54 protein-coding genes (1 of these 54 running past the window's edge) are annotated in these 57,671 nt (G+C 62.2%); 24 read left to right on the top strand and 30 right to left on the bottom strand.

Annotated features, from left to right (window positions below):
- Nucleotides 1-666 precede the first annotated feature (666 nt).
- The 4 genes from ACBR42_RS08535 to spt all read left to right on the top strand — a co-directional run bounded on the left by ACBR42_RS08535 (nt 667) and on the right by spt (nt 5,246).
- The gene (locus tag ACBR42_RS08535) at nt 667-1,800 is read left to right on the top strand and encodes a sensor domain-containing protein (RefSeq protein ID WP_371207736.1); all 1,134 of its coding nucleotides are present in this window, start codon (nt 667-669) and stop codon (nt 1,798-1,800) included.
- Nucleotides 1,801-1,853: 53 nt separating this feature from the next.
- Nucleotides 1,854-3,593 carry a fatty acyl-AMP ligase gene (locus ACBR42_RS08540; protein WP_174234062.1) on the top strand — a complete coding sequence of 580 codons (1,740 nt, stop codon included), beginning with the start codon at nt 1,854-1,856 and terminating at the stop codon, nt 3,591-3,593.
- A gap of 192 nt (nt 3,594-3,785) precedes the next feature.
- The gene (locus ACBR42_RS08545) at nt 3,786-4,037 is read left to right on the top strand and encodes an acyl carrier protein (RefSeq protein ID WP_025812499.1); all 252 of its coding nucleotides are present in this window, start codon (nt 3,786-3,788) and stop codon (nt 4,035-4,037) included.
- A 6-nt stretch (nt 4,038-4,043) separates the two neighbouring features.
- A complete protein-coding gene (gene spt, locus ACBR42_RS08550) occupies nt 4,044-5,246 on the top strand; it encodes a serine palmitoyltransferase (protein WP_110547252.1) in 1,203 nt (400 codons plus the stop codon).
- Here the strand turns inward: spt and ACBR42_RS08555 are convergent.
- Together ACBR42_RS08555 and ACBR42_RS08560 are read right to left on the bottom strand one after the other, a co-directional pair.
- Complete coding sequence (locus ACBR42_RS08555) at nt 5,230-6,198, bottom strand: hypothetical protein (RefSeq protein WP_371207737.1); 969 nt, start codon at nt 6,196-6,198, stop codon at nt 5,230-5,232. The two genes, spt and ACBR42_RS08555, sit on opposite strands and share 17 nt — an antisense overlap.
- 12 nt (nt 6,199-6,210) lie before the next feature.
- On the bottom strand, nt 6,211-7,191 hold the full coding sequence (locus ACBR42_RS08560; protein ID WP_110547250.1) for a diacylglycerol kinase family protein: 981 nt from the start codon (nt 7,189-7,191) through the stop codon (nt 6,211-6,213).
- Between the two features lie 158 nt (nt 7,192-7,349).
- Here ACBR42_RS08560 and ACBR42_RS08565 point away from each other — a divergent pair, with 158 nt between their 5' ends.
- The 8 genes from ACBR42_RS08565 to ACBR42_RS08600 all read left to right on the top strand — a co-directional run bounded on the left by ACBR42_RS08565 (nt 7,350) and on the right by ACBR42_RS08600 (nt 14,443).
- A complete protein-coding gene (locus ACBR42_RS08565; RefSeq protein WP_371207738.1) occupies nt 7,350-8,264 on the top strand; it encodes a metallophosphoesterase in 915 nt (304 codons plus the stop codon).
- Nucleotides 8,265-8,317: 53 nt separating this feature from the next.
- Nucleotides 8,318-9,496, top strand: a complete 1,179-nt coding sequence (locus ACBR42_RS08570) for an LptF/LptG family permease (protein WP_102324296.1) — start codon at nt 8,318-8,320, stop codon at nt 9,494-9,496.
- Complete coding sequence (locus tag ACBR42_RS08575) at nt 9,493-10,602, top strand: LptF/LptG family permease (RefSeq protein WP_102324297.1); 1,110 nt, start codon at nt 9,493-9,495, stop codon at nt 10,600-10,602. The genes ACBR42_RS08570 and ACBR42_RS08575 overlap by 4 nt, the downstream gene beginning before the upstream one ends.
- On the top strand, nt 10,599-11,381 hold the full coding sequence (locus ACBR42_RS08580; RefSeq protein ID WP_102324298.1) for a sterol desaturase family protein: 783 nt from the start codon (nt 10,599-10,601) through the stop codon (nt 11,379-11,381). The genes ACBR42_RS08575 and ACBR42_RS08580 overlap by 4 nt, the downstream gene beginning before the upstream one ends.
- A gap of 8 nt (nt 11,382-11,389) precedes the next feature.
- Entirely contained in the window at nt 11,390-12,157 is a 768-nt protein-coding gene (locus ACBR42_RS08585; RefSeq protein ID WP_102324787.1) for a nucleotidyltransferase family protein, read from the top strand.
- A gap of 18 nt (nt 12,158-12,175) precedes the next feature.
- Nucleotides 12,176-12,676, top strand: a complete 501-nt coding sequence (locus ACBR42_RS08590) for an MmcB family DNA repair protein (RefSeq protein ID WP_371207739.1) — start codon at nt 12,176-12,178, stop codon at nt 12,674-12,676.
- Between the two features lie 25 nt (nt 12,677-12,701).
- Nucleotides 12,702-13,487, top strand: a complete 786-nt coding sequence (locus tag ACBR42_RS08595; RefSeq protein ID WP_102324300.1) for an inositol monophosphatase family protein — start codon at nt 12,702-12,704, stop codon at nt 13,485-13,487.
- Nucleotides 13,488-13,663: 176 nt separating this feature from the next.
- Nucleotides 13,664-14,443 (top strand): lipid-binding SYLF domain-containing protein, encoded by a 780-nt coding sequence (locus ACBR42_RS08600; protein ID WP_371207809.1) that lies wholly within the window; start codon nt 13,664-13,666, stop codon nt 14,441-14,443.
- Between the two features lie 38 nt (nt 14,444-14,481).
- Here ACBR42_RS08600 and mltG read toward each other — a convergent pair whose 3' ends face one another.
- The 10 genes from mltG to ACBR42_RS08650 form a co-directional block, all read right to left on the bottom strand.
- Nucleotides 14,482-15,486 carry an endolytic transglycosylase MltG gene (gene mltG / locus ACBR42_RS08605; protein WP_102324302.1) on the bottom strand — a complete coding sequence of 335 codons (1,005 nt, stop codon included), beginning with the start codon at nt 15,484-15,486 and terminating at the stop codon, nt 14,482-14,484.
- A 49-nt stretch (nt 15,487-15,535) separates the two neighbouring features.
- On the bottom strand, nt 15,536-16,819 hold the full coding sequence (gene fabF, locus ACBR42_RS08610) for a beta-ketoacyl-ACP synthase II (RefSeq protein WP_102324303.1): 1,284 nt from the start codon (nt 16,817-16,819) through the stop codon (nt 15,536-15,538).
- Nucleotides 16,820-16,894: 75 nt separating this feature from the next.
- Nucleotides 16,895-17,134 (bottom strand): acyl carrier protein, encoded by a 240-nt coding sequence (locus ACBR42_RS08615; protein WP_003618476.1) that lies wholly within the window; start codon nt 17,132-17,134, stop codon nt 16,895-16,897.
- A gap of 256 nt (nt 17,135-17,390) precedes the next feature.
- Nucleotides 17,391-18,146: a 3-oxoacyl-[acyl-carrier-protein] reductase gene (gene fabG, locus ACBR42_RS08620; RefSeq protein WP_102324304.1), complete on the bottom strand. Its 756-nt coding sequence runs from the start codon at nt 18,144-18,146 to the stop codon at nt 17,391-17,393.
- A 66-nt stretch (nt 18,147-18,212) separates the two neighbouring features.
- A complete protein-coding gene (gene fabD, locus ACBR42_RS08625; protein ID WP_371207740.1) occupies nt 18,213-19,184 on the bottom strand; it encodes an ACP S-malonyltransferase in 972 nt (323 codons plus the stop codon).
- 75 nt (nt 19,185-19,259) lie between these two features.
- Nucleotides 19,260-19,784 (bottom strand): YdcF family protein, encoded by a 525-nt coding sequence (locus tag ACBR42_RS08630; protein ID WP_371207741.1) that lies wholly within the window; start codon nt 19,782-19,784, stop codon nt 19,260-19,262.
- A 5-nt stretch (nt 19,785-19,789) separates the two neighbouring features.
- Nucleotides 19,790-21,067: a class I SAM-dependent methyltransferase gene (locus tag ACBR42_RS08635; protein ID WP_371207742.1), complete on the bottom strand. Its 1,278-nt coding sequence runs from the start codon at nt 21,065-21,067 to the stop codon at nt 19,790-19,792.
- 11 nt (nt 21,068-21,078) lie between these two features.
- Nucleotides 21,079-21,837: a glycine betaine ABC transporter substrate-binding protein gene (locus ACBR42_RS08640; protein ID WP_110547243.1), complete on the bottom strand. Its 759-nt coding sequence runs from the start codon at nt 21,835-21,837 to the stop codon at nt 21,079-21,081.
- 35 nt (nt 21,838-21,872) lie between these two features.
- Nucleotides 21,873-22,511 carry a Dabb family protein gene (locus ACBR42_RS08645; protein WP_371207743.1) on the bottom strand — a complete coding sequence of 213 codons (639 nt, stop codon included), beginning with the start codon at nt 22,509-22,511 and terminating at the stop codon, nt 21,873-21,875.
- 37 nt (nt 22,512-22,548) lie between these two features.
- Nucleotides 22,549-23,373, bottom strand: coding sequence for an acyl-ACP desaturase (locus tag ACBR42_RS08650; protein ID WP_110547241.1), 825 nt, complete (start codon nt 23,371-23,373; stop codon nt 22,549-22,551).
- A 179-nt stretch (nt 23,374-23,552) separates the two neighbouring features.
- Between ACBR42_RS08650 and sucC the strand changes: the two genes are divergently transcribed.
- The 7 genes from sucC to ACBR42_RS08685 all read left to right on the top strand — a co-directional run bounded on the left by sucC (nt 23,553) and on the right by ACBR42_RS08685 (nt 30,239).
- Entirely contained in the window at nt 23,553-24,752 is a 1,200-nt protein-coding gene (sucC, locus tag ACBR42_RS08655) for an ADP-forming succinate--CoA ligase subunit beta (RefSeq protein ID WP_102324311.1), read from the top strand.
- A 4-nt stretch (nt 24,753-24,756) separates the two neighbouring features.
- A complete protein-coding gene (gene sucD / locus ACBR42_RS08660) occupies nt 24,757-25,629 on the top strand; it encodes a succinate--CoA ligase subunit alpha (RefSeq protein ID WP_132303449.1) in 873 nt (290 codons plus the stop codon).
- A 111-nt stretch (nt 25,630-25,740) separates the two neighbouring features.
- Complete coding sequence (gene bioB, locus ACBR42_RS08665) at nt 25,741-26,760, top strand: biotin synthase BioB (protein ID WP_371207745.1); 1,020 nt, start codon at nt 25,741-25,743, stop codon at nt 26,758-26,760.
- A gap of 83 nt (nt 26,761-26,843) precedes the next feature.
- A complete protein-coding gene (gene queE / locus ACBR42_RS08670; RefSeq protein ID WP_132303445.1) occupies nt 26,844-27,479 on the top strand; it encodes a 7-carboxy-7-deazaguanine synthase in 636 nt (211 codons plus the stop codon).
- A gap of 2 nt (nt 27,480-27,481) precedes the next feature.
- Nucleotides 27,482-28,219, top strand: coding sequence for a 7-cyano-7-deazaguanine synthase QueC (gene queC / locus ACBR42_RS08675; protein WP_102324315.1), 738 nt, complete (start codon nt 27,482-27,484; stop codon nt 28,217-28,219).
- Nucleotides 28,212-28,739, top strand: coding sequence for a 6-pyruvoyl tetrahydropterin synthase family protein (locus tag ACBR42_RS08680; protein ID WP_371207746.1), 528 nt, complete (start codon nt 28,212-28,214; stop codon nt 28,737-28,739). The genes queC and ACBR42_RS08680 overlap by 8 nt, the downstream gene beginning before the upstream one ends.
- A gap of 30 nt (nt 28,740-28,769) precedes the next feature.
- Nucleotides 28,770-30,239: a SulP family inorganic anion transporter gene (locus ACBR42_RS08685; protein ID WP_371207747.1), complete on the top strand. Its 1,470-nt coding sequence runs from the start codon at nt 28,770-28,772 to the stop codon at nt 30,237-30,239.
- A 151-nt stretch (nt 30,240-30,390) separates the two neighbouring features.
- On the opposite strand, the gene ACBR42_RS08690 is transcribed toward ACBR42_RS08685, so the two are convergent.
- From ACBR42_RS08690 to ACBR42_RS08730, 9 genes are all read right to left on the bottom strand, one after another.
- Nucleotides 30,391-31,269, bottom strand: coding sequence for a hypothetical protein (locus tag ACBR42_RS08690; protein ID WP_371207748.1), 879 nt, complete (start codon nt 31,267-31,269; stop codon nt 30,391-30,393).
- Between the two features lie 2 nt (nt 31,270-31,271).
- The gene (locus tag ACBR42_RS08695) at nt 31,272-32,222 is read right to left on the bottom strand and encodes an MlaD family protein (protein ID WP_110547234.1); all 951 of its coding nucleotides are present in this window, start codon (nt 32,220-32,222) and stop codon (nt 31,272-31,274) included.
- Nucleotides 32,222-32,917, bottom strand: coding sequence for an ABC transporter ATP-binding protein (locus tag ACBR42_RS08700; RefSeq protein ID WP_371207749.1), 696 nt, complete (start codon nt 32,915-32,917; stop codon nt 32,222-32,224). Before ACBR42_RS08700 ends, ACBR42_RS08695 begins: the two co-directional genes overlap by 1 nt.
- A 2-nt stretch (nt 32,918-32,919) precedes the next feature.
- Nucleotides 32,920-33,816 (bottom strand): ABC transporter permease, encoded by an 897-nt coding sequence (locus ACBR42_RS08705; RefSeq protein WP_371207750.1) that lies wholly within the window; start codon nt 33,814-33,816, stop codon nt 32,920-32,922.
- Nucleotides 33,813-36,155 carry an adenylate/guanylate cyclase domain-containing protein gene (locus ACBR42_RS08710; protein WP_282757615.1) on the bottom strand — a complete coding sequence of 781 codons (2,343 nt, stop codon included), beginning with the start codon at nt 36,153-36,155 and terminating at the stop codon, nt 33,813-33,815. Before ACBR42_RS08710 ends, ACBR42_RS08705 begins: the two co-directional genes overlap by 4 nt.
- 94 nt (nt 36,156-36,249) lie before the next feature.
- Nucleotides 36,250-36,930: a DNA polymerase III subunit epsilon gene (gene dnaQ, locus ACBR42_RS08715; RefSeq protein WP_110547232.1), complete on the bottom strand. Its 681-nt coding sequence runs from the start codon at nt 36,928-36,930 to the stop codon at nt 36,250-36,252.
- Nucleotides 36,927-37,556, bottom strand: a complete 630-nt coding sequence (gene coaE / locus ACBR42_RS08720; protein WP_371207751.1) for a dephospho-CoA kinase — start codon at nt 37,554-37,556, stop codon at nt 36,927-36,929. The genes dnaQ and coaE overlap by 4 nt, the downstream gene beginning before the upstream one ends.
- Nucleotides 37,557-37,567: 11 nt before the next feature.
- Nucleotides 37,568-38,434, bottom strand: coding sequence for a shikimate dehydrogenase (locus tag ACBR42_RS08725; protein ID WP_371207752.1), 867 nt, complete (start codon nt 38,432-38,434; stop codon nt 37,568-37,570).
- An 11-nt stretch (nt 38,435-38,445) separates the two neighbouring features.
- Complete coding sequence (locus tag ACBR42_RS08730; protein WP_102324324.1) at nt 38,446-39,294, bottom strand: N-formylglutamate amidohydrolase; 849 nt, start codon at nt 39,292-39,294, stop codon at nt 38,446-38,448.
- A gap of 231 nt (nt 39,295-39,525) precedes the next feature.
- Here ACBR42_RS08730 and argH point away from each other — a divergent pair, with 231 nt between their 5' ends.
- Both argH and ACBR42_RS08740 read left to right on the top strand, forming a co-directional pair.
- Entirely contained in the window at nt 39,526-40,953 is a 1,428-nt protein-coding gene (gene argH, locus ACBR42_RS08735; protein WP_102324325.1) for an argininosuccinate lyase, read from the top strand.
- On the top strand, nt 40,950-41,120 hold the full coding sequence (locus tag ACBR42_RS08740; RefSeq protein ID WP_165927249.1) for a hypothetical protein: 171 nt from the start codon (nt 40,950-40,952) through the stop codon (nt 41,118-41,120). Before argH ends, ACBR42_RS08740 begins: the two co-directional genes overlap by 4 nt.
- A 10-nt stretch (nt 41,121-41,130) precedes the next feature.
- Here ACBR42_RS08740 and ACBR42_RS08745 read toward each other — a convergent pair whose 3' ends face one another.
- Nucleotides 41,131-41,529, bottom strand: coding sequence for a cytidine deaminase (locus ACBR42_RS08745; RefSeq protein ID WP_282757627.1), 399 nt, complete (start codon nt 41,527-41,529; stop codon nt 41,131-41,133).
- A gap of 79 nt (nt 41,530-41,608) precedes the next feature.
- Here ACBR42_RS08745 and lysA point away from each other — a divergent pair, with 79 nt between their 5' ends.
- Both lysA and ACBR42_RS08755 read left to right on the top strand, forming a co-directional pair.
- Entirely contained in the window at nt 41,609-42,979 is a 1,371-nt protein-coding gene (gene lysA, locus ACBR42_RS08750) for a diaminopimelate decarboxylase (RefSeq protein WP_371207753.1), read from the top strand.
- The gene (locus ACBR42_RS08755; protein ID WP_371207754.1) at nt 42,976-45,723 is read left to right on the top strand and encodes a DUF4175 domain-containing protein; all 2,748 of its coding nucleotides are present in this window, start codon (nt 42,976-42,978) and stop codon (nt 45,721-45,723) included. Before lysA ends, ACBR42_RS08755 begins: the two co-directional genes overlap by 4 nt.
- Nucleotides 45,724-46,036: 313 nt before the next feature.
- On the opposite strand, the gene ACBR42_RS08760 is transcribed toward ACBR42_RS08755, so the two are convergent.
- From ACBR42_RS08760 to glmU, 7 genes are all read right to left on the bottom strand, one after another.
- Entirely contained in the window at nt 46,037-48,661 is a 2,625-nt protein-coding gene (locus tag ACBR42_RS08760) for a cation:proton antiporter (RefSeq protein WP_110547227.1), read from the bottom strand.
- Between the two features lie 222 nt (nt 48,662-48,883).
- Nucleotides 48,884-49,504, bottom strand: a complete 621-nt coding sequence (locus tag ACBR42_RS08765) for a thiamine phosphate synthase (protein ID WP_371207755.1) — start codon at nt 49,502-49,504, stop codon at nt 48,884-48,886.
- The gene (locus ACBR42_RS08770) at nt 49,501-50,271 is read right to left on the bottom strand and encodes a thiazole synthase (RefSeq protein WP_110547225.1); all 771 of its coding nucleotides are present in this window, start codon (nt 50,269-50,271) and stop codon (nt 49,501-49,503) included. The genes ACBR42_RS08765 and ACBR42_RS08770 overlap by 4 nt, the downstream gene beginning before the upstream one ends.
- Nucleotides 50,272-50,276: 5 nt before the next feature.
- Complete coding sequence (gene thiS / locus ACBR42_RS08775) at nt 50,277-50,477, bottom strand: sulfur carrier protein ThiS (RefSeq protein WP_102324791.1); 201 nt, start codon at nt 50,475-50,477, stop codon at nt 50,277-50,279.
- Between the two features lie 23 nt (nt 50,478-50,500).
- Entirely contained in the window at nt 50,501-51,496 is a 996-nt protein-coding gene (gene thiO / locus ACBR42_RS08780) for a glycine oxidase ThiO (RefSeq protein WP_371207756.1), read from the bottom strand.
- 65 nt (nt 51,497-51,561) lie between these two features.
- Nucleotides 51,562-53,385, bottom strand: coding sequence for a glutamine--fructose-6-phosphate transaminase (isomerizing) (gene glmS, locus ACBR42_RS08785; protein ID WP_110547223.1), 1,824 nt, complete (start codon nt 53,383-53,385; stop codon nt 51,562-51,564).
- The gene (glmU, locus tag ACBR42_RS08790) at nt 53,385-54,752 is read right to left on the bottom strand and encodes a bifunctional UDP-N-acetylglucosamine diphosphorylase/glucosamine-1-phosphate N-acetyltransferase GlmU (protein WP_371207758.1); all 1,368 of its coding nucleotides are present in this window, start codon (nt 54,750-54,752) and stop codon (nt 53,385-53,387) included. The genes glmS and glmU overlap by 1 nt, the downstream gene beginning before the upstream one ends.
- Before the next feature lie 117 nt (nt 54,753-54,869).
- Here glmU and ACBR42_RS08795 point away from each other — a divergent pair, with 117 nt between their 5' ends.
- Nucleotides 54,870-55,547, top strand: a complete 678-nt coding sequence (locus tag ACBR42_RS08795; protein ID WP_207918708.1) for an HAD hydrolase-like protein — start codon at nt 54,870-54,872, stop codon at nt 55,545-55,547.
- A gap of 4 nt (nt 55,548-55,551) precedes the next feature.
- Here ACBR42_RS08795 and gyrB read toward each other — a convergent pair whose 3' ends face one another.
- On the bottom strand, nt 55,552-57,671 hold the 3' portion of the coding sequence (gyrB, locus tag ACBR42_RS08800; RefSeq protein ID WP_102324334.1) for a DNA topoisomerase (ATP-hydrolyzing) subunit B. 427 nt of this gene lie beyond the right edge of the window; the window shows 2,120 of its 2,547 coding nt (coding positions 428-2,547); its start codon lies beyond the right edge, outside the window; the stop codon is at nt 55,552-55,554.

Here is a 57,671-nt window from a genome sequence, read left to right on the forward strand (position 1 = left end):
CATATCCCTTCCAGATACTCTCATATTCTCTTGTCAAAGACCCGCCGGAGCAGCATCGCCGTCCGGTGAAGGGGCTTTTACGGATATAAGCCCCCCCTGTCAACGCTCCACTAAAAACGCCAAAAAGGCAGGGAATTCAGCCATAAAACAGAAGTTCCGTTCCCTATCCGAACCAAAAAACCGGAAGAAAAATGAAAAATAAATGAAAAAAGGAGGGGCAAGCCCCTCCTTTCCTCAGATATCGAAAAACAGGACATGTTAGATGCCCCCCTCTCCCGACCGGCGGATCGAGAAGGCCGCCATGAAACGATCTGATGCCCACACCTATCTATATGGATCAGCGCCGCACGCAGTCCGATGCCCCTTCCATGATGGACCTGAAGCCAAAGGATATTCTGCCTACGCCATGCGAAAAGTATTCCCCGTAGCGGGCATCGTCCTTATGCCACCTTCTGCCACGCTGCCTGCCGCTCACTCATGCGCGTAAGCTGAAATGCCAGGGACCGCAAAAGACCAAACGACACCAGCGACCTGGATCACGTTAAAAATCGGCGCCGGGCGCGATAACATATGTTACCTTAAAGCGTGTTTCGTGCCTGCCATAACAAGGATAAAATTCATCTTAAGATTGTACCCCAAGCCCAGATGAACAGGCTCTTTAATTAAGTGTCCCATATTCTGTTTCCATACATCGCCCAGCCCCATCAGGAATTCCACTCGCTCCCGATCGCGCTGGAGATGAGCCGCCTTTACCCAAAAATTCAGGTTCATATTGCCAGCCTGACGCCCGAGCGGGATGGACGGATACGCATCCTTTCCCAACTCTATCCAAAATCATCGGTCACTTTTGACATTCTCGAAATGCCAGACTGGGCTCGTCGCCACATTGCACGCCATGGCCCCACCCCTCTGACCAAGATAATGGTCCTTTTTTTGAACAGAAATTATTTCCGCAGGTTTCAGGCGATCGTCGTTCCCGAACGGACATCACTCTATTTACGCAAGATGGGTGTGCACGAACCCCGCCTGATCTGGACCCGTCATGGCGCGGGAGACCGTGCCATCGGCTTCGCCAGCGACGTGCGTAAATTCGACTACATGCTGATGGCAGGCCGCAAAATAGAAGAACGCATGCAACAGGCCGGTGTCCTGCGGAAAGGACACTATACCACTGGCGTATATGCGAAATTTGACCTGGTCCGTCGCCTGCATGCCGGGCACGAGGCGTTATTTCCTAATGAACGGCCCACGGTCGTGTATAATCCGCATTTCAGTCACAGCCTGTCTTCGTGGCCACGTTTCGGCATGAAAGTTCTTGAATATTTTGCCCGGCAGACAAAATACAACCTGATTTTCGCCCCCCATTATCGCCTGTTCGATACCAACCGCCAGAAAAGCATGGAACGGCTCGCCCCGTTTACCGGTCTGCCGCATATGATTATTGATCCGGGCAGTGATAAAAGCGTAGATATGACCTACACCATGGCGGCTGACCTGTACATGGGTGATGTCAGCAGTCAGGTTGGCGAATTCCTGATAAAACCACGCCCCTGCCTGTTTCTGGATGCCCACGGAACCCAATGGCAGGGCAACCCCAATTACGAAAGCTGGACGCTGGGACCGGTTGTGGACAATCTGGATACTCTGGGAACCACGCTGGACAATGCTTTTCTGTCACATGCAAATTTCCTTGATCGGCAAAAAGAGTATATAGGCGATACATTCGGCTTTGCAGAACCAACCGAGACGGCAGCCAAAGGCGCGAAATCGATTATTGACTTTTTGAAGCCAATTGGTTGAAGACCGCCCATTCGCCGTTCCAAGCTACGTCAATGGAAGTCACGTTACCGGAAATGATAAGCCTACCGACCCCCTCCGATTCTGGTCTGCCCCGTCGTTACGGCGATTTTCCGACGTTCCCGGCGGCGCTGGATTATGCCGCCCAGGGCGAAAGCGGCTTCAATATCTATTCCGGCAAAGGTGTCCTGCTCGAAGCGCTGCCTTACAGGGTGCTGCGTGAACAGGCGATCGAAACCGGCAAGCGCCTTCTGTCCCTTGGCCTGAAACCGGGCGACCGGGTCGCCATCGTGGCGGAAAGTGATGGCGATTTCGCCCGTATTTTCTTTGGCTGCCAGTATGCGGGGCTGGTATCTGCCCCGCTGCCGCTGCCCGTCGCCTTTGGCGGACGTGAAGGCTATGTCGGCACCCTGCGCGGCATGATTGAAGGGGCGGCGGCCTCCGCCGTGGTCATAGCCTCGATCATTTCGTCATGGACGGATGAAATCACGGCAGGTCTGGACCTGAAATTTGCTGGAACACCGGCAGAACTTCTGGAAACACCGATCACGGTGGACACCCTGCCCGCCATCAATGCCGAAGATCTGTCCTATCTTCAGTTTTCATCCGGCAGTACCCGTTTTCCCATGGGGATTGCGGTAACGCAGCGTTCCGGTCTGGCCAATGCCCATGCCATTGCCCTTAACGGGCTGAAGGTACGTGAAACGGGCGATCGCTGCGTGTCGTGGCTGCCGCTCTATCATGACATGGGGCTGGTGGGCTTCTTCCTGACGCCCATGACGTGCCAGCTTAGCGTCGATATGCTGCCGACGCGGGAGTTTGCCCGACGCCCCCATGTATGGCTGGATCTGATCAGCCGGAACCGGGGCACGATTTCCTACAGCCCGTCCTTTGGTTACGAATTATGTGCCCGGCGCGCCACGTCGATCGAGCTTGACCTCTCGTCATGGCGGGTTGCGGGGATTGGTGGCGATATGATCCGCTATCATATCCTTGAGGATTTTGCCCAGCGCTTCGCATCCTCCGGGTTTGACGCGGGTGCGTTTACCGCCAGCTACGGTATGGCTGAAGCAACGCTTGCCATCAGTTTTGCGCCGCTTGGATCGGGTATCCGCACGGATACGATCGACCTGCGTGCGCTGGAGACACGTGGCGAAGCTATCCCTTCCAACGATCCCGCGCGCGCGCTGCGCACCTTTGTGCTGTGCGGTGAAGTGCTGCCCCAGCATGAACTCGAAGTCCGCAATGCGCAGGGGCAGGTCCTGAAGGACCGCGAGATCGGCACCATTTTCGTGCGCGGTCCCAGCCTGATGCAGGGATATTTCCGCAGGCCGCAGGAAACCGCGCGCGTGCTGGATTCCGCAGGCTGGCTGAATACTGGTGATCTGGGCTACATGCTGGATGGCCAGGTGGTCGTAACCGGTCGCGCCAAGGATCTCATCATCATCAATGGCCGCAATATCTGGCCGCAGGACCTTGAATGGTCGGCTGAAACCGAAATCAGCGCCCTGCGCAGTCGGGACGTTGCCGTATTTTCGGTTGATGAGGATGAGGGCGAAAAGATCGTGGCCCTCGTTCAGTGTCGTGCCTCCTCCCCCGAGGCACGCGAGACGCTTAAAACCGAAGCCGCCAACCTGTTCCGTCGGCAGCACGGCGTGGATGTCTCCATCATTCTGGTCCCGCCCCACACCCTGCCGCAGACATCTTCGGGCAAGCTGACGCGGGCGCGGGCAAAGGCGATGCTGCTGTCCGGCGCGTTCCAGCCGCTGGAAACAACGTCTGTTTCGGTTGGCTGAGGGGGTACCCGCTGACCCTTCCCCCTTTGGGCAGGGCTGAAACGCGGGACTGGTCAAAAACCTGTTTTTCGATCATAAGACTTCCGGTTAAGAACAGATTACAATCCCAACCCGCGGTCCCGGATCGCGGGCAGGCCATTCATGCTGATCCCCTGCCCCACGGCAGGCCGGACGTGCGATAAGGATGTAGGAATGACTGAAACGGTAGCGAGCGTCTCCGCGCTGATCGTGAAGACGCTGCTGGCGAACCCCAAGGTTCCCCGTGATATCAATGGCAGCAGCAAGATCGTTGAGGATCTGGCCTTTGATTCACTGGCCGTCATGAACTTTGTCATGGAAATCGAGGATACCCTTGATGTTTCCGTGCCGCTGGACCGGCTGGCCGATATCCGTACCATCGATGATCTGGCTGCCTGCATCGTATCTCTCAAGCAGGCATCCTGACGCATCATGTCCATTTTCTCAAAATACGAGGGACTGGCGACAGCACTGTCGGCAGTGACCGCCGGTGGTGGCCGCAACCCGTTTGATGTGGTTATCGAAAAGCCCATTTCTTCTACTGTCGGGCTGATCGAAGGGCGGGAAACGCTCCTGTTCGGTACCAATAACTATCTTGGCCTCAGCCAGTCTCCCGCCGCCATTGAAGCTGCGGTCGAGGCTGCGCGGGCCTATGGTGTGGGCACAACCGGATCGCGTATCGCCAACGGAACCCAAGGCCTGCACCGCCAGTTGGAAGACCGTCTGGCAGCGTTCTTCCGCCGTCGGCACTGCATGGTATTCTCCACTGGCTATCAGGCCAATCTGGGCACGATTTCCGCACTGGCCGGCAAGGATGATTACCTGCTGCTTGACGCGGACAGTCATGCCAGCATCTATGACGGCAGCCGCCTGGGCCATGCACAGGTCATCCGTTTCCGCCATAACGATGCTGATGACCTGCACAAGCGCCTGCGTCGCCTTGAAGGTACGCCGGGATCGAAGCTGGTGGTTGTGGAAGGCATCTATTCCATGATGGGCGATGTCGTGCCCATGGCGGAATTCGCAGCGGTCAAGCGGGAAACCGGCGCATGGCTTCTGGCTGATGAAGCCCATTCCGTTGGCGTGATGGGCCAGCATGGCCGCGGCGTGGCGGAAGCCGATGGCGTGGAAGATGATGTGGACTTTGTTGTCGGCACTTTTTCCAAAAGCCTTGGCACGGTTGGCGGCTATTGCGTATCCAACCATGCGGGCTTGGACCTGATCCGGCTCTGTTCGCGTCCCTATATGTTTACCGCGTCCCTTCCGCCGGAAGTCATCGCCGCAACCATGGCGGCACTGGATGAACTGGAAAACCGCCCGGAACTGCGCGTGCGCCTGATGGACAACGCCCGCCGGCTGCATGCCGGACTTCAGGCTACCGGCCTGCGTACCGGTCCGCAGGCCAGCCCGGTGGTATCCGTCGTTCTGGACGAAGTCGAAACGGCGGTAGCGTTCTGGAACCGGCTGCTGGACCTCGGGGTTTATGTAAATCTCAGCCTGCCGCCCGCGACACCTGACCAGCATCCGCTGCTGCGTACCTCCGTCATGGCGACACATACGCCCGAACAGATCGATCGGGCGGTTGAGATATTCGCTGCTGTCGCAGGGGAAATGGGGATCAACCCCGCCGCCTGAAGAATCCTGCCTGCCGTAGCGACCATAACAGATACGGCAGGCAGATCAGCGGATGCCGCTCCGAAAACGGACCCAGCGGCAGTTCAATGCCTGAATGGCGTCGGATTTTCCACGCGATGTAGCGTGCACCACCTTCAAACGTGAACGCCCCCTTGAACAGGCGAGCGACATTCAGGACCGTACCCAGCCGGTCACGTAACCACCATCCTTCCCGCATGGCGCGACGCTGTTCCGCAGTCAGCCGGGGGTGCAGGACCGCGCCATCGCGCGTAAAAGCCACGCCATCGGCCAGCCAGATATCGGGTAACAGCGCATTATAGCGCTGTTCATGCCCCTGTAGCAGGGTCCGGGGCCTGCGTCCGTTTTCGACCCGCAATTCGGCCCCATAGGTATGGGCAAAAAGCGCCAGCCAGAATTCGGCGGCCGTGCCCTGTTCCGGCCCCAGCGCTGCGGCCCAGCGCCCGGCCTGCCCTACCGCGCGGATAATACAGCCCAGAATGGCATCCGCCGCTTCTGGTCCCCTGACCCATACCAGCCTTACGGGCTGGCAGAAACGCGCCCATACGGTGGTATCGAGTGTTGCGCGTCCCGTCATGCGGCGGAACTGAGTAATGGACAGAATGGCCACCTTGGCGCGGATGATACGGCCTTCCACAGGAATCTCGTGATATTCCACATTGGGCGGCAGGAGTTGATTGGCCTTGCGCGCCAGATAGCCTGACTTCCAGTCCGTCAGATCTTCCACCACCACATAGAAATCCAGAATACCGTCCGGATCTGGCTGGCGCAGGGCTGACCCGTAAAAGATCACGCCCATGGGGCGGGCCGCACCAATCAGTCGTGTCACGAACTGGGTGACAAACGGCGCAACGGGCTGGACCAGATCATCTGCCAGCGCATGGGCGATGCGACCGGCGGCGGCGGCACGGCTGGACGGGATGGGCTGGGACATGCTCGTCATTCCTCAGGCGTGGATAAAATCAATGGGAGCGGTGGAGGACAGGATGATCCGGCGTGCAGGACCGGGGGAAAAAACTTCCCCGTCCAGCACGAAGTCGGAGTCCAGCGCCATTTCGATACGCTGCTCGCACCCGCTGCAGTAATCGGGATTGTCCCGCAGCCACGCGGGATGCCGCCCCCGGAGCAGCGCCCATGACGCCGCCACCAGACGGGAGGGCTGGCCTGCGACATGAAGGTAATTGATGGCGTCGTCACGCGCACCGTCCGCCGTCCAGAATGGCCATATGCCATGGGGCAGGAACTGCAGTGTGGTGGACAGGAACAAGAAGCAGTTCCCCTGCCGCCGCACGCGCTCCCCCGCCTGTATCGTGATCGGGTCCCCACGCATCCATTGCTGGCGGGAACGGCGTTTGAGCAGATGGGCGACCGAGGACAGGAAGGAGACCACAACGGCCATTTCATGCGCATAATTGTTCAGGATCGCCGGCTGGTGGGCCAGTTCGATCCCGCGCGTGAACGCCGCCGCCCCGTGGAACATGCCGACAACCGGTTCGCGCGCATCGCTTTCGGGCCATTCCACAACCAGTCCGCAGCGCCTGCGCACATTGCGCCGCAAGGTGTCGGACGCAGCCAGATGCTGGAGACGTTCGAGTGCTTCAAGCCCGCGCATGCCGAAGCCCACATCCCCCGCGATCAGGTTAGTATTGCCTGAAGGCAGGACCGCAAGGGCGGGAAGGCGGTCGGGGGCATAATGGCGGCGGACTGCCGTCAGTACGTCGCTTACGGTGCCATCGCCCCCGTCTATGACGATACAGTCCATGTCGCTCGCTGCCAGTTCGGCAATATGGGCATCCAGACGGATGCGGTCGGCAGGATCGATGAAATTCTCTCCCAGCAGGTTACGGGCTGTCTGGGCATATAAGCTGCCATCGCTCATATTCCGCCGGCTGCGCGGGTTGTAAACAAGCGCAAAACGTCCGGTCACTGATTATCCCATCCCTGTCTGAAATTTGACGTACAGGCCATAAGCAACCATCTGCCTTCTATTGCAAGGCAGGAAAAGACGGAGCGCCCCCACGCGCGGGCAGGCATAACATGCGCCCGCGCCACGATGGCCGCCAGAAGGCGGGGAAAGAGGTCAGCTTGAGCACGATCACAATAGCCCATATTTCGGACCCGCACCTTCCGAGCGAAATGGCGCCGCCACGGCTGACCGAACGGCTCAACAAGCGCATGTTCAGCTATCTTTCATGGACAAGGCGCCGCCGTTTCATACACCGGCCGGAAGTTCTGGCGCGCGTGATGGGGGATATCGCCACCAGTCAGGTAGATATGATCGCCCTGACGGGTGACCTGACCAATATGGGCCTGCCGGGGGAATGCCGGCAGGCGCGACGCTGGCTGGAACAGATGCCTGCCCCGTGTACAGTCATACCGGGGAATCATGACACCCTTGTGCATGACGACTGGCAGGCGACCATTGGACTATGGCAGCCGTGGATGGGGCCGCTGCCTTTTCCCTTCGTGCGCCGGATCGGCAATGTGGCACTGATCGGTGTCAGTACGGCAGTGCCGACACCATGGTTCCGGGCGACAGGCAGAATTGGCGTTCATCAGTCCAGACGGCTGCGGACAATCCTGCACGGGGCCGGGCAGCAGGGCCTGTGCAGGATCATCATGATCCATCACCCCCCGGTTCCGGGCCTGACCGTAACACGCAAAGCCCTGACAGACATCCGGAATTTTTCTGAATGTATTGCATGCGAAGGGGCCGAGATGATCCTGCACGGGCATATCCATCTTTCCACCCTCTCCTCCCTCCCCGGTCCCGCGGGCGGTGTGCCGGTCATCGGAATCGCTTCGGCTTCGGCCCGGTCAGATGACCCGCTGCGGGCGGCGGGCTGGAATCGTATTACGGTCAGCCCCCGTGGGAATGGCTACGAAATTGGTGTTACAAGACGTTTCTTTCCTGCCGACGGCACTACGGGCACAACGCGGGAAACTATTTTTGATCCATCCCCTCCATCCCGCTGTTTTTCCGGTATAAGCACGCCTTGATGAGCCGCACGTCCTCTCTGCACCGGATATTGGGAAAACTGGCACCCAGCACGATGGATCGCTATCTGCTGCGACAGGTGGTGCCACCGTTCTCCATCGCCCTTGGCGTGGTGATGGCTGCCCTGCTGCTGGAACGGCTGCTGGTGCTGTTTGACATTCTGGCTGCCAATGGCAGTTCGATGAAGACCTTCTTCGGGCTGCTCAGTGACCTGATCCCCCACTATCTGGGTCTGGCGCTGCCCGCGGCCATGTGTGTAAGCGTGTTTTCCGTCGTCCGGCGCATGAGCGCGAATCATGAGATCGACGCACTGACCGCAAGCGGCGTGTCCATTTTCCGCATATGCCAGCCTTTTGTCCTGACCGGAGCGGTATTCGGCGTTCTGGCTTTTTCGCTTTACGGGTTCATCCAGCCCTATGCGCGCTATGATTATCGCGCGGCCTTCTATTTCGCCAGCCATGCCGGGTGGACACCCCACCTGCAGTCCAAGATGTTCGCGGCATCCGACGATGTCCTGCTGACGGCTGAAACGGTCGACCATGCCGGGTCGCGGCTGTGGCATGTCTTTATCCGCGACAACACGGACAAGGCGCATGTCCGCCTGATTTCCGCACAGAAGGGCTATCTGTACAACCCTGCCGATGGGTCGCGCATGCGGCTTGATCTGGTGGATGGCACCATCATAACCGACAGTCAGGACAAGCCCCCCTCGATCACCAGCTTCACCCGCACCACACGCCTGATCTCACGCGATGCCAAGATAGATGAGGAAGCGTACCGCAACCGGGGCGAGAGCGAACGCGAACTGACCGTGCCGGAACTGTATTACGGCATAAAGCATGGCTATCCGGGCATCAGCCATTCCTATATGGTGGCCGAACTGCATTTCCGTCTGGCGCGTACCATCGCCATTCCTTTCATTCCCATACTGGCCTGTGCACTGGCAGGCGTGCGCAAACGCCAGCGTGGCAACCCCGGTCTGGCCATTGCCGCCATTACGCTGGTCGGTTTTGACCATACCCTTCAGATGGGAATGAGCTTTGTGGCCAACATGCACATGTCGCCCCTGCTGGTGATGTGGCTGCCCACTTTCGGCTTTGCCATCATCTGCACCGGCATGCTGATCCGGCAGGCTGGCGGGCTGCGCATCCTGCTTACCAAAGGTCCCGCCCTGCCCCCCCGCGAGCTTTCGGCTGATGGACTGCCACGCCACATTGCGAAAGGTCGGGCATGAAGCACAGGCTCCGCCTTGGCTGCGGCACGGTCCTGCTTGGTTACCTGTCGCGTGAACTTCTGACCAAGGTGTTCACCACGGCCGTCATCGTGGTGTCGCTTATGGAGATCCTCGCCCTGCTGGAGCAGGTGACGGAAATCATGCACCGTCATCTCGGCCTGTCCGGGGTGCTGTATTACGGGGTGATGCACCTGCCGCTGCTGTTCGGCAACGCCATGCCGATCGCGGTGCTGATCGGGGCGCTGCTGACCCTGCTGCAACTGACCACATCGAACGAGATTTCGATCATGCGCGCGGCGGGCCTGTCCACGCCGGGGCTGATCAAGCTGTTCCTGCCCACCATCCTTGCGCTGGGCGTGCTGAGCGGCGTCGTGGATGACCAGCTTACCCCGCGCAGCGAACTGGCCCTGGCGCGCTGGTGGAACGAGACAACGCCCGGCGCGATCAACAACTGGCACAATTACTGGATCCGGTCGCATGATGACGTGATCAACATCAACTATCTCGATCATGGCGGGGCGCACCTGAAAAACGTGACCATCTATCACCGGGACCACCAGTCCCTGCTTCAGAAGGTCACGACATTATCCGACATGCACTACGAACACGGGCACTGGTATGGCACCCCTTCGCGCATACTGAGTGTCATAAGCCCGGCCCGCATCGACCTGCTTGATACCCCGCCGGGGCAGACGGTGCGCGTGGACTGGCCCCCTTCCCTCACGCCGGACCATATCATCCAGCTTACCATCAGTTTTACCCAGTCGGTCGGCACGATGCTGGATGAACAGCGGGGCACGCTTGCGTCCAGCCAGTCGCCATCCTTCTTCATGACGGAAATACTGGGACGCATCATGTTACCCGTGACATTTACGGTAATGCTGTTACTCGCGGTGCCGGTGGTCTATATCCCGCCCCGGGCCGGTACGCGTAGCTGGCTTCCAATATGGTGTCTGGGTGCAGGTCTGCTATTTGTTGTATTCCAGGGTCTGTTACGTGCCCTGGGAAATGCGGGAACGTTGCCCTCTCTTATGGCAATATGCGTCGGGATCCTGATTTTCATCCTTGGCGTCATCACCGTGCTACTGAGGATCGAAGAGCGATGATTACGAATACCCTGAAGAATAGTTCCATTCGCACGGGCCGGAGCTTCGACCTGGGCAAAATGAACCTTCGGCAGCTCTGGATTGCCTACCTCACCTATCCCACCATCATGCTGTATTTCGTGCTGGCCATCGCCAGCTACGCGGTCATGGTCCTTAGCTGCAAGTCCCTGCTGCCCATCGCGATCAGTATCGTATCCGTCATGCTGGTCTATCCGCTGGTATGGTACTGTATCCATCGCTTCATCCTGCATGGCCGGTTTCTCTATCGCATGAAATGGAGCGCCTCCCTGTGGAAGCGCATCCACTTCGATCACCATCAGGACCCCCACCTGCTTGATGTCCTGTTCGGCTCGCCGCTCAACACGATTCCGACCATAGCCATCGTGACCATTCCCATCGGTTACGCGATCGGCAACATGGCGGGGGCCGCCGCGGCCTTCGGCGCGGGGCTTACCATCACCTGCATCTATGAATTCTTTCACTGCATCCAGCACCTGAACTACAAGCCCCGCATGCGCTGGATCCAGCGCATGAAGCAGCGTCACGTGCTGCACCACTTCCATAACGAGAACGGCAATTACGGCATCACCAGTTTCGTGGCTGACCGGCTGTTCCGCAGCTACTATGTCGATGCCCGCAGCTTCCCGCGCAGCCCCAGCGTCTTCAACCTGGGCTACGACGTGAAGGAGGCACAGCAGTATCCGTGGGTCATGGAAGAAACCGGCGCGCCCCCGCGTGACCGGCCCGATGGGGCGAACGTCACCCGTAACGCGGCGTGAGCGCCGGGATGGGGCTGAACGTACTCGTGCTGGCGGGCAGCAGGCCCGGTCGCATCGACCCGATGGCGCAGGCCGCGGGCATTTCACACAAGGCCCTGCTGCCGGTCTGTGGCATCCCCATGATCCAGCGGGTCATCCGTGCGCTCCAGTCAGTCGAGGCGATTGACCGGATCAGCATCTGTATCGAGCAGCCCGAGGTGCTGGCTGGCATCGTACCCGATACGGTCACCTTCATTCCCCCTGCCCCCGGACCGAGCGCCAGCGTGATGAAGGCGCTGGATCTGCTGGGCACGCCACTTCTGGTCACGACAGCCGATCATGCGCTGCTGAAGCCGGAATGGATACGCAGCTTCATACAGGCAGCACAGGACAGCGATTGCGACGTAGCGGCGGGGATTGCGATGGAAGATGCCATCCAGCGCGATGTACCGGGCACAAAGCGCACCATGATCCGTCTGGCGGACGGTGCCTTTTCAGGTTGCAACATGTTCCTGTTCCGCACGCCCGCAGCTTACGGGGTGATCCGCCTGTGGCAGAAGCTGGAAGCCGAACGCAAGCACCCGCTCAGGATGGCCCGCATTCTTGGCCCCGGCATCCTGCTGCGCTTCGTGCTGCGCCGCCTGACGCGCGCTGATGTCTGCCGCCGGATCGGGCAGCTTTCGCATGCGCGCGTCGCCATGATCCCGCTCCCCGATGGACGTGCCGCCGTGGACGTGGACAAACCGGCCGATCTGGATCTGGTGGTCCGCCTTCTGTCCGCAGCACCCGCGCACTGATACTGCTCCCGCGCGCCCATGCTTCGCCCTTCCGCGCCGCAGGTCCAGTCAGCCATCCGCACTGGCGCCAGCCAGCTATGCAGGCTGCATGGATGGGCGGTCTTGCATGAATTCACCCTGCCGGACCGCAGGCGCGCGGATATCATGGCCCTGACACCGGAAGGCCGCCTGATCTGTATCGAAATCAAGTCGGGCCTGCCTGATTTCCGTGCCGACCATAAATGGCAGGACTACCTGCCATGGTGCGACCAGATGTATTTTGCGGTCAATCACGACTTCCCCCGCGCGGTCCTGCCTGAAAACACCGGCCTTATCATTGCTGCGACCGGCAGCAGTCGCGCCGGGGAGGAAACCTGCATTGACTGTGCGATCATACGCCCTGCGCCGACCGCTCCCCTAGCCCCGGCGCGCAGGCGGCGGCTGACGCTACAGTTTGCGCTACAGGCTGCATACCGTCTGGGTCAGATGGAAATGCCACAGGTGGAACAGACGGTAAAAACGGCATTACGTGTAGACTAGATTTCTGACAGGAGAGATTACCCCGATGACACAGGCAATTCTGACCCGCTTTGAAGCCGCACGTTCGGTCGTGCGCGATGCCGCCGCGCTGGCCATGAAAATGCGTCCGGCCCCCGGCGGCCCCAAGGGTACCCAGAAAAGTGCGCAGGACTGGCTGACCGAAACGGACGGGGCGGTGGAATCCTTCATTTCGGAACGAATCGGTGCCCTGTTCCCACAGGACGGTTTTCAGGGTGAGGAAGAAGGGCGCACCCGGACCGGCAGCCTGCGCTGGGTCGTGGACCCGATCGATGGCACGTCCAACTACGCGCGCGGGCGCAACCGGTGGTGCATATCGCTGGGCCTGATGGATGGTGACACGCCTGTCGCCGGCATTATTGAAGCCCCTGCGCTGGGCGAAACCTATACGGCGGTGCGGGGTCACGGGGCTTTCCTTAACGGACAGCGTATCCATGCCTCCCCCGTAACCGACACCGCATCCTCCCTGATCGAGATGGGGTGGAGCAACCGCGTTCCGCCCGGCGTGTTCCAGGAAAAGATTGACGCCATCCTCAACCTTGGGGCCATGCCACGTTCGGGTGGTTCGGGGGCCATCGCGCTGGCGGAAGTCGCATGCGGGCGGCAGGACGGCTATCTGGAAATCCGCATCAACCTGTGGGATGTGGCGGCTGCCCTTGTGCTGCTGGAAGAAGCCGGTGCGCGTGTCTCCCCCTTCCTGCGCGATGGCGGTCTTACGGACGGCATCAGCATTCTTGCCGCCGCCCCCGGTATTGCCGATGCCCTGTCGGACGCGGTTGGGGTATCCTTTTAACCACGACGAATATATTCGCCCCGATGGGCTTGCCTAAGCGGCCATGATTCAGCCATGAAAACGGACCACTCCAAAGCACGGGCCGTTTGGGTGAATCTGCCGTTACGAATCGGAAGGGGAGGACGGGTTTGAAGACGTTTCATCTTATCAGGACATCACTCGCCACTCTGGCCCTTATGATGCCCCTGCATGCAGCCTTCGCGGCCAGCATGGAAGAAGAACAGAGTCTGGTTGACCGCGCCACCCTGACCGTGCGTGACATGTTCTCCACCGCGACGGCGGGCAGCAAGGTGACACGCTATCTTGCCGATTCACGCGGTGTAATCATCTGCCCATCGGTCTTCCGCATGTCGATCGCCTTTGGCGGCGGCGGCGGTGGATGTGTTTTCCTGACGCGCGATGCCCATGGATCATGGTCCGATCCGGCATTCTACCGCATGTCATCCGCCAATTTTGGCCTTCAGTTCGGCATGCAGGATGTGGAAGTCATGCTGTTCGTCATGACCGATCAGGGCGTGCAGTCCCTGCTGGACAGCCAGATGAAGCTGAGCGCGGACGTGGGAACCTCCTTCGCATCGTCTGGCTCCGGGCTGGAAGCCGGCACGGCGGGCGAACACAACACGTCCATCAAGGGCGTGCAGAAGTCCAAGGGGCTGTTCGCCGGGGCCGCGATTGGCGGGTCCAAGATGCGGGTAAACAGCCCTGCCAACCGCGCCTACTATAACCAGATTGTCGGGCCGGAAGACATTGTGGTGTCGATGCGGGTCAACAATTCAGGTGCCGATCCGCTACGCGCCGCCCTGAGCGAGGTCCTGACCACGGCACAGGCCCGACCGGACAGGAACGGCCAGACCACAACGCCTGCCGCAGCAGTCACCCATGGCAGCGCCGACACACTCCCCATGAACACCGCCCCTACGGGCGCGGTTACGAGCCAGAGCCTGCCGCCACAGTAACTGTCGGTATTTCCTGATTATCTGTAGCAGGCAGTCCGCTATTTTTTAGGCTGGACTGCCTGTTGGGCGTGCTTCGTGGCCCGGAAGACCGAAACATGCCGATTATGGTCACTCAGGGTGGATGCAAAATCATGCCCCCCATGACCGTTGGCCACGAAGTAAAGCTGGTCGCCCTGTGCAGGATGAGCCGCCGCGTAAAGCGAAGCCATACCCGGTGAACAGATCGGCCCCGGCGGCAGCCCCGTAATGACATAGGTATTGTAGGCGCTGGGCTGCAAAAGATCGGCATGCGACAGGGCGTGCCCAAGCGGCCCTGCCCCCTGATTAAGCCCGTACACCACAGTAGGGTCCGACTGAAGCCGCATGCCATCATGCAGGCGGTTGAGGAAGACACGGGCTATGACAGGCCGCTCATCCGCAACAGCGGTTTCCCGCTCGATCATGGAAGCCAGAATCAGCAGGGCGTGCCGGTCCACAATGGCCGGGTCCACTTCACGGCCTTCCCATGCCTGATCCAGCGCGTGGTCCATCTCATGCTGCATGCGCGCAAGCATCTGCGCACGCGGCATGCCCCATTCATAATCGTATGTCAGGGGCATGACCGATCCCTCTGCCGGGAACGGAAAACTGCCCTCCATATACGGCGCGCGTTCCAGCAGGGTCGCCATCTGAATGGCGGACAGCCCTTCCGGTATGGTCAGCCTGTGTACGACCGGCTTGCCATGCCGCAGCACCAGCAGGACCTGACGGATGGAAGCATGGGCGGGAAAGACCAGTTCGGCGGCATGAAACGCGCCGTCCACACGGGTCAGGGCGGTGGCGCCAGTGAAGACCCTGCGTGTCAGGCTGCCATCGTCCAGCACGCCAGCCTGTTGCAGGGTGGCCAGCACCTGCAGCGTGCCACCATGGGGAATTACAACCGTGCGTTGGTCCGTCAGCGGGCCGGGCGCATCATAATGCCGCAGCGCGACAAAGCTGATGCCCAGACCTGATACGACAAGCAGCAGGAATACCAGCCCCAGTGCTGCCAGAACCCTGCGCACGGTGTCTCCTTAACTTTTTTGAAGAAAGAGGTGCCCGCAGGCACCCCCGTCATACGCCGCGCAGGATCACGCTGGCGTTTGTCCCGCCAAAGCCGAAGCTGTTGGACAGGATGGTGTCAATCCTGCGTTCCTGCGCCGTATGCGCAACGCGATCGATCACGCTCTCGCGCGAAGGATTGTCCAGATTGAGCGTCGGCGGTGCGACATTGTCGCGGATGGCGAGGATGGAATAGATCGCCTCGATCGCACCGGCAGCCCCGAGCAGATGCCCCGTAGCCGATTTGGTGGACGACATGGCCAGCTTGCGCGCATCATCGCCGAACAGACGCTCGACTGCTTCCAGTTCAAGGTCATCCGCCATGGTGGACGTGCCATGGGCGTTGACATACTGGATGTCCGCCGTGGTCAGCCCCGCGCTGCGAAGCGCGTTCTGCATGGCGCGATAGGCACCTTCATGCCCCGGTGCAGGCGCCGTGATGTGATGGGCGTCGCCGGACATGCCGTAGCCGATCACCTCGGCATAGATCTTCGCGCCACGCGCCTTGGCGTGTTCGTATTCTTCCAGCACCACAATGCCGGAACCCTCACCCATAACGAACCCGTCGCGATCGCGGTCCCACGGACGCGACGCCTTTTCCGGCGTATCGTTGAAATGGGTGGAAAGGGCCTTGGCGGAACAGAACCCCGCAATGCCCAGCGGGCATACGGCGGCTTCCGCCCCACCCGCAACCATCACGTCCGCGTCATTGAGCATGATCATGCGGGCGGCATCGCCAATGGCATGGACACCGGTGGCGCATGCCGTGACGACCGAATGGTTCGGTCCCTTGAATCCGTATTTGATGGAGACATGCCCGGATACAAGATTGATCAGGGCGGACGGAATGAAGAAAGGCGACAGGCGGCGGGCCCGACCTTCCTTTACCGTCACGGATGCCTCGTAGATGGTCTGGAGACCACCAATCCCGGCGCCGATCATGACACCGGTGCGGCAGCGATCTTCTTCCGATTCCGGCTTCCAGCCCGAATCCTCGACCGCTTCGGTCGCGGCAACCAAACCCAGATGGATAAAGCGATCCATCTTTTTCTGGTCCTTGACCGGCACCCAGTCCGAAAGGGTCAGGCCGCCACTTCCCGTCGGCCCCGCGGGCACTTCGCCCGCGACCTGTGCCGGCAGGTCGGACGCATCGAACGCTGAAATACGGCCAAAGCCATTTTCCCCGGCCACCAGACGTGACCAGTTGCGCTCAACACCCAGTCCGAGAGGGCTGACAATGCCCATACCGGTTACGACAACGCGTCGCTGTCCAGATGTCAATCCGGTAGACTGCATCAACCCGTCCTGCTCCCTGAAAGTAACGATACCTGACTGAATTCGTATAATACCATGATCGGAACCAGAGGCCGATCAGGCAGCCTTCTGCTTCTCGATGTAGTCGATCGCGTCCTTGACGGTCGTGATCTTCTCGGCGGCGTCTTCAGGGATCTCGACGCTGAAAGCTTCCTCGAAAGCCATGACCAGTTCGACCGTGTCCAGGCTGTCCGCGCCCAGATCGTCGATGAAAGACGCATCCGGGGTGACCTTGCTTTCGTCAACACCAAGGTGCTCGACTACGATCTTCTTAACCTTATCGGCGATTTCGCTCATCTGTCTCTGCTTCCTGTCTGCCCCTGAAAACCGGGCGGTTCGAAACGTGTTCGTCCTGTAACGTCCCTGAAAACCGGTAGTGCGTACCGGCCCTGCTTCGGACGAAGCTGCGGGCGATTAGCACGGTTTTGATGCCACCGCCAAGGCGGCGATTGCATTTCGTGTCCGTTCGCCCCGCAATTAGGGGGACAGCCGGGCTGTCAGGACTATCTTTTTTGTCACTTCAAGCCCGCTGTCCAGCAAAATATCACATCCGTCAGACCATCGCCATGCCGCCGTTGACGTGGAGGGTGGCCCCGGTAACCCATCCGGCCTCGTCCGAGGCAAGGTAGACCACGGCTGGCGCGATATCCTGCGGCTGGCCCATGCGGCCCAGCGGGATGGAACCCACCAGCTTTTCCTTCTGCGCATCGGGCAGCACGTCGGTCATGGCGGTCTGGACAAAACCGGGGGCGACGGTGTTCACGGTCACGCCGCGGCTGCCCGCTTCCTGCGCCAGCGACTTGCCCATGCCGATCATCCCGGCCTTGGCCGCCGCGTAATTGGCCTGCCCCGCATTGCCCGTCACCCCCACGACGGAGGCGATATTGACGATCCGTCCAGCCCGACGGCGCAGCATGCCCTTGAGTGCTGCGCGACACAGGCGGAAGGGGGCCGCCAGATCCACATCCAGTACGCGCTGCCAGTCATCATCCTTCATACGAATCGCAAGCGTATCGCGCGTCAGACCGGCGTTGTTGACCAGAATGGCCAGCGGCGCGCCCGCCTTTTCTTCCGCGCTGGCAATCAGCGCATCAGCCGCGGCGGCATCCGACAGGTCGGCAGCACAGACATGCAGCCGCTCCGCCCCGCCCTGCTCGCCTATGCTGGCCGCCACGTCCTCCAGCACGCCCTGCCGCGTACCGGACAGCACGACAACCGCCCCCTGCGCATGCAGCGCGCGGGCGATCTCGCGCCCGATTCCACCCGAAGCCCCGGTAACGAGCGCAACTTTTCCATCCAGCCTGAACATAACCCGTCTGTTCCCCTAACTATCCATCACCCGGACATGACCCGCGCATGCGCGGGGTTCCATTTTTTAGCGTGCAGCCAGAAAGGCCTCGATATCGGCGGGGGTCCCGACCGAACGGGTCGCGACATCGCCATTGATGCGGCGCACCAGTCCGGCCAGCACCTTGCCCGCGCCGATTTCGACAAAACTGTCGACACCCATGCCCACCATTGCCTCGACACTCTCGCGCCAGCGCACCGTGCCGGTAATCTGGCGCACCAGCAGGTCACGGATCATGTCCGGTCCCGTTACCTTGGCTGCCGTAACATTGGCCACAACGGGCACGACAGGCGCGTTGATGACGGCATCGGCAAGGGCTGCGCGCATTTCCTCTGCCGCCGGTTCCATCATGGAACAGTGGAAAGGTGCGGAAACCGGCAGTTTCAGCGCGCGCTTGATGCCCTGTTCCCTGGCGATGGCTATGATGCGGTCGATCGCCGCCATCTCACCCGCCACGACCACCTGGCCGCCGCCATTGTCGTTCGCGACCTCGATTACCTGCCGGTGCGTTCTGCCTGCCTCATCGGTGAAGTCGGCGGCTTCCGCGCACAGGGTGGCGGCGCGATCCATATCAACACCGATCAGCGCGGCCATCCCCCCCTTGCCAACCGGCACGGCCTTCTGCATCGCATTGCCCCGCACGCGCAGCAGGCGTGCGGTCTGGGCGATACCCAGCGCGCCCGTTGCGGCAAGGGCGGAATATTCACCCAGCGAGTGACCGGCCACCAGCGCCACATCGCGCTTCATATCCACGCCGCCTTCACGTTCCAGCACCCGCAGCACGGCGAGAGAAACCGCCATCAGCGCGGGCTGGGCGTTGTCGGTCCGGGTCAGGTCTTCCATCGGCCCTTCGAAAATGATCTTCGAAAGGTGCTGGCCCAGCGCGTCATCGACTTCCTGAAACACTTCCCGCGCAGGGGCGAATGCCTCGGCCAGATCGCGTCCCATCCCAACTGACTGACTTCCCTGACCGGGGAAAACAAAGGCTTGCACAGGCATGACTTCCATCCAGACTAGTAGTGTTTTTCAGATTACCCGCGTGATGCGGGTTGCGGCAGGCAGTGTCAATCATCATCACTTTCCCCGCCGCAGCAGGTGAACCGCCAGAAGCAGCGCATCCCATGGCAAGGCCGCCACCTCCCGCCCCCGCCAGAACCATCGCCTGCGCCAGTCCTGCGCGGCGGGTAGCCGTGGCGGCGGCACGGGACGAACCCGCCATCCCATCATGCGCATGAGCAGCAGGCAGCGCGGCAGGTGATAGGCGCTGGTGGCGACAGCTACCAGCCCGACATGTCCACGCTGGCGCAACAGGCGTGAGCAGGCGAGGACGGATGCAAGGGTGTCGCGGGCCGTCTCCTCAGCCAGTATGGCGTCGGGCGGCACCCCAGCCCCGACAAGCTGCCTTTCCATGACCGCGGCTTCTGTCAGGCCCGAAGGAAAGGATGGGCCGCCGGTGGGCATGTACATCACCCTGCCCTGCCCCATACCAAACACATGCGCGGCTGCGACACGCATGCGCAGGGTGCGCGTCGCCGTGCCATCAGGTCGCAGTCTTGCCCCGAATATGACGACGGGCAGAATGACCGTATCCCGCGCCATCGGGATCAGTGCGGCGCGCGCAGAAGCACCCGGTTGAGCGATTCCAGCGTGGTGAACACCTGCGCCCAGACTTTCGCGAACCGCGCGGCGGACAGGCCGCGTGTATCCATGATCGCCGCGATATCCCCCACTGTCCGTTCCCCATCAATCAGCGGCAGGATGCCCCGCGCCTGCGGTGGAAGAGGAACGGCGACCTGCAGGGTACCAAACGCGAAGGGCAGCCGATCATCCCCCCCCATCATGCGGGCCAGTTCGACGCCGGGTATCTCGCGCATAACGGGCACCGCATCCATTGCCAGCCCATTCGCGCGCCGTACGGGTTCGGATGCCCGACGCACATAGGCGACGTGGGTTGCCATATTGCCTGCGATATCCTCCGCCACGGCCTGACGGTCCCGTTCTGGCAGGGCCGCCACCCGTTCGCGCAGGCGCGGGTCCGCAAGCAGCAGGGCCGGATCGTAGCGCGCGGGTTCCATAAGGCATGTCGCAGCCAGTCCTGCCCGGTCCAGCAGGCCATGGAAGGCCGTGATGTCATAGGCCCGATCGCGCGGGTTGAGCAGCAGGTCATACAGGCCGGCGTCACCTCCGGTCAGGTGATCGCCAAAATTGGTGTTCTGCCGCAGCCATGCCGTTGCGGGCAGGTGCCGCATGACCCGCCGCGCCGTGTCCAGCCGCTGGGCAGGCGCCTCCCCCACCGGGGCAAGGCGTTCAAGCGCGTCCTGCAGCATATAGACGCCCGTGCGCCCGTACGGGGCGTAAACCATAAGTCCCATACCGCCACCGGGGGCCAGAACGGCCTCAAGTGATGCCAGACCAGCATCCGGATCGGGCAGATGATGCAGCACGCCGCAGCAGTCGATGTAGTCAAACGGTCCCGGTGCGATCGCGCCAAGGTCCGCCAGATCGCCCTGCACGAACCGCATGTTGTCCAGTCCGCGCACCTGCGCACGCGCACGGGCGGTATCAAGGGCTGCCGTGGAACGGTCCACGCACAGCACTTCCCCCTGCCGCCCCGCACGCGCCATATGGGTGGCCAGCATGATTGCGCCATCACCCGTACCGCACCCCGCGACCAGCACCCGCAACGGCAGGGACTGCGGGCGCATTGCACCGAAAACCCAGTAATCGATTTCCCGCAGGTGGCTGGGGCTGCCGATCAGCAGCCTGCCTTTTTCATCCCGCGGGTCACGCGCGGGATAGGGATACTGCTCGTACTGGGCCTGCAGGCCAGCGTCGCGCGTATCGCGGGCGCTGGCGTCATCCGTCGTGGGGCTGGTTGCCATGGTATCGGGTCTCAGCGCGGCAGCAGCTTGCCGCGCTGCCATGCCTCGGCAGCATCTTCGGCACTCATGCCTTCGGAACGCATGGCATGGTCCAGCGCGCTGACGACCTTGTTCCCCAGCGTCAGTTCATCGAGTTCGTCCATCAGGTCCGAATCCATTTCAGCCCGGATAGCGGAGCGCACCAGAATGCGGGCATCCTGTTCCGCGCCATAGGCCCCCTTGGGATCATCAAGCTGGATCAGGCGGTTACCGTAATGCAGGAAGGACGGCTGCCAGGCAGGAATGATCTCCGGCAGGCCGCTTTCCAGAATATGGGCGGCATGATCAAAAGCTTCCGCATCCGGACGGGCGGCAATAGTGAAGCCTGCTTCCGTCAGGTTATAGGCCGCGACAACCTGACGCACCCGGTCCAGAACGGAAGCCGGGGTCACGATTTCCCGCCCGACCGCGCCACCATCCGTTGCAAGCTGCGCCAGTGAGGTCATGCCGCACGCCGCGGCTTCCGGCAGGGACCAGCCAAAGGCGGGACGGTAAAGCTGACCGAAAGCCTGCATGCCCAGTTCCGGGGCCAGGAAGGCCGCATCAACATCCGGCAGCCATGCGGATACGAACAGGTCCACATCGCCACGGCGGACATGTTCCTCCATTTCCGCGCGGGGCGCCGATACATATTCTATTTCAAGATCATAGGCTTCCAGCACGCGTGCCACGGCTGCGGCCGATGCCTGCTGCACGGACGTATCCAGATGCCCGAGGGTCACGGTTGTCATGTAATCTCAACTCCTTGAAGGGGATGCGCGGCCTGTCAGCCCTGCAGTTGGGGAACCTGCACACGTCCCGTACGAACCGGCGCCTTGCGCGGGACGGATTTGGGGGGAATGGCGTAGTCAAACACGACAGTCGCGATGACATACGGCGCTGCGAATTTCTTGAATGCCTCATGCGCCGGGTCGAAATAGGCAGGATCGGTCACCACCGGGCGGCCAACATAGTAGTTGCGGTCCCCTTCGGAACGGAAGGTGACAAGGAATGCCTGCTGCAGTCCCTCATCCACCCCTTCCCCGCTGATCTGCGCGCCGGTTTCGATTGCCGCGACAACGGGGGAGCCATCCTCCCGCCGCGAGATCTGACCCAGCGCCATGAACCGCCGCACCACTTCCGCCCGCTGCGCGTCGGTAATGGTGGGCAGGAAACGGAACAGGACGATATGACGCACCGTGCCGGGATGGAAGCCTGCAGACGTAAAGACACGCAGCCCGATCTGGGATGCCATGAGCCGTTCCGCACGCGTGGCGTCGCTGATCTGCTCCGCTGCCACGTTACCCGTTGCCCCCGCGGCCGGGGCGGAAGCCGGGACTGTATCCGCATGAAGCGGCCCGGCGAATGAAAAACAGCCTGCTGCGAAAAGGGTGGCACCAACGGTATTTGTAAACTGAAGCTTCATCCTGCCTGTCTTTATTCCTGTATTGGGGTGGCGACCATCATGCCGTGGCCATAAGGCGCGCGAATTTGCGCTGGCGCATGCGCAGCAGGTGATACACCACCCTGGCGATCAGCGCATGCAGCCGACCATGGGGCGCCCACCCGATCGTCTTGAGGATCATCCCCGTCACCCGCACCGCGTGGCGCGGCTGATAGAACCGCAATGCGCGCGACATGTAGGCCGCGATGCAGCGTTTGTGGTCATAGGGCATGCCGGGCGGTTCGTTGGTGGTGTGGAAGGCGGAGGCCAGTTCGTCGTCCTCGCTTTCCGTAACCCGGCCCAGCGCAATGCGCGTGCGCTGCCATACGCCCAGATGCTCGCGCTGCAGGTAGCGGTGCATATGATCATAGAACAGCTTGAAATGCCGGTATTCATCCGCCGCGATCTGCTTGCAGATTGCCTTGAGCAGCGGTTCCTCCGTCGCATCGGCCAGCGCGGTATAAAAAGACGACGTACCCGTTTCCACCATGCAGCGCGCGATCAGTTCCCCCGTCCGCGACCCCCTGATGGACGCATCCACGTCCAGATCCAGCCGGTAGGACTGCCGGTACCGCTCGAACGCCGCCATGTAATCCCATGACGGATCGGCCATCATGGCCCACCGCCCCAGGGCATCGCCGTGCTGTACTTCTTCCTGCGCCCAGTTATCCGCCGCCTGGCTGAAATCGGGATCATCGGCAAAGACGTTCTTCAGGTATTGGGCGTAGTCAAGACCATTACGCTCGACAACCGATGCGGCCTTGATCAACGGGACAATATCGGGGTCCACCCGCTGCGGGTCGAAACGGTCCCAGTTCATCTGTTCAATGCGCCAGTGTTTCATCGCAACCTGTCTTCTGTCTCTTCTCCACCATGGCGCATAACGCACGCCCCTGCCGGGAAGGACATGACACATGTTTCATCTTTACGCCAATCCCGCGCCTGCCCCCTGTCATAGCAGGCGCATATCGTGCTAGGGGCGTTGCCCGACACCGCTAATAAGAAAGACAGATTGGGTCGCATATGAACATTCACGAATATCAGGCAAAGGCGCTGCTGCGCTCCTACGGCATGCCCGTGCCTGAAGGACGTGCTGCCACCACCACGGATGAAGCCATCGCCGCCGCCCGCGCGCTGGATGCTGCTGTTACCGTGGTCAAGGCACAGATCCACGCCGGCGGCCGGGGTGCCGGACATTTTGCCGACAGGCCCGAAGGCAAGGGCGGCGTACGTCTGGCCCGCAGCATCGAAGACGTTGCGGATGCGGCCGAAGCCATGCTGGGTTCGGTGCTGGTTACGCGCCAGACCGGGCCTGCGGGCCGTCTGGTGCGCACGCTGTATGTCGAATCCGGCTGCGACATCGCGCGCGAACTGTATTTTTCCATGCTGGTGGACCGCTCGACCGGTCGGCTGGTCATCGTGGCCTCGCCTGACGGCGGCATGGAAATCGAGGAAGTTGCGGCGAACACGCCCGAGCGCATCTTCAAGGAAAGCATCGACCCGGCAAAGGGCCTGTGCGATTACCAGTCGCGTGACCTTGCCGTGCGCCTTGGCCTGAAGGGCCGTGAAATCCGCGCCTTCCAGAACGTGGTGCGTGCGGCCTATACCGCCTTTACCGGACTTGACGCCGCGATCGTGGAAATCAACCCGCTGGTCGTGACCGGCGCGGGCGACCTGCTGGCGCTGGACGCGAAGATGTCATTCGATGACAATGCCCTGTTCCGCCATCCCGCCCTGGCCGAACTGCGTGACGAGAACGAGGAAGACCCCCGCGAACGCGAAGCCGCCGAATACGGGCTGGCCTATGTCGGTCTGGACGGCAATATCGGCTGCATGGTCAATGGCGCGGGCCTTGCCATGGCGACGATGGACATCATCAAGATGGAAGGCGAGGAACCGGCCAACTTCCTTGATGTCGGTGGCGGTGCGTCGAAGGAACGCGTTGCAGCGGCCTTCCGCATCCTGATCGCCGACCCCAAGGTACGCGGCATCCTTGTCAACATCTTCGGCGGCATCATGCGCTGCGACGTGATTGCGGAAGCCATCATCGCCGCATCGCACGAAACCGGCCTGAATGTACCGCTGGTCGTGCGTCTGGCAGGCACGAATGTCGAACGCGGCAAGGCGCTGCTGGCTGAATCCGGCCTGACCATCATCCCCGCTGACGATCTGGGCGATGCCGCGCGCAAGATCGTATCCGCCGTCCGTAATGCCGGAGCCTGAGTGAATGTCCATTCTTGTCAACAGTTCCACCAAGGTGATTACGCAGGGCTTTACCGGCGCGCAGGGCACCTTCCATACCGAACAGGCCATCGCCTACGGCACCCGCATGGTTGGCGGCGTGACGCCGGGCAAGGGGGACAGCCTTCACCTCGGCCTGCCGGTATTTGATACCGTAAGCCAGGCGCGTGAAGCCACGGGGGCCGATGCCTCCGTCATCTACGTGCCGCCCGCCGGTGCAGCCGACGCCATTCTGGAGGCGATCGCCGCTGGCATCCCCCTGATCGTGTGCATCACCGAAGGCATCCCGGTGCAGGACATGGTGCGCGTGCGCGCAGCCCTGGAATGTTCCGACAGCCTGCTGATCGGCCCGAACTGCCCCGGCATCATCACGCCTGATGAATGCAAGATCGGCATCATGCCCGGCCCGATCCATCGCCGTGGCCATGTGGGCATCGTCTCGCGCTCCGGCACCCTGACATATGAGGCCGTGGCCCAGACTTCCGCCATCGGGCAGGGGCAGAGCACCTGTGTCGGCATTGGCGGCGATCCGGTCAAGGGCATGGACTTCACCGATGTACTGGAACGCATGATCGCGGACCCGGACACGCATTCCATCGTCATGATTGGCGAAATCGGCGGCACGTCCGAGATCGAAGGCGCCGAACTGATCCGCGCCAGCGGCACGCGCAAGCCGGTCGTGGGCTTCATCGCGGGCGCCACCGCCCCTCCGGGCCGGCGCATGGGCCATGCGGGGGCCGTGATTACCGGTGGCCACGAGACCGCCAGCGCGAAGATCGAAGCCCTGCGTGAAGCCGGTATCCATGTCGCCCCCAGCCCGGCGGAACTGGGCACGACACTGGCGCGCGTTCTGGGCTGATCCCTTCTTCCGGCAATGACCCCATAACGATAAAAGTGTGGTCATTGCCGGTTTTGTATGGCACAGCCAGAACGGTTTTCCACCCCCTGACCGCCAGAGGATACCCGACCGATGCCCGACGGGAGCAGCCCGGACACCCTTCACGCGCATGCCAGCGCCACCAGCCTGCCCCCGGTAAGGACGGACTGGACGCGCGATGAAGTCGCGGCCCTTATGGCCCTGCCCTTCCCCGACCTGATCTATCGGGCGCAGACGGTCCACCGCGCGCGGTTCGATCCCACGGAAATGCAGATTTCCACCCTGCTGTCGATCAAGACGGGTGGCTGCCCGGAAGACTGCGCCTACTGCCCGCAGAGTGCGATGCACGAGGACGGCGGCGTCAAGGCCAGCCGCCTCATGGCCGTGGAGGAAGTGCTGAAGGAAGCCCGCGCCGCCAAGGCTGCCGGGGCCGCGCGCTTCTGCATGGGGGCCGCATGGCGCAGCCCGAAGGAACATGACCTGGAAACCGTGTGCGCCATGGTGGAAGGGGTCAAGGAACTGGGGCTGGAAAGCTGCGTGACGCTGGGCATGCTCGACAACAGGCAGGCGCACAGGCTGAAATCCGCGGGGCTGGACTACTACAACCACAACATCGATACCTCGCCTGAATATTATGGCGACATCATCTCCACCCGCACGTTTCAGGATCGTCTCGATACGCTGGAAAACGTGCGTGATGCCGGTATCAATGTCTGCTGTGGCGGTATTGTTGGCATGGGGGAAGACACCACGGACCGCGCGGGCATGATCGCAGCCCTTGCCAGCCTGCCCCGTCACCCCGAAAGCGTGCCCATCAACATGCTGGTCCGGGTGGAAGGCACGCCACTGGCCAAAAACACCGATGAAACGGTGGACCCGATTGAATTCGTGCGCACCATCGCCGCCGCCCGCATCACCATGCCCGCCAGCCGGGTACGACTGGCCGCCGGGCGTGAGGACATGACGGACGAAGCGCAGACACTGTGCTTCCTTGCGGGCGCCAACTCCATTTTCTATGGCGAGCGGCTGCTGACGACGCCAAATCCCGCCGCCACGCGCGACCGGCAGTTGCTTGACCGGCTGGGCATGCATAAATCCGATCAACACGGCTAACCCGACGCAGCCGGGCGCGGGACCGGCTGGGACATTTCCCGTGCTGGTCCCCTGCTGGCCGCGCGTAATACGAAATCTGGAATATGTCCTACACCGTAAAGGAAATCTTCCCTACCCTTCAGGGTGAAGGGGCGCAGGCGGGCCGCACGGCGGTATTCTGCCGCTTTGCGGGATGTAACCTGTGGTCCGGTCTGGAACGCGACCGGGCGCAGGCGACCTGCCGGTTCTGCGATACCGATTTCATCGGCACCGATGGCGTCAATGGCGGTCGTTTTGCGGACGCGGCACAGCTTGCGGATGCAATCAGCCGGGCCTGGCCCGTGCCGGATACCGGACCGGCCTTTGTCGTCTTTACCGGCGGTGAACCGCTGCTTCAGCTTGATGATGCGCTGATTGCCGCCATGCATGCCCGTGGTTTTGAAATCGCGGTGGAAACCAACGGCACCCTGCCCGCGCCCACCGGCATCGACTGGGTCTGTGTCAGCCCGAAGGCGGGCGCGCCACTGGTGCAGAAAAGCGGCGATGAGCTGAAACTGGTCTATCCGCAGCCTGACCTGCTACCGGAGCAGGTGGCGGATCTGAACTTCCGTCAGTTCTGGCTACAGCCGATGGATAACGCCGAACGCAACCGCAATACCGCCGCCGCGGTTGACTACTGCATGCATCATCCGCAATGGCGTCTGTCATTGCAGACCCACAAGCTGATCGGGATACCCTGAGCATGAGCGTTCCCCCTCCCCCCTCCCGCCCTGAAAACGAAGCCGCACTGGTCCTGTTCTCCGGTGGTCAGGATTCGGCCACATGTCTTGCATGGGCGCTTTCGCGTTTTGGCCGGGTGGAAACGCTGGGGTTCGATTATGGCCAGCGCCACGCGGTCGAACTGGAATGCCGCACCGCGCTGCGCGATGGCATGGCGATCGAAAATCCGGACTGGGCCGCACGCCTGGGCGCGGATCACACGCTTGACCTTGCCGCCCTTGGCACCGTATCGGACACCGCCCTGACGCGGGAGGCGGAGATCGCCCTGACCGAAGGCGGCCTGCCCAACACCTTCGTGCCGGGACGCAACATCATTTTCTTGACCTTTGCCGCGGCACTCGCGGCACGGCGCAATATCCGCCATATCGTGACCGGCGTGTGCGAGACGGATTATTCCGGCTACCCGGACTGCCGGGACGATACGATGAAGTCGCTTCAGGTCACGCTCAATCTGGGCATGGACAGCCATTACATAATCCATACCCCGCTCATGTGGATCGACAAGGCCGAGACATGGGATCTTGCCCTTCAGCTTGGGGGCAACGCGCTGGTCCGCCTGATCAACCATGAAAGCCATAGCTGTTACCTTGGCACGCGCGGCACGCTGCACGCGTGGGGACATGGGTGCGGAACATGCCCGGCCTGCCAGTTGCGCAAGGCGGGATGGGAACGGTTCGTGGCACAACATCCCCATGTTTGAACTGGTCTTTACCCGGCGCTTTTCCATGGCGCACCGGTTGCTGGCGGGGGAGAGCGAACGCTGTGCCCTGCCGCATGGTCATAACGAATACGTCCGCGTCAGCCTGCGCGCCACGAATCCCGGCGTACTGGACGGCCACACCAATATGGTCCTGCCGTTCCAGCGCGCAAAGGAAAGATGGCACCGCTTCATCGATGAACAGGTCGATCACGCGCTGCAACTGTCCGAACATGATCCCCTGCTGGACTGGTTCGGCAGGAACGAACCACAGCGCGCGCGGCGCATACTGGTAACACCGGGCGACCCGACGACGGAACTGCTGGCCTGCCTGCTGATGGCCAAGCTGAATGCTTTCCTTACCGATGATGGCGGCCTGCTGACCTGCGCCAGCATCGAGATCGAGGAAACACCCACCAACACAGTCCGGTACACCGGCAATCCGTTTGCGGTGCTGCCGCAGCCGCGCCCCGCCCCGAAATGCTGGTGGCGACGTGCGGACATGACCATTGCCGATACCTGATCCCCTTTCCTGAAAGGCACTGCTTTATTTATGTCCGCTCTTGCCCGTTACCGTGAGGAATGGTTCGGCAACATCACGCGCGATACGCTGGCCGGAATGGTCGGCACGTTCGCGCTGATACCCGAAGTCATCGCATTTTCATTTGTTGCGGGCGTGGACCCTGCGGTCGGGCTGTATGCTTCTTTCGTAATCAGCGTCGTCATTGCCCTGACGGGGGGCAGGCCGGGCATGATTTCCGGTGCGGCCGGATCAGTCGCCCTTGTGGCCGCAGCACTGGTGCGCGGGCACGGCGTGCAGTACCTGCTGGCCGCGACACTGTTGTGCGGGCTTCTACAGGTTACGTTCGGCGTGCTCAGGCTGCATGTTCTCATGCGCTATGTCTCACGTCCGGTGCGGACGGGCTTTGTCAATGCACTGGCCATCCTGATCTTTTCCGCGCAGGTTCCCCACATGCTGCATGTGACATGGCACAGCTACGCCATGATCGCGCTGGGACTTGCCATCATCTATTCCGTGCCGCGTGTCTTCTCCGCCATCCCGTCGCCGCTGATCTGCATTGTGGTGCTGACGGTCATTTCCATCATCTATCCCATGCCACTGCATACCGTGGCCGATCTTGGTCGCCTGCCGGACAGCCTGCCGCATCTTGTCTGGCCTGACGTGCCGATGTCGCTCGATACGCTTGAAATCATTGCACCCTATGCGCTGGCCATGGCTGCGGTGGGCATGCTCGAATCCATGATGACCGCGCGCGTGGTTGACGACCTGACCGAAACCACCAGCAGCAAGCGGCAGGAATGCACGGGTCTGGGTCTGGCCAATATCGCGGTCGGGCTGTTTGGTGGCATCGCCGGCTGCGGCATGATCGGCCAGACGGTAGGCAACCTGCGTTACGGTGGCCGGGGGCGGTTATCCACCTTCGTGGCGGGGGCATTCCTGCTGTTGCTGATGGTCGTGCTGCGCCCGTGGGTGGCGCAGGTGCCGGTCACGGCACTGGTCGCGATCATGATCATGGTGTCCGCCAGCACATTCTCCTGGTCGTCCCTGCGCGATCTGGCGCATCATCCACGCACCACCAGCGTCATCATGCTGGCAACGGTCGCTGTCGTGGTCGGCACGCATGACCTTGCGGCTGGCGTGGCGGTGGGTGTCCTGCTGAACGGCCTGTTCTTTGCGTTTCAGGTTTCCAGCATGCTTGACGTCAGCAGCACGATTTCCGGCGATGGGACCACGCGTACCTATGTGGTGAAAGGGCAGATATTCTTTGCCTCCACCGATGGTTTTACAGATGCTTTCGACCTGCACGACACGACCTCCAGCAAGGTCATCATCGACCTGACCCATGCCCATCTATGGGACATGACCGCCGTGGGCGCGCTGGAAGAACTGGTGGGCAAGATGAAGGCCCGGGGCATGCTTGTGGAGCTTGACGGACTGAACAGCGCCAGCGCCACGCTGGTGGCACGCCATACCACGCTGCTGCCGCGTGATGAGGTATAAGACGCCTTACCAAAAGGCTTCTGTGCGATTTATCAAATGTTTGTCGGGCGGCCTTCAATGGCTGCCCATTGACCGACTGATGGAAAAAGGGCCTGTCCGGCTATAAGCTGGACAGGCCCTTTCCCATTGGACAAGCCGTTTTCAGACCGGCCTATTTCTTGCGGGCTGGAGCCGCGGGCAGCACGAACGGGTCAACCGCCGCCGATGATCCGGCCTGCCGTGCCCAGCGTTCAGCCGCAACCTTGTCACCTGCCTGCCCTGCGCTCTGGCTGGCGCGGGTGTAAAGCTGCGCGGCGGCCTGCGCATCACCTGCCTTGCTGGCAGCCGCTGCGGCGACACCCAGTGCACGCGCCATATCGCGGTAATCCACCTGTTGCTGGCGGATTGTCGCGGCCTGCAACGCATCCTGCCATGCTGTCCGGGCACTACCACCCGTGGCAAGCAGGTTGCGGGCGGCCATTTCCATGGCATCCGCACTCCAGCCTGCGGGCACCTTGCCCGTCAGCGTTGCAAAATAGGCCGCAACCGATGCCAGCGTGGCCTGATCGCCCCCATCATCTGCGATCAGCCCACGGATGAACTGGCCTTTTTCCGCAATATCCACATCCTGCGCCGCTGCCGCGCGTGCTGCGGCGGATGCCGCTTCCGCATTGCGGCCAAGACGGTACAGCGCCCCGGCCTGCACCAGATCCAGTCCGGCATCATCCCCGGCCTGCCCGCGCACCTGCAGCGCAGAACGGGTAGCCGTGATGGTGGCCAGAGCATCCTGCGGCCTGTTTTCGTCCAGTTCGACCGTCGCAAGATTATAGCCTGAATCGCCTATGGCCGTGACATCATCACGCGCGATCGCACGCTCACCTGCCGCGCGATACTGCTGTTCGGCTACCGAAAGACGTTCCAGACTTACGGCGTCACGGGCCGTCTCCATGTCCTGCGACAGGGTGCTGTCGGTAGGGGATGCCGCTTTTTCACCCCCGCCACATCCGGCCAGCGCAAGCATCAGACCCAGTGCCACATAGTCTTTTTTCATGATCACGGCTGCACCTTCTGCGCTGGCAGGCGGGCATGGCCATGCTTCGCCTTGTTTCCATTACCACCCAGTATCCACAGCCCCCGCATCTGGTCGACCAGCTTCTGCAGGCTGGCAGCGGTGGACTGCGCCTGCACCAGGAGCACCGGAAGCTGCTGACTGGCATCCTGCAGGTTATGGGTGATGGCGGGTGTTGCGTTGCTCAGGTCGCCCGTCGCCTTCTGCACGTTGGTCATGCTGGCACTGGCCTTGTCCATGACGCCTGCAAGCTGCTTTTCAATCGGCGCAAGCTGGCTGACCGTGGCATCGAGCGTGGTGATCATCTGCTCGGCCTGACGGATCAGGTCATCATTGGTCATAAGCCGCCCGATGGAGCCCTTGCCCGCATGCATGTCCGTAATGGTGGCGTCCAGCGTCGCCATCATGTGCTGGGCATTATCCAGAACAGGAATGACGCGGTCACGGATATCGCTGAAGGTCTGGGTAATGGTATCCGCCGGGTTGGGGGCGTTCGTGGCGCTCAGCACCGCGTAGCTCCAGTCCAGCTTTTCACCCGCCCCGCGCGAGATGTCGATATAGGTCGCGCCGGCCACGACAAAACGCTTGCGGATGATGGCCGAACTGTCATGACGGATATAGGGTTCGATATCGGGATCGATCTCCGCAATCGCATACATGCCGCCCGACGGATTGATGCGCACGCGACGCACTGTGCCCGCGTGAATGCCCATCACCTCCAGATCATCGCCCACGGCAAGGCCGCTTACGCCATTTTCAGGCAGCACGATCCGCAGCCTGCCCGCAGGTCGCAGCCAGTCATGGAGCACACCGGCTTCAATCACCGCGCCGAACAGGATGACAAGCGACAGCAGGACAAGAATACCCACCCATTCATCGGCGTAACGGACACGCACAAGCTGCCGGATTCCGTCTGACTGTTGTTTCTGGACCATTACATCACCCGCATGGGAAAAAGACCTTCATCGAGAAGGCGCATGTGGAGATTGACCGCCTTGCGATACTCACGCCACGCGACCGCGGAGCGGACAAACCATAGCACGCCACACCCCCGGTCGCGTGCTGCGGTCATCATTTCAAAAAACGGCAGCACATTTTCTTCAGGCAGCACGTCGGATATGTCTTCCAGCACCAGCAGGTCGGGCCGGCCGAGGAATGCCCGCACACATGCCGCCCGCGCCTGATCCGCTGCCGAAAGCCGGTCCGGCGCCGTGATCGGCAGGCCGGGAAAACCGAACCTGCGGCCCAGTTCGGTGGCATGTTCAACCACGTTATCCAGCGGGTCGTTGGTATGGTACAGGTGCGGCAGCATGATGTTGAGATGCGTGCCGAACAGGTTCAGCCAGCTTCCACTGCGTGAAATACGGCCAATGCGGCCCCGCAATGCATTAAGCTGCCTGTCGCGTAACGTGGTCCAGTCCAGCCCCATGAACCGGATGTTACCCTGGCTGAGTGAAATCATGCCCGTGCACAGATCCGCGAATACGGCGGCGCGGTTTTCATCACGGCAGTCGATGACCACGCATTCGCCGGGCATGATGCGCAGGTTGTAAGGTGCGGGCATAAGCCCGCTCTCCTCGAAGGTGGGCACAACGTCGCGCAGTTCCAGCAGGGGTGCATTGGCTGTCATGGTCAGAAATCCAGCATGAAGAGGATATTGACCACCAGCACCAGCATGATCCCGCGCGCAAAACCACGCGGCATGATGCTGGCCATGGTGTCATTGCTGCTGACGGTCAGCCCTGAAATGCACGCGCCCAGCCCGACGAAGAAGCCGACCAGCACGAATTTAAGCGGAATGATCAGGTAATCCCACGTGGTCATGGCCCCGAGAACGTTGAAAAAGAACGTCCAGACCGAGGATGTGATGGCCCCGCTCGCATGCGCCACCATGAACCCCATGAGCAGCGACACGACCGAGAAGATCATCCCCAGCGTGAAGCCCCCGACCGTGAAGGCAAAGGTGCGCGGCATGACCAGCGCCAGAAACGGATCGATCCCCCGCGCCTGCAGGCCGCGCACTTCGCCACCCAGCACCAGCATCCCGATTTCCGTCAGGCACAGCATGCCACTACGCCCCATAAGGATGATCCCCACAAGGATGGGCGAGATTTCGCGCACCAGAACGGAAACAAGGATGGACCCGGTCATCTGCGCCATGCCGGCATAGCCCAGCCAGTATGCAGCCTGCGACACGACCATGAGGCCGGTCAGCGTGGCCGTGACCACAATGCTGAGGAAACCGCCGCCGACGACCTGCCGCAGGGTCGCCCGGAATTCATAGATAACCGGCCTGCGCCATGAATTGGGCCGCAGGCTTTCGCGCAGCGTGCCCCAACCCGCCCCGATCAGCAGTAGCGTGAAACGGACCTGATGGCGCGTCAGGCGTCCGATACTGGCAAGCCACGGCGCAAAACGCCGCAACACCAGCATGACGCGGCCCGCCTTATCAGGCTCCGACGGTCCCATGCCGGGTGGCTGCCCGCCCTGGGGCATGCTGGCCTGCCCTGAGGTGGGAATATCCGTCATCGCCGTCCGGCCAGCACATAGGTACGGGTCAGACCGACACCGGGGATAAAGAAGCGTCCACGCTCACGGAACAGGAAATTCTGCCGCAGGGCGACATACACTTCTTCCGATACCTGAATGGTGCCCACATCCGGCGCGCCCTGCGCCATCATCTCGGCCATGCCCATGGCGTCGCCCCACAGGTTGAATGCCTGCGGTTCCTTGCCCAGCATGCCGCCAAATACCGGCCCGACGTCAATGCCGATACGGAAAACCGGGTCCATGTCTTCCTTCGCCAGCATGGACAGCGTGCTTTCACGCATCATGAGCGCGGCGTTGGCCATGCGATACGCGGCCCCCTTGTCCGGCACACGCGAACAGCCCGCAACGCAGACCACGCGATGCCCCAGCATACGGATGGAATACAGCCCGCACTGATGGGCGATATCCTGCAATATCCCCGCCATGGTATCGATCAGCTTGATATTCGCGGTCGGATCGTCCTGCGCCGTCATCACGATGTCCGACAGGCTGATGACCATGATGGCCACGGCGGGATAGAATCCGTCCACCTTGGTCATGTCCGTCGTGGACGGCTGACCTTCCGCCGTCATGGCGGCGGGTTGCAGAAGGAAACCCTGGCTGGGGTCGCGTGGTTCTTCTTCCGCCGTGGGTTCGGACTCCAGTTCTTCCCTTGCCGCAGCCACGGCCGTGTAATGCTGCGCGGAAAAACGGGCGGCAGCCACACCGGCGATCATGTCCACGAAGTGGGAGACCATTTCCGCCCGGGGCGCATCTTCCAGCGTGATGACGCCTACAGGCCCGCTGCTACCCAGAATGGGATTGCAGAACAGCGCCCTGCTGCCGAAGGCGCGCATATAGACCCGGTAGAAGGCGGACGTACGGTCATCATCCGCTGCGCTGGCTATGACCAGCGCATCCCCGTGGGATACGGAATCAAAGAAGCTCTTGAGATCCGTGGTGGCCATTTCAAAGCCACCGGAATGCACGTCCTGCTGCCGGTCGTAGGAATCGATGCACATCAGGGTGTGCCCGTCATGCAGGATACGCCATATGGCAGCACGCCGGGCCAGCGACTGATCGGCCAGCGCCTCGGTCAGGATCAGGGCATTGTCTTCGGGATTGAACAGTTCGGGATAGGCCGCAACAGATTGCAGGGCATGGCTTTCATAGTTGGCCACGGCATGCGCCTGCTCGATCTGACGGTGCATGCGCTCGCCCCTGCGGGCCTGAAGGAACAGCAGGAAACCCAGCCCCGACGCCATCAGCACCACGAGGATGGAGAACAGCAGGTTCTGCCGCCCGTCCGCCATGGCGAAGCGCGAAAAATCATCTTCCGGCGCAACCAGCAGCAGCACCCAGCTATCCGTCCCCACCGGCAGGTTGGCCGTGATGGTGACATAGTTCCGGTTCTTCACGCGGACGGTGCGCGCGCCATAACCATGAACCCGGTACTGGTCGAATGCCTTGCTCATGACCGGGAACTGGCTGGGATCGAGCACCATCTTCAGCGGGTCGCCATTGGCTCTGGCCAGCGTTTCCTTCATGGCGTGTCCGGCCAGAACATGCCCGTCATGATCCATCAGGATGGCGTTGCCGCTCTGACCGATCTTGAGCGAATTGAGGAAGCTGTTCAGATGGTCGAGCGAGAGGTTGATGGCATAGACATAGGTCTTGTTATCCAGCCCCTTGTACGGGACCGCCGCCGTCAGCGTCAGTTCCCGGGTCATTTCCACAAGGTAAGGGTGGGTCCAGTATTCGCGTCCCGCCTTGATCGTATCGGTGAACCATCCGTGCCCGCGCGGATCATACTGTTTCGACGGGGTCTGCCATTGCCGGACGGTCTTGCCCTGCGCGTCACGCTGTTCATGCGCGAAGACCGAGTTGTCCGTTCCGGGGTTCTGCAGGGTTGTGATGGCTACACCCTGCCCGTCCGGCCCACGCTCCAGTTCACTGAAATTGCCATCACTGTCGGCCAGATAGAAAGACTGGATCTGTGGTACGTTGCGCAGCATGGTGCTGCTGTAGGCATTGAATATCTTCTGTTCGACCGCGGGTGCGCCGTGTTCAAGCATGTCCCGCGCCACGATCGCCCCCGCCGAAGCGGGCATGAGGAAGGAACTGACTTCCTTGGCGATATAGTCCTGCTGGCTGACCAGCAGGTCATGCGTAAGCGCAAGGGCGCCGGTGCGCACCGTGCGGTAGGAATGCCACCCTACGCCAGCAATAACGGCGATGACCGAAACGACGCCGGCCACCGGAATACCGATATGGAGCAGGAAGCGCCTGAACTGATCGGAAGGGGCGATCGTGGGATCGACAATCTCGTCCGTGGACAATGCTCTCTTCCTGTTCAAGACATCCGGTACGATTAACGTCCCGACCCTAACCCAGACGGGCTGGCTGACCAACCCTTTGTTACATGCCGTATCCTCATGCCAGCCACAGCGGATCGGATAATCGCTTCACAAATGCCTGATGGGCCTCGATTTCCGCTTCCGTCGGCTGGACACGCACCGGCTGGTGGCCTGCGGGACGCGCATAGGTATAGGTGGCGATGCCGCCACTGCCTTCTTCCACCGCCAGCCCCAGCCCGCGCTGCCTGCCACCGGTCAGCTCCAGATAGACGGCGGCCAGAAGCCGACAGTCCAGCAGGGCGTTATGGGTCGTACGTTCGGACAGGTCGATGGAAAAGCGGCGGCACAGGGCATCGAGGCTGTTGGGCATGCCGGGAAAGCGTTCGCGCGCCATGTCCAGCGTATCGACCATACGCCCCATGTCGAGTTCCGGCAGCCCGGCCCGCCCAAGCTCCGCATTAAGGAAGCCGAAGTCGAAGCGTGCGTTATGCGCGATCAGGGCATCATCGCCGACGAAATCCAGAAACCCTTTTGCAATCTCGGCAAATTTGGGCTTTCCCTCAAGGTCGGCACGGGTGAAGCCATGCACGCGGGATGCTTCCTCGGGCACGTCCCGTTCGGGATCGATCAGCACATGGAAGTTGTTGCCGGTGGGCAGGTCGCCCATCAGTTCCAGCGCCGCGATTTCAATCACGCGGTCACCCTTGAGCGGATCAAGCCCGGTGGTTTCCGTATCGAACAGGATGGAACGCTTCATGCTGACTTCCTTCTGGCCTGCGCCCATGCGATGGGCGTATCTTCACGCATGGCGCGCAACAGCCGCCGGACCTGTCGCACCGTATTGAAACGTGACAGGCCGGTTTCAATAATCACATCCGCCTTACGCCGTCGCAGCCGGTCGGGCATCTGCCGCGCCAGCACCGCATCGATCTGGGCCGGTGTCATCCGCCCACGGCGCAGCACGCGCGCGCGCTGCACTGGTGCAGGCGCACTGACGACCGCGACACGGTCACACAACCGCTCCGCCCCGGTTTCAAACAGCAGCGGAATGTCCAGCACCACCCAGCGGCATCCATCACGCCGGGCGCGTTGCAGGAACTGCCGCCGCGCCGCACTGACCATGGGATGGATGATTTTCTCCAGCCCGCGCATGACAGCCGGATCAGACAGGGCCGCGCGTCGCAATACCCCCCGGTCCAGCACATTGTCCCGCACGGAACCGGGCACCAGATTTTCAATGTCAGGCAGCGCACGCCCATGCGGGGCCTGAAGGGCGCGGACCACGGCATCGGCATCGAACAGCCGCACGCCCGCCCGTTCCAGCATGGCGGCGGTCGTGGACTTGCCCATACCGATCCCGCCGGTAAGCCCGAGTACGCGCATTGCCCGTCCGATCAGCCCGCGCGGGCACGCCGCAGGTCGGCATCCAGCAGGGCTTCGACCTCCGGTCCCATGTCGGGCACCGCGCCGAACCATTTGCGAAAGCCTTCCCCGGCCTGCTGGATCAGCATACCCAGCCCATCAACCGTGCGCAGCCCCCGTGCGGCAGCCTGTTCCAGCAGGGCCGTCTGTCGTGGCACATAGACAATGTCACATACCACAAGATCAGGGCTGGCCTGTTCCAGGCTGAACGGGAAAGCCCCGCTGTCCACCCCTTCCATGCCGATGGAGGTCGTATTGACCAGAAGTGTGCATGACGGAAGGGCCTGCCCGGCCTGTTCCCAGTCAATCACCTCTATCCCGTCAAGGGAGGCCGCAAGCGCCTGCGCACGCGCACGGGTGCGGTTGGCGACAATGACCTTCACCCCCCGGTCCAGCAGGCTTGCGGCAATGGCGCGTGCCGCGCCGCCAGCCCCCAGCAGCAGGGCACGGCCGCCCGCGACTTCAATGCCATGCGCCTCGACATTGGCGACGAAACCGTCACCATCGGTGGAATATCCTTCAATCGTCCCGTTTTCGGCGAAGACCAGCGTATTGACCGAACCGGAGCGTTCAGCCGAACGGTCCAGCCGGTCCACGATCCGGTAGGCCGCCTCCTTATGCGGGATGGTCACGTTCACGCCCCGGAAACCGGCCGCCCGCAGGCCATGCACGGCGGTCTCAAACTGCCCCGGCGCCACCGGCAGGGGCACATACACCCCGTTGACGCCACTTTTTTCCAGCCAGAAATTATGCATGAGCGGCGAACGCGAATGCGCCACCGGCCAGCCGATCACCCCGGCCAGAAGGGTATGCCCGTCGATACGCGGCCTCTGTTCCATTATCTTTTCCATCAGGCTGTCTGTTTACGCGCGCCCACGGCCTGACCGCTGAACTCCTGCCATGCCTGCGGCAGGATACGCGCAAGCCGCGCCGCCCATTCCGCCTGTCCCTCCGGCCCGGAAATCAGGTCCTGCCGGATCTCGATTTCCAGATAGGGCAGACCGCGCCCTTCGGCATGGACCGGCACGGTATAATCGCTCACATCCGTCAGGGCATAGGGTTCGTTGCTTCCCACAACCAGTCCCTCTTCCGCACGCAGCAGGTCGCGCACCCGCAGCCCGAAGGCCGGGTTGCGGTTGTGCAGCACCCCCGTATGCCATGGCCTCGCCTGCCCGTTCATGCGGTCGGTAAAACTGTGCAGGGAAATCAGCACCACGGGCAGGCCCGCATCCAGACGGGCGGAAAGTTCGGCCCCGATCCGCTGGTGATAGGGCAGGAATATCTCCTCTACCCTGCGGCCTTCCTCATGGGCGGTAATGTCGGCATTGCCGGGCACGACCGTGCCATCACTATGCCGCACGATGGATGTCGGATGTCCCGGCGCACGGTTACAGTCGATGACAAGGCGTGAATACGCCTGTTCGATCAGGACACAGTCCAGTTCCTGCGCCAGCAGCCGCCCGGTTTCGGCCATGCCGATATCACAGGCGATATGACGATCCCGGTCCCGGTCGCTTACGCCCATATTGCCCAGCGTGGCGGGAATGGCGCGACCGGCATGGTCGCTGACCAGCACGAAAGGCAGACCGGGAGGGAGCGCCTGCGCCCCGATGGCCGAGGTGCCGAACTGGATGACGGGTGCCGGATCATCCTGCGTCAGCAGACGTGACGGCTCTTGCGCAGGGGCTGCATGCTGCATTGTGGCGGGGCGTCCTATGCCATGGGCGGGTTGAAACATGACCCTACAGTCCCCACGGCATGAGTAAAAGACCCCACGCCGCAACCCTCCCCCTGCATGACAGGACGGATGCACCTGAGCAGCGGGCCACAGCAAAGATTGTGTCGGACGCATCACACCGGTAGGGTGCGGCTGCCATGGCATGATGCCATATATAATCCTTCATCACACTTGGGGTAGCTGGAACACAGGATGCCGGGGAACGCGAAAAAGCTGACGGATCAGGACGCGCAGAAAGCAAACGCGCAGTGGGGCGGGCGCTTCGCCGGGGGGCCGGCCGCGATCATGCAGGACATCAATGCCTCGATCGGCTTTGACCAGGCATTATGGCGGCAGGATATCGCGGGTTCCAAGGCCCATGCCGCCATGCTGGCCAGAACCGGCATCATTTCCGACGCCGATGCCCGCGCCATTACCGAAGGGCTGGATGAAATCGGGCGCGAGATCGCGGCGGGCACGTTCGAATTCAGCACGGCGCTGGAAGATATTCACATGAATATCGAAGCCCGCCTGTCCGACCGGATTGGCGAGGCTGGCAAGCGCCTGCATACCGCGCGGTCACGCAACGATCAGGTGGCGACCGATTTCCGCCTGTGGGTACGCGACGCCATTGATGGTCTTGACCAGCAGGCCGCATCCCTCATGCGCGCACTGGCGCGGCGCGCAGCCGAACATGCAGCCACCCCCATGCCCGGCTTCACCCACCTGCAGACCGCCCAGCCCGTGACCTTCGGCCATCACCTTATGGCCTATGTGGAAATGCTGGCGCGCGACCGGGGGCGGCTGCTGGATGCCCGACGCAGGCTGAATGAATCGCCACTGGGGTCCGCAGCCCTGGCGGGGACGTCCTTCCCCATCGACCGGGAAATGACGGCCAGCGCCCTTGGTTTCGACCGCCCGACAGCCAACTCGCTCGATGCCGTATCCGACCGTGATTTCGCGCTGGAATACCTCTCCGCCCTGTCGATCATGGCGGTACATCTGTCCCGTCTGGCGGAGGAGATCGTGATCTGGTGTTCCGCCCCCTTCTCCTTCATCCGTCTGTCGGACGCCTTCACCACGGGTTCGTCCATCATGCCGCAGAAGCGCAACCCCGACGCGGCTGAACTGGTCCGCGCCAAGGGTGGGCGCATTACCGGCGCGCTTGTCGGGCTGCTGACGGTCATGAAGGGTCTGCCGCTGGCTTATGCCAAGGACATGCAGGAAGACAAGGAACCCGTATTCGCCGCGACGGATGCCGCGGCACTCAGCCTTGCTGCGATGGACGGCATGATCCGTGACCTCAGCGTCAATGCGGAGCAGATGCGGGCCTATGCGGGGTCGGGATTCTCGACCGCAACCGATCTGGCCGACTGGCTGGTGCGTGTGCTCCGGGTGCCGTTCCGCACCGCCCATCACGTGACCGGACGGCTTGTTGGCAAGGCGGAAGCGAAGGGCGTGGGTCTTGCCGACCTGACGCTGGAGGAAATGAAGGCGGAAGAACCCGGCATTACCGAAGATATCTTTTCGGTGCTGGATGTCGATTCCTCCATCGCGTCACGCACCAGCCATGGCGGCACGGCGGCAGATAACGTCCGCGCCCAGTCCGCACGCTGGCTGGAAACGCTGGGGGCAGAATGATGCACCTTCTTGCCATCCTGCGCGGGCGGATCGCCGGAATCATGCTGATGGTGGGCGTGCTGGCGGCCATGGCCACAACGCTTGACGCCTGCGGGCGCATCGGCGCGCCCCATCAGCCCGCGCGTTCAGATGGGTATTACAGGAGCTATCCCAGCCCCGACCGCTGATACCACGCGGTCAGGACAGGCTGCCCGGCCCGAAACTGTCGGGCAGCAGGTCCGCCAGCGTGCGCACCAGCAGCACGCCTCCCTGCGGCGATACCATGGTGACCGTGGTATCGGGGGCTGCGAATTCCCTGATCTTCTGCCGACATCCACCGCACGGCGTGCAGGGCGTATCCAGTCCGCCACACACCACCACGCGCCGGATTTCACGCGCGCCCGCCGCTGCCATGGCCGCGATGGCGCCTGCCTCGGCACAGGTCCCTTCCGGGTAGGCCGCATTTTCCACGTTGCACCCGGCGAACATCCTGCCATCGGCTGTCTCGACCGCCGCGCCAACCTGAAAGCGTGAATACGGGGCGTAGGCCCGCAGCCTTACCTCCGCCGCCGCCTGCACAAGAGGGTCATTTTCCATGACTGATTTGTGCTTCCCATCCTTTCATGCGTCAAGCACCTTGGAAGCGGCGGAGCAAGGCGGTATCGTAGCGGCCATCATGGCTGATGCTCCCCTCACCTGTCCCGGACAGGACCCCTCCGTTTCCGATCTTCTGGCCGTCCGTCCGGCGCTGTCCATGCATGCCGTGGACGGGCTTGTGCTGGAAGACGTGCCCCTTAATGCCATTGCGGATGCGCTGGGCACACCCACCTGGGTCATGAGCGCGGGCACGCTGCGCGCACGCTACCGGCGGCTGGCCACGGCGTTCGAGGGAACGGACACCCCTGTCTCGATCCATTTCGCCGTCAAGGCCAACGATCATCTGGCCGTACTGCGCGTACTGGCCGCCGAAGGGGCCGGGGCGGATGTGGTCAGCGGTGGCGAACTGCGCCGGGCCATGGCGGCGGGCATCCCCGCATGCCGGATCGTCTTTTCAGGCGTTGGCAAGACGGCTGATGAAATGCGGCTGGCCCTGCGCGCGGGCATTGCCCAGATCAATGTGGAAAGTGCGGAGGAACTCGATCTTCTTTCCGCCGTTGCCGTGGATGAAGGACTGGATGCGCCGGTTGCCCTGCGCATCAACCCCGATGTGGATGCCGGTACCCATGCCAAGATCACCACGGGCCTTGCCACCAACAAATTCGGCATTCCCTACAACCGCGCGGCGGACCTTTACGCCCATGCGGCAGGCCTGCCCGGCATCCGCGCCGTAGGGCTTGCCATGCATATCGGCAGCCAGATCACCCGTATGCAGCCTTACCGCACCGCCTACGCGAAGCTTGCGGAACTGGTGCGCACCATCCGCGCGCGCGGTCTTGCGGTTGACGTGCTGGACTGCGGTGGCGGGCTTGGCATTTCCTACCGCGATGAAAGCGAGGGCGCGCCCGAAGCCCTTGCCAGCGCGATCCATGCCGAACTTGGCGATCTGGGCACGCGCCTTGCCATTGAACCGGGCCGCTGGCTGGCCGGACCTGCCGGGGTGCTGCTCAGCACCGTCATCCTGCGCAAATCCGGCTATGACGGCATGCCCCCCTTCCTTGTGCTGGACGCGGCGATGAACGACCTCATGCGCCCCAGCCTGTACGATGCGTGGCACGGAATCCTGCCGCTTTCACCCACGGAAGCCTTCGCACCGGTCGAACAGGTGCATGTGGTGGGACCGGTATGCGAAAGTGGCGATACCTTTGGCCATGACCGCAGCCTGCCACATATGGAGGCCGGTTCGCGGCTCGCGCTGCTGGACTGCGGCGCCTATGGCATGGTCATGAGTTCAACCTATAACGCCCGCCCGCTGGCGGCACAGGTCATGGTGGATGGCAACCGCTGGTCCGTCATCCGCGACCGTCAGCAGACGGAAGAACTGTGGGGTGCCGACCGCATTCCCGAATGGGTGGATACCGCGCTCCTCCCCGCTGGCGGAGGCCTATGACAGCGGGGCAGGACAGCACCCAGCCCGGCGGCACCCTGCCGCGACGTCTGGCCCATGCGCGCCAGCAGGCCCGGCGTGCCCTGTGGGTGGAGCGGCTGTGGCCGCTCATGCTGCCTGCCGCCAATGCTGTCATGGGTGTTGCGGCGCTGGGACTTACGCGCCTGCCCCAGTCCATGCCCGATGGGCTGCACGGTCTTGTTCTGGCAGCGATCCTTGGCGGCACGGCCTATGCGACGTGGCGGCAGTGGCAGCGTATCCGCCCCCCTACCGCACACGAAACCGACCGGCGGGTGGAACGTGCATCGGGCCTGTCCGGCCAGCAACTCAGCACATTGCAGGACCATCCTGCCAACGCGACCACGCCACAGATCGCCTATCTGTGGCAGGTGCATCTGCAGCGCACCGCCGCATCACTGGGGCGACTGCGTGGCGGCTGGCCGCACCCGAACCTGCGCACAACCGGCGGGTGGCAGGCTACACCCCTTCTTGCCGCCCTGCTGGCAGGTGGTCTGTTATGGACGGGTGGTCATGCTCCCAGCCGGATCATGGCAGCCTTCGTGCCCGGCGTGGATGATGCGGACACCCCCGCGCCACAGGTCAATGCATGGATCACCATGCCAGCTTACGCCCCCGGCGCACCGGTCTTTCTTGACGCCGCCCATACGGACGCAACCGTGCCAGCAGGCGCGCAACTGACCGTAACGCTGAACGGGCTGCACGGCAGGCCCGTCCTGCGGGTGCGGCGCGACGGTCGGCAACCGGTCATGGGCGCGCATACCTTCCATGCGCTGGGACAGGCAAGCTGGAATACCGAATCGCCCCTGTTGGCCAGCGGTACGCTGACCCTGCGCGGCCGTGGGCGCACGCTGGCGCAATGGAACCTGAAGGTAACGCCCAACCCCGCGCCTGAAATCGCGTGGGGCAAAGACCCGGGCAGTCATGAGGGCGAATGGCGGACCCGCCTGCCCTATCATGTATCGCAGCCCTACGGCGTCGCCAGCCTGCATGCGGAACTGATTGCGCCTGATAGCGGACAGCTCATTACCTCCGTGCCGATCCCGCTCAATGGTCATCCGCGCGTGGCGGATGATGTGGCGACACCTGACCTGTCCGAAAATCCGTGGGCAGGAGAAGAGGTGACAGCCCGGCTGGTGGCCACCAGCAGCAGCAATGTGACCGCGACATCCACCCCCATCCGCATGCGCATCGGGGCACGTTCATTCACCAATCCGGTGGCCAAGGCGATACTTGATATCCGCAAGCGCATGGCCCTGCACCGGGAAAACCGCGCACAGGGCAGCCGGGAACTGCTGGCGCTGGGACAGACCGACACCGTGCTGACGCATCAGGCCGGCTTCATGCTGGCCCTGACCAGTACGGCAGCCGTGCTGGATAGCGAGGACGTAAGCGATGAATACGCCCTTGCGCAGGCAACCGGACGACTGTGGTTTCTTGCACTCGATATCGAGCATAAGCGCCACGACATAAATAACGAACAGGCCGATTTCGGCGTACAGGCGGCGCAGGAGGCCGTGCGCGAACAGCTTGAACATATGCGCCAGATGGGGGCCGCCGGTCAGGGCGCGGACCAGCAGGCGGAACTCCAGCACCGCATGCAGGCCCTCAAGGATGCCCTTTCGCGCAAGATGCAGGCACTGGCGCAACAGGCGATGCGGGAACATTCGGCCATGCCCGCCATCCCGGAAATGACAATGCGGGGTGAACAGAACCTTGGCCGCATGATGCAGCAGTTGCAGGATGACGCGGCCAATGGCCGCGATGCGGACGCGATGCAGAAACTCCAGCAGATGGAGGACATGGCCGAAGGCATGCGTAACGCCACCCCGCAGGACATGGCCCAGCTTGCCCAGCAGATGCAGGCCCGCCAGCAGGCGCGCGAACTGCGCCGTGACCTGCGCGATCTGACCACGCGCCAGTCCCAGTTGCTCGATCACGCACAGTCACGCATTGATCAGGAACAGCGCGAACAGGAACGCAATGCCGCCCGCCGCCAGACCGACATGGACGAGGATGGCTCCGACCTGTCCACCCTTTCCACGGCCGACCTGCTGCGCCAGTTGGGCATTACGCCCCCCGATGCCGCGCCTTCGCCCGCCCCGGCCCCCACCACGACGCCACCACCGGAAAGCATGTCCCCTGAAGCCCGCACCATACAGCAGCATGCCGACCGGGCCGTGCAGCATGCCCTTGCCCGTGCCCTGCATGAACTGCGCAATGAGTTCAAACAGGCAGGCGGCAAGGACACGCCTGCGCTGGACAGGGCACAGACGGATATGAAAGCCGTCCGCGCCGCCCTTGGCGCAGGCAAGGACACCGACGCGGCGGGGGCGGAGAAAAAAGTGCTGGCCGATCTGCAGCAGGGCGACCAGCAGATGCGCCAGTCCATGCGCAACCAGAGCGCGCGCAGCGGCATGACCGTTTTCCTGCCCATGGCATCAGGCGGAAATGGCAAAGGCGGCAAGGGCAGCGGTGGCATCCATCCCAGCGATCAGGACGATGAGGATGATGACGACCAGCAGGCCACGGACAAGAATGACCGTGATCCCCTGGGCCGCAAGACGGGCGATTCCCACATGGGCATGGATAACGAAACCCATGTGCCCGACAACGCCAGCCGCGAACGGGCGCGCGAGATTGAACAGGAACTGCGCCGCCGCGATTCCGATCGCACCCGCCCGCCAGAAGAACTGGAATATCTTGATCGTCTGCTACGGGCCTTCTGAAGGTCCGTAGCCCTCTGCTTTCACACCGGAAGCCCCGGCGGTAGCGATCCGGAACACAGGCGCCTGCATACCGTTTCCTTCACCGGGGTTTCATCTATCTCGCACGTGCAGAGATCTGTCTGGAATGCATCAGGAAGTTTTTGGGTGAAGCTTTTTTCAAAAAGCTTCGAAAAACGCCGCCTTTTTAAAAAAAGGCGGCGCCCAAAAAACTGTCGTGTTTTTTATCAAGGCTCTCTTTTCCCGCCGCGCCGGATCGAACACACCCGCGCTTAGCTCCAGGCTTTCAGCAGGCGTCTATTACGCGGGATGAATGTCAGGCATCGGTCGCCTGACTATCCTGCTTGACGGGGATCGCCCGGTTGACCGGTGCCGTGGCCAGGGCGATGGCGTCGTATGAAGGCGTGGCAACGTCTTCCGCCTCCCCATCCTGCGGCAGCAGGGCCGCATCGGGCAGTTCACCCTTGGCACAGGCCTGCACGATCCGTTCAAGGTTTTCCCCGATACGCGGATAATCAGCAACCAGCTTGCAGAAATCCCGGGCGCTCATGGTCATGAAGTGACCAAACTGCAACGACCGGCAGGTTGCGGCCACGCGCCCGCCACGAAGCGCTTCTTCCGCACCCAGCACCGCGCCTGCGCCGAAGCGCACATCATGTTTGGGGAAATGGGTTTCCGCCAGTCCGGCACTGATGAAATAGACCGTGCGCACGCTCTGCCCCTGCCGGTACAGCCGTTCACCGGGGGACGTGAAGTGGAGGGACATTTTCATGGCGATGTCATGCAGCACGCCATCGGCGACCCCTTCAAACAGGGGGAAGTTGCGGATACGGCTTTCAATACCGGCACGGATGTTGAATTTCAGCCTGAAATCAAGCTGCTCGCGCCGATGGCCGACATCGCGGTGCAGCTCGCGGTGCAGTTCTTCGCTCAGCAGCGATTCGGACATCAGCGTATCGTATTTTTCCTCTTCCAGACGCAGGGCGATCTGGCGCAGCATCCGGTTTTCCAGTGCCTCGGAATATCCATGATAATGCAGGCGCAGGGTCTGGAGCGCTTCATCTAGCAGTTTGCACTGCCGGTCCAGCACTTCGCCCACGATCTCGCTGATACGGTGGCCCAGTGTCGGCTCCATGCGCTGGCGCATGAAACGTGTCAGCGACAGGGATACGAAATAGGCGATCATCAGCATCTCGAAGCGTTCCGTCATGCAGTACATGAGCGGCGTATCGAAATTGAAACGGTGATGGATCATCTGCGCGATGCGGAAGCGCAGCGATGGCCGCAACCTGCGCCGCAACGCGCGTACATAGCCGAACCGCCCTTCGAGACGCGCGCCATCGACCATCGCCTCGGCGGAGCGCAGCAGCGTTTCCATCACCCGCCGCGACAGGCCCTGTATGCGGAACAGGTCCAGCAGGATGGAACGCTCCCGGTTGGCGATGACGATCAGGGCCAGCGTCACGCGCTGCCGGTCACCCAGCGCGGTATCGAATGTGTTGGCCTGTTCTTCCGCATGGACGCGGCGATCAAGCACATCCACCACCGTGCCGGTTACGGTAGGGGAGAAGCCCAGTTCACCCGCGACCTCACGCGTCTGGTCGCGCACTTCTCCGAGCCCGATGGCAAGGATCTGGTGCCGTAACGCCTGATCGATGGCAGGTAGCTGGTCCAGTTTGAGGAACAGCACCAGATACCGCAGCGACAGCCCGTTCACGAACAGCGTAATCAGCACGAAGCCCGTTGCGATGATACCGATAAAATGCGCGATGCTGCTGGAGACATGCTCGTTTTCCGTCACGGCCAGCGCCAGCGCCAGCGTAATGGCCCCACGCAGTCCACCCCATACCATCGTTACCTTGAACGGTGTCGGCACGGGCGGTGACAGCTTGGTGGCGGCAAGGATGGGCAACATGCCGAACACCACGGCCCCACGGGCCAGCAGCCCTGCGCCGGCGGCCAGCAGGATCAGCACGCAGTCCCACCGCGTCATGCCCACCAGCAGGCGGGGCACCAGCATGGATGCCAGCACAAACACCAGCGATCCCGCCCAGAAGACAAGCTGCTGCCATAGTTCGTTAAGGAACCGCCATGTCTGGGGCCGGAAGGTGGACGGACCGTAAATGGAAATGGTCAGGCCCGAAGCCGCCGTCGCCACCACGCCTGAAAAACCGAGGAATTCATCACACACGATGTAAGACAGGTAAGGCAGCGCCACGGTCAGCGTCACCTCTGCCGCCGGGGCTGCACCCAGTGCGGGGATCATCATGAGCGTGAGCCGCCCGAATACGATACCGATAATCAGGGCGCCGATGAAGGAGACAAGGAACTCCAGCACCGCGCCACCCAGCATGATCTTGTGATGCGAGGTGATGGAGCCAAGCAGGATGGTGAAAATGGAAATCGCGGCGGCATCATTCAGCAGCGCCTCCCCCTCCACAAGGCGGGTCAGGCGGCTGGCGGCCCCGATTTCCTTGAATATCCCCGCCACGGCGGATGGGTCCGTCGTCGCTACGATCGAGCCCAGCAGCAGGCACACCGCCAGCGGCACACCCGCAAAGGGATAGAGCGCGAACCCGATGGTGGCGGTGGAGACGGCAACGGCCACAACGGCCAGAAGCAGGACGGTCGCGGTTTCATGCGCAAGCCTGCGCACATCAATGCCCAGCGCGCCCTGAAACACCAGTATGGGCAGGAAGATCAGCAGGAAGGCTTCGCTGTTAAGCGGAAAATCCAGAAGCGTTTCCGCAGCCCCGCTGAAAATTTCCAGATGGGTATTGCGCAGCACCAGATCGGCCGCGCCACCGATCACGATGCCCACTATGGCAAGCAGAACGGTTTCCGACAGTTCCAGACGGCGGGCAAGCGGCTGGACCGCGCTGACCACAACAAGCAGCACGGCAATAGCCATCAGAATTGCTGCCAGACCCGCTATCTCCATTCAAAACCCTCAACTTTCGGCCATATCATAATTATAGCCTTATCCTACCGGCTGACCATGAACAGATTATGTCCATTGTGTTACAGAGCGGTAGAAACCGGATTATCGAACCAACGCCCAGATGAGAAAGATGTTTTCCGTCGCCCTCGATAATCGAGTATCAATAATGCCACACAGAAGTTGCATTAACAACACGGTCCATATCACATTGCCGTCCGTTTTTCATACGCAGGCCGTATCCGACGTGGCATTCAGCCATGCCTTCACCTGCCCTTCCGGGTCAGGCATGCGGATGAAGTCGGACACGGCGGCAACACAATCCGCTCCGGCAGACAGGCACAGCGGCGCGCGCTCCAGCGTCACTCCCCCGATCGCAACCAGCGGAATCGATCCGATGCGCTGTTTCCACAGGCTCAGCTTTGCCGTGCCCTGCGGTCCCCATGGCATTTTTTTCAGTCTGGTCGGCCATACCGGCCCCAACGCCACATAATCGGGCGCCACGGAAAGCGCACGTTCCAGTTCCGCATCGCTGTGCGTGCTGACACCCAGCCGGATTCCAGCCGCACGGATGGCGGTCAGGTCGGCCGTGTCCAGATCTTCCTGACCCAGATGGATGTAATCCACCCCTTCCTCAATCGCGATGCGCCAGTAATCATTCACGACCAGACAGACGCCGTACTGACGCGCATGACCGATACCCGCACGGATTTCCCGGCGCAGGTCATCCGTCGCCATATCCTTCAGCCGCAACTGGATCAGGCTGGCGCCCGCCCGCCCCAGACGCGCAACCCAGTCCGCCGTGTCCACCACCGGGTAGATCCGTGAGGGAAGCGGCATGCTCATAACACCGCCTGCCCGATGACGGGGGTGGAAGGCACCGCCATATCACGCTCTTCCATCGGATCGGCCAGATAGGCCATGCGCCCGGCTTCCACCGCCATGGCGAAGGCACGGGCCATCTGCGCCGGATCACCCGCCCTGGCGACCGCGGTATTGATCAGGACCGCGTCATATCCCAGTTCCATCGCCTGTGCCGCGTGGGAGGGCACGCCGATACCGGCATCGACCACCATCGGCACATCGGGAAAATGCGCCCGCAGCGCCCGCAGGCCGAACAGGTTGTTCAGTCCCTTGCCCGAACCGATAGGCGCGCCCCATGGCATCAGGACTTCACATCCCGCGCGCAGCAGGCGTTCCGCCCCCACCAGATCCTCGGTCATGTAGGGAAAGACGTTGAAGCCATCTTCCGTCAGGATACGCGCGGCCTCAACCAGCGCGAACATGTCTGGCTGCAGGGTGTCGGATTCGCCGATCACCTCCAGCTTGATCCAGTTCGTTCCGAATACCTCACGCGCCATCTGCGCGGTGGTTACGGCCTCACGGGCCGTATGACAGCCCGCCGTATTGGGCAGGACCGGCACGCCAAGGGCGCGGATCAGTTCCCAGAATGACTGCCCCGCCCGTGCGTGCGCCGCCTCCCGCCGCAGGGAAACCGTCACCACCCCCGCACCGGCGCGACGGACCGCATCCGTCAGGATTTCGGGCGATGGGTACTGCGCCGTGCCCAGCATGAGGCGCGACGCCAGTTCGGTGCCGTAGAAAAGGGTCATTGTCTTTATCCTCCCTGCATCGGGGCCAGGATTTCCACCCGCGCGCCTTCATGCAGGGGCATGGATGCCCGCCTGCCCGCCGCGACAAAGCTGCCATCAACCGCTGTCGCCACGCGGGCCGTACCCTGATAGCCCAGTTCGTCCAGCAACGCCGCAAGCGTGGGCGCCCTTACGTCGTGACGTTCGTCATTTACCAGAATCTGCATGTCCATCTCCTTTGCGGGAGGTATCACCCGTTACCGAACACGATATCGGCCGCATCGGCTGCCCGGACGGGTGAGAGCAGGAAACCGTGCCGGTACATTCCATTGATGTGGATATGCCGCCCTTCCCGCCTGACCGCAGGCATATTGTCGGGAAAGGACGGACGCAGGCCGGTACCGGTTTCCAGTATTTCCGCTTCGCCAAAGGCGGGATGAAGGGCGTAGACCGCGCCCAGCATTTCCGCCATCGACCGCAGGGTCATGGACCCCGCGTTTTCGCTTTCGATCATCGTGGCACCTACCATGTATACATGGTCAGCGCGCGGCACGATATAAATGGGTATGCGCGGATGAAGCATGCGCACGGGGCGGTGCAGCGTTACATCCGGGCAGCGCAGCAGCAGCATCTCGCCCCGGACACCGCGCATGTCCGCCATCTGGTCACGCGCGGCAATCCCCGTGCAGTCCACCACCCAGTCATATCCGCCTGTCCCGACCGTCCGGGGCACGTCGAACGTGATCCGTCCCCCCAGATCAACAAGACGGGCCGCGAGCGCGGTCAGCGCATCACGCGGGTTCACATGGCCCTCACCGGCAAAGAACAGGCCCGTGGAGAAACGGTCCGCCAGATCGGGTTCCAGTTCCGTGATTCCCGCTTCACCAATGGTGGAAAAATGGGATGTCCGCCGCCCGAAACGCGCGACTTCGCGCACATCACGCGCGGGCGCCAGAACAAGGGTGCCATTGCGCGTCACACCGGGCACATGCGCGTCCCACCAGTCGAGGGAAGAAAGGGACTGCTCCGTTACCTCCCGCGTTGCGGATTCAGCCTCGCACCATGGTGCCAGCATGCCCCCGGCGTACCACGACGCACCAGAACCGACACGGGCACCGTGTTCATGAACATGAACCCGCGCGCCCCGTTCCGCCAGTGTTACGGCAGCAGTCAGCCCGGAAACCCCCGCCCCACGCACAAGGACAGACGGACCCGCCGCGGGGGAGAATGCCGTTTGTTCTGCCATGTGCCTGATGCCCCTGTTCAGATAGATCGTGTTCGCCGCACAGTGTGCCTGTTAAGCGCCTGTGTCTATTCAACAGTGACGGATTTCGCCAGGTTGCGCGGCTGGTCCACATCCGTGCCCCGCAGCAGTGCCACCTCATAGGCCAGTATCTGCACGGGAATGGTCTGCAGGATCGGGGCCACGAATTCATCAACCGTCGGAATCGCCACCACACATTCCGCGATATCGCGCAGGCGGGGCGCGCCCTCCATATCCGTAAACACCAGCAGGCGGCCACCACGGGCTTTGGCTTCCTGCAGGTTGGACAGGGTCTTGTCGAACAGCGGCCCCGAAGGCACCGTCGCCACGACCGGCACCGTGCTGTCGATCAGCGAGATGGGGCCATGCTTCATTTCGCCCGCCGCATAGGCTTCCGCATGGATATAGGAAATTTCCTTGAGCTTCAGCGCCCCCTCAAGGGCTACGGGGAACATTGCCCCCCGCCCCAGATAGAGGACATCGCGCGCTTCGGCCACGATGGCGGCCATGCGGCGGATTTCGTCATGCCGTTCGAACACTTCCGTCGCCTTGCTGGGCAGGTCGAGCAGGTGCGTGACCATGCTTTCTTCCTGTGTCGCATCCAGCAGTCCCCGCGCGCGGCCAAGGGCAATGGTCAGGCAGGCCAGCACGGAAAGCTGCGCAGTAAAGGCCTTGGTGCTGGCAACCGAGATTTCAGGCCCGGCCACGGTGCCCAGTACGGCGTCGCTTTCCCGCGCCATGGTGCTCTGCTCAACATTCAGCACCGATACGATGTGCTGACCGGCGGCGCGCATGCCGCGCAGGGCGGCGAGCGTGTCCGCCGTCTCACCGGATTGGGAGATGAGCAGCCCGAGCCCACCCTGCGCCAGTGGCGGATTGCGGTAGCGCATCTCGCTCGCCACATCGATATCGACAGGCAGGCGGCCATACTGCTCGATCCAGTACCGTCCGATCATGCCTGCATAAAAAGCGGACCCGCAGGCCGTCACCACCGCGCGCGGCACGCTGGCGAGGTCGAAGGGCAGTTCGGGCATCACGACCCGGCGGGTCGCCGGGTCGATCAGGCGCTGCAGGGTCTGGCCGATCACGACCGGATGCTCGTGCAGTTCCTTTTCCATGTAATGCCGGTAGCCATCCTTGCCCACGGCGGCTGCGATCAGCGCGGTCACCTTGATCGGGCGATCGACCTGATTGCCCGCCATGTCAAAGAACGTGGCCCCTTCGCGTGTGATCACCGCCCAGTCGCCATCATCCAGATAGGCGATACGGCGGGTCAGCGGCGCGAGGGCGAGGCTGTCCGAACCAAGGAACATCTCGTTATCGCCAAAACCGACCACCAGCGGGGCGCCGTGGCGCGCGCCGATCACCATGCCATCGTGACCGGCGAAGATCATGGCCAGTGCGTAGGCCCCTTCGAGCCGTTTCAGGCAGGCATGCGCGGCCTCACGCGGGGAAAGGCCGCGCTGGAGGTGGTAGTCCACCAGTTGCGCAATGGTTTCGCTGTCGGTTTCGGTGGAGAAAACCTGACCTGCTTCTTCAAGCTCTCGGCGCAGTTCCTCGAAATTCTCGATAATGCCATTATGCACGACCGAAACCCGTTCCGTCCCGTGCGGGTGGGCATTGTTTTCCGTGGGCGCGCCATGGGTGGCCCAGCGCGTATGCCCGATACCTGTCACGCCGGGCAGCGGCATGCGTGCCAGCAGGGTCGCCAGATGGTCCAGCTTGCCCGCCGCGCGACGTCGTTCGACCAGCCCGTGTTCCAGTGTCGCGATGCCAGCGGAATCGTAACCACGATATTCCAGACGGCGCAGGGCATCAAAAATAACCGGCGTGGCCTGATTGCTGCCGACAACCCCTACTATGCCACACATCAGCCCTGTTCCTTCTTGTTCTTCAGTTTTTGACGGAATGCCTGCGCATATCCGTCCCTGTTGGACTGGCGGGCACGACCAAAGGCCATGGCCCCGTCAGGCACGTCCTGCGTGATCACGCTGCCTGCAGCCGTGATGACACCATCGCCCACCCTTACCGGGGCCACCAGCACCGAATCCGAGCCGATGAAGCTATCGGCCCCGATTTCCGTCTGGTGCTTGAACACGCCATCATAATTGCAGGTAATGGTGCCCGCGCCGATATTGGCCCCACTACCCACCGTGGCGTTGCCCAGATAGGTCAGGTGACTGGCCTTGGCCCCGGCCCCCAGCGTCGTGGCCTTGATTTCCACAAAGTTGCCTACGCGCGCGCCCTCACCCACATCACTTCCGGGGCGCAGGCGGGCATAGGGGCCGATACTGGCGTCCGGACCGACAACAGCGCCTTCGACATGGGAAAAGGCATGGATTTCCGTGCCGCGCCGTATATGCACGCCGGGGCCGAACACCACATGCGGGTGGACAACCGTATCAGGTTCCAGCACCGTATCCACGCACAGAAAAACGGTATCGGGTGCAATCAGGGTCGTGCCTGCCGCCATGACCGCCTGACGCAGCCGGGCCTGCACGCAGGCTTCCGCCATGGCCAGTTCGGCGCGGGAATTGATGCCCCGCAACTCATCCTCGGGTGCTACGACAGCCCGCACGCGGCCTCCGTCGGCTACGGCGCACGCCACCACGTCGCCCAGATAATATTCGCCCTGTGCGTTGTCGTTGCGGATTTCAGACAGCCAGCGGCGGAAATCGCCCGCACTGGCGCACAGCACACCGGCGTTGCACAGGCCGATGGCACGTTCCTGCTCATTGGCATCAGCCCATTCCACAATGCGCGTGACCTGATCATCCTGCATGACGACACGGCCATACCGCCCCGGATCAGCCGGTTCCATGGCCAGAAGGGCCAGCGCCGTATCATCGCGCCGTTTGCGCTCCAGCAGCGCGCGCATCGTGCCTGACGTGATAAGCGGGTTATCACCATACAGCACCGCGACATCCCCGGTCCCGAATGCTTCTTCCGCCTGTCGTGCTGCATGGCCCGTGCCAAGCCGGTCATGCTGGACCACCACGGCATGAGGCGCGGCAAGGGCGGCCACATCCTCCATGCCGGGACCGACAACCACAACGATCCGGTCAAATACCTGTGCTGCGTTATCGATCAGGTAACGCAGCATGGGCTGCCCGGCCAGCGGATGCATGACCTTGGGCCGTTCCGATTTCATGCGCGTGCCCCGGCCCGCGGCGAGAATGACGGCTGTCGACATGGAAGAAGCCGGGGAGGATACTACGGTATCTGTCTGGGTATTCATGGCATTGTGCGCGTACTCCGCTGCTGACCGCCCTGTCAAACCCTTATCCGTGCGCGCTATCATCACTTAGAATTTCCGATTGCTACTTCAGCATTCCGACCGTCAGAGGAACCTATCATGACCGTCTCCCTGCCCCGTCTGGCCGTGTTCGATATGGATGGCACGCTGATCGACAGTCTTCCCGATCTGGCCGCCTGTGCCAACCGTCTCCTGTCGCATTACGGCCTGCCCCCCATAACCCCGGATCTTGTACGCCCCATGATCGGCGACGGGGTGACGGTACTTGTCGCCCGCCTGCTGGACCATGCAGGACCGGCTGCGGCCAGCATTGACCGGACTGAAGCCGTAACCCGCTACATGGCTGACTATACGCCCCATTCAACCGACCTGTCCCGCCCCTTTCCCGGCACGATCGGCATGCTGGAAGGGCTGCGCGATGCAGGCTGGCACATGGCCGTATGCACCAATAAACCCGTGGCCGCCGCACGGCATATCCTGAAGGTTCTGGATCTGGAGGACTGGTTCATCGCCGTTGGCGGTGGCGACAGCTTCAGCACCCGCAAGCCTGACCCGCGCCACCTGCTGGGCACCATAGAACTGGCCGATGGCAGCGCGCACCGTGCCATCATGACAGGCGATCATCATAACGACATGGCCACCGCCATCGGCGCGCATGTGCCCGCCATCTTCGCCCGCTGGGGCTATGGCCGCCCGGAAATGGAAGCGGGCGCCACGGTCGGGGCCGATTCCATTTCCGAAATCACGCATCTGGCGGGTGAACTGCTACCCGCCTGACCGATCAGACGTCGAGATTGGCGACCTTCAGCGCATTGCCAACAATAAAGTCCCGACGCGGCTCGACCACATCCCCCATAAGGGTGGAGAAAACCTGAGCCGCGTTTTCCACGTCGCCGACCCGGACCTGCAGCAGCGTACGCATGGCGGGGTCGAGCGTGGTTTCCCACAACTGCTCGTCATTCATTTCACCCAGGCCCTTGAAGCGGTTGATCGACAGCCCCTTGCGCCCCTGCGCCAGAATCCGCTCATACAGCGAAGCCGGGCCGTTGAAGCTATGTGCGCTGCCATCCAGCAGCAGGTCCACCGGCCTGCCGAAATCGGCCAGCAGCCGCTCATGCCGTTCCGCCAGCCAGCGCACTTCCGCGCTGCGCAGGGCAAGGCTTTCGAGCCGGTAGACTTCCCCCACACCGCGCACGCTGCGCGCCATTTCCAGCCCGCTTTCGCTGGCGGCAATTTTCCAGCCCCGTTCGGCCGGGGGCGATACCGCATCCAGACGGGCCTGAAGATCGACAACGCGTTCCGGCACCGCCTGAATATCCGCGCGCAGCACACCGGCAATGGCCGCCTGCTCCAGTACCCATACCGGCACACGGGATGACAGGCGTGAAAGCGCACGGGTTACGTCGCGGATGAACAGTACGTCTGCGCGCATGGCGTCGCCATCCACCGTACGGCCATCGGCATAACGCAGCGACGCATTGGCCAGCGCCTTGTCCAGCAGGTAGGATTCAAGGGCGGCATCGTCCTTCAGATACCGTTCGTCATTACCACGCTTGGCGCGGTACAGCGGCGGCTGGGCGATATAGAGATACCCGTTTTCGATCAGTTCCGGCATCTGACGGAAGAAGAAGGTCAGCAGCAGGGTACGGATATGGGAGCCGTCAACGTCAGCGTCAGTCATGATGACGATGCGGTGGTAGCGCAGTTTCTCGATCGAAAAACCACCATGTTCCACATCACCACGCCCGATGCCCGTGCCCAGCGCCGTAATCAGCGTGCCGATTTCAGCCGAACCCAGCATGCGGTCGAACCGCGCGCGCTCGACATTCAGGATTTTGCCCTTCAGCGGCAGAATCGCCTGAAAACGCCGGTCACGTCCCTGCTTGGCGGTCCCACCGGCCGAGTCACCCTCGACGATGAACAGTTCGGAGCGTGAGGGATCGCGTTCCTGACAGTCCGCAAGCTTGCCCGGCAGGGATGAAATATCCAGCACCCCCTTGCGCCGGGTCAGTTCACGCGCACGGCGCGCGGCTTCACGCGCGGCGGCGGCATCCATCACCTTCGCCACGATGTGACGGGCTTCCTTGGGATGGGTTTCAAACCAGTGGGCGATCATGTCCGCCGCCGCGGCATGCACCACCGGCTGCACTTCGGAAGAGACCAGCTTGTCCTTGGTCTGGGACGAGAATTTGGGGTCCGGCACCTTGACCGACAGCACGGCGGTCAGCCCCTCGCGCATGTCCTCGCCATTCAGGGCGTGGCTGTCCTTCTTGCTGGCATTGGCTTCGGCATAACGGCCCACCACGCGGGTCAGGGCCTGACGGAAACCGGCCAGATGGGAACCGCCATCACGCTGCGGAATGTTGTTTGTGAAGCACAGCATGGTTTCATGGAAACTGTCGTTCCATGTCAGGGCGAATTCGACCTTGATGCCGTTTTCCTCGTTCTGCAGGCTGCCGGTGATGGGGGGTTCGACAATCGCGTTCTTGCCCTGATCCAGCCATTCGACAAAGGCGCACAGACCGCCTTCATAAAAGAAATTCTCTTCGCGCGCGGGGCTATGCCGTTCATCGCGCAGCACGATCCGCATGCCGGAATTGAGAAAAGCCAGTTCCCGCAGGCGTCGTTCAAGAATCGGGAATTCAAATTCGACCTTTGCAAAGGTCTCGGCACTGGGCTTGAACGTGACCTGCGTGCCGCGCGGCTCGGCGCTTTCGCCCACAACACGCAGCGCCTCATCGCGTTCGCCGCCACGGAAGCGGATCACATGTTCCTTGCCTTCACGCCAGATGCGCACTTCCATCCATTCGGACAGGGCGTTCACCACGGCGGCGCCCACGCCATGCAGGCCGCCCGACACCTTGTATGAATTCTGGTTGAACTTGCCACCGGCATGCAGCT

Source organism: Komagataeibacter sp. SM21 (genome assembly GCF_041402665.1).
GTDB lineage: Bacteria > Pseudomonadota > Alphaproteobacteria > Acetobacterales > Acetobacteraceae > Komagataeibacter > Komagataeibacter saccharivorans.

Coding starts and splice junctions, on each gene's coding strand:
- ACBR42_RS08600 (WP_371207809.1), top strand. CDS start 13,664: ATGATGCCCCTGCATGCAGCCTTCGCGGCCAGCATGGAAGAAGAACAG.
- dnaQ (WP_110547232.1), bottom strand. CDS start 36,930: ATGAAGCGTTCCATCCTGTTCGATACGGAAACCACCGGGCTTGATCCG.
- ACBR42_RS08570 (WP_102324296.1), top strand. CDS start 8,318: ATGGATCGCTATCTGCTGCGACAGGTGGTGCCACCGTTCTCCATCGCC.
- ACBR42_RS08540 (WP_174234062.1), top strand. CDS start 1,854: ATGATAAGCCTACCGACCCCCTCCGATTCTGGTCTGCCCCGTCGTTAC.
- ACBR42_RS08730 (WP_102324324.1), bottom strand. CDS start 39,294: ATGCAGCATGCAGCCCCTGCGCAAGAGCCGTCACGTCTGCTGACGCAG.
- queC (WP_102324315.1), top strand. CDS start 27,482: ATGAGCGTTCCCCCTCCCCCCTCCCGCCCTGAAAACGAAGCCGCACTG.
- spt (WP_110547252.1), top strand. CDS start 4,044: ATGTCCATTTTCTCAAAATACGAGGGACTGGCGACAGCACTGTCGGCA.
- sucD (WP_132303449.1), top strand. CDS start 24,757: ATGTCCATTCTTGTCAACAGTTCCACCAAGGTGATTACGCAGGGCTTT.
- ACBR42_RS08765 (WP_371207755.1), bottom strand. CDS start 49,504: ATGAGCATGCCGCTTCCCTCACGGATCTACCCGGTGGTGGACACGGCG.
- ACBR42_RS08755 (WP_371207754.1), top strand. CDS start 42,976: ATGACAGCGGGGCAGGACAGCACCCAGCCCGGCGGCACCCTGCCGCGA.
- ACBR42_RS08650 (WP_110547241.1), bottom strand. CDS start 23,373: ATGAAACACTGGCGCATTGAACAGATGAACTGGGACCGTTTCGACCCG.
- fabD (WP_371207740.1), bottom strand. CDS start 19,184: ATGCCTGTGCAAGCCTTTGTTTTCCCCGGTCAGGGAAGTCAGTCAGTT.
- ACBR42_RS08590 (WP_371207739.1), top strand. CDS start 12,176: ATGCTTCGCCCTTCCGCGCCGCAGGTCCAGTCAGCCATCCGCACTGGC.
- glmS (WP_110547223.1), bottom strand. CDS start 53,385: ATGTGTGGCATAGTAGGGGTTGTCGGCAGCAATCAGGCCACGCCGGTT.
- ACBR42_RS08595 (WP_102324300.1), top strand. CDS start 12,702: ATGACACAGGCAATTCTGACCCGCTTTGAAGCCGCACGTTCGGTCGTG.
- sucC (WP_102324311.1), top strand. CDS start 23,553: ATGAACATTCACGAATATCAGGCAAAGGCGCTGCTGCGCTCCTACGGC.
- ACBR42_RS08580 (WP_102324298.1), top strand. CDS start 10,599: ATGATTACGAATACCCTGAAGAATAGTTCCATTCGCACGGGCCGGAGC.
- ACBR42_RS08685 (WP_371207747.1), top strand. CDS start 28,770: ATGTCCGCTCTTGCCCGTTACCGTGAGGAATGGTTCGGCAACATCACG.
- fabG (WP_102324304.1), bottom strand. CDS start 18,146: ATGTTCAGGCTGGATGGAAAAGTTGCGCTCGTTACCGGGGCTTCGGGT.
- thiS (WP_102324791.1), bottom strand. CDS start 50,477: ATGCAGATTCTGGTAAATGACGAACGTCACGACGTAAGGGCGCCCACG.
- ACBR42_RS08695 (WP_110547234.1), bottom strand. CDS start 32,222: ATGGTCCAGAAACAACAGTCAGACGGAATCCGGCAGCTTGTGCGTGTC.
- ACBR42_RS08770 (WP_110547225.1), bottom strand. CDS start 50,271: ATGACCCTTTTCTACGGCACCGAACTGGCGTCGCGCCTCATGCTGGGC.
- bioB (WP_371207745.1), top strand. CDS start 25,741: ATGCCCGACGGGAGCAGCCCGGACACCCTTCACGCGCATGCCAGCGCC.
- ACBR42_RS08545 (WP_025812499.1), top strand. CDS start 3,786: ATGACTGAAACGGTAGCGAGCGTCTCCGCGCTGATCGTGAAGACGCTG.
- thiO (WP_371207756.1), bottom strand. CDS start 51,496: ATGGCAGAACAAACGGCATTCTCCCCCGCGGCGGGTCCGTCTGTCCTT.
- queE (WP_132303445.1), top strand. CDS start 26,844: ATGTCCTACACCGTAAAGGAAATCTTCCCTACCCTTCAGGGTGAAGGG.
- ACBR42_RS08615 (WP_003618476.1), bottom strand. CDS start 17,134: ATGAGCGAAATCGCCGATAAGGTTAAGAAGATCGTAGTCGAGCACCTT.
- ACBR42_RS08630 (WP_371207741.1), bottom strand. CDS start 19,784: ATGGCGCGGGATACGGTCATTCTGCCCGTCGTCATATTCGGGGCAAGA.
- ACBR42_RS08635 (WP_371207742.1), bottom strand. CDS start 21,067: ATGGCAACCAGCCCCACGACGGATGACGCCAGCGCCCGCGATACGCGC.
- ACBR42_RS08740 (WP_165927249.1), top strand. CDS start 40,950: ATGATGCACCTTCTTGCCATCCTGCGCGGGCGGATCGCCGGAATCATG.
- ACBR42_RS08555 (WP_371207737.1), bottom strand. CDS start 6,198: ATGTCCCAGCCCATCCCGTCCAGCCGTGCCGCCGCCGCCGGTCGCATC.
- lysA (WP_371207753.1), top strand. CDS start 41,609: ATGGCTGATGCTCCCCTCACCTGTCCCGGACAGGACCCCTCCGTTTCC.
- ACBR42_RS08795 (WP_207918708.1), top strand. CDS start 54,870: ATGACCGTCTCCCTGCCCCGTCTGGCCGTGTTCGATATGGATGGCACG.
- coaE (WP_371207751.1), bottom strand. CDS start 37,556: ATGCGCGTACTCGGGCTTACCGGCGGGATCGGTATGGGCAAGTCCACG.
- glmU (WP_371207758.1), bottom strand. CDS start 54,752: ATGAATACCCAGACAGATACCGTAGTATCCTCCCCGGCTTCTTCCATG.
- ACBR42_RS08640 (WP_110547243.1), bottom strand. CDS start 21,837: ATGACAACCGTGACCCTCGGGCATCTGGATACGTCCGTGCAGCAGGCA.
- ACBR42_RS08760 (WP_110547227.1), bottom strand. CDS start 48,661: ATGGAGATAGCGGGTCTGGCAGCAATTCTGATGGCTATTGCCGTGCTG.
- ACBR42_RS08575 (WP_102324297.1), top strand. CDS start 9,493: ATGAAGCACAGGCTCCGCCTTGGCTGCGGCACGGTCCTGCTTGGTTAC.
- argH (WP_102324325.1), top strand. CDS start 39,526: ATGCCGGGGAACGCGAAAAAGCTGACGGATCAGGACGCGCAGAAAGCA.
- ACBR42_RS08700 (WP_371207749.1), bottom strand. CDS start 32,917: ATGACAGCCAATGCACCCCTGCTGGAACTGCGCGACGTTGTGCCCACC.
- ACBR42_RS08645 (WP_371207743.1), bottom strand. CDS start 22,511: ATGAAGCTTCAGTTTACAAATACCGTTGGTGCCACCCTTTTCGCAGCA.
- ACBR42_RS08705 (WP_371207750.1), bottom strand. CDS start 33,816: ATGACGGATATTCCCACCTCAGGGCAGGCCAGCATGCCCCAGGGCGGG.
- ACBR42_RS08725 (WP_371207752.1), bottom strand. CDS start 38,434: ATGGAACAGAGGCCGCGTATCGACGGGCATACCCTTCTGGCCGGGGTG.
- ACBR42_RS08585 (WP_102324787.1), top strand. CDS start 11,390: ATGGGGCTGAACGTACTCGTGCTGGCGGGCAGCAGGCCCGGTCGCATC.
- ACBR42_RS08680 (WP_371207746.1), top strand. CDS start 28,212: ATGTTTGAACTGGTCTTTACCCGGCGCTTTTCCATGGCGCACCGGTTG.
- ACBR42_RS08690 (WP_371207748.1), bottom strand. CDS start 31,269: ATGAAAAAAGACTATGTGGCACTGGGTCTGATGCTTGCGCTGGCCGGA.
- ACBR42_RS08745 (WP_282757627.1), bottom strand. CDS start 41,529: ATGGAAAATGACCCTCTTGTGCAGGCGGCGGCGGAGGTAAGGCTGCGG.
- fabF (WP_102324303.1), bottom strand. CDS start 16,819: ATGCAGTCTACCGGATTGACATCTGGACAGCGACGCGTTGTCGTAACC.